At 47.1% G+C, this 57,671-nt stretch carries 45 protein-coding genes; 23 read left to right on the plus strand and 22 right to left on the minus strand.

Features of this window, described 5'->3' with window-relative positions; translation table 11 throughout:
• Positions 1–9: 9 nt before the first annotated feature.
• Positions 10–216, minus strand: coding sequence for a hypothetical protein (locus JJU34_RS05950; protein ID WP_228691416.1), 207 nt, complete (start codon positions 214–216; stop codon positions 10–12).
• Between the two features lie 126 nt (positions 217–342).
• Between JJU34_RS05950 and JJU34_RS05955 the strand changes: the two genes are divergently transcribed.
• The gene (locus tag JJU34_RS05955; protein ID WP_228691417.1) at positions 343–3,942 is read left to right on the plus strand and encodes a T9SS type A sorting domain-containing protein; all 3,600 of its coding nucleotides are present in this window, start codon (positions 343–345) and stop codon (positions 3,940–3,942) included.
• A gap of 186 nt (positions 3,943–4,128) precedes the next feature.
• On the opposite strand, the gene JJU34_RS05960 is transcribed toward JJU34_RS05955, so the two are convergent.
• Both JJU34_RS05960 and JJU34_RS05965 read right to left on the minus strand, forming a co-directional pair.
• Positions 4,129–4,809, minus strand: coding sequence for a hypothetical protein (locus tag JJU34_RS05960; protein ID WP_228691418.1), 681 nt, complete (start codon positions 4,807–4,809; stop codon positions 4,129–4,131).
• Between the two features lie 359 nt (positions 4,810–5,168).
• The gene (locus JJU34_RS05965; protein ID WP_228691419.1) at positions 5,169–5,741 is read right to left on the minus strand and encodes a hypothetical protein; all 573 of its coding nucleotides are present in this window, start codon (positions 5,739–5,741) and stop codon (positions 5,169–5,171) included.
• Between the two features lie 147 nt (positions 5,742–5,888).
• Here JJU34_RS05965 and JJU34_RS05970 point away from each other — a divergent pair, with 147 nt between their 5' ends.
• Positions 5,889–6,464 carry a hypothetical protein gene (locus JJU34_RS05970; protein ID WP_228691420.1) on the plus strand — a complete coding sequence of 192 codons (576 nt, stop codon included), beginning with the start codon at positions 5,889–5,891 and terminating at the stop codon, positions 6,462–6,464.
• 295 nt (positions 6,465–6,759) lie between these two features.
• Complete coding sequence (locus JJU34_RS05975) at positions 6,760–7,017, plus strand: hypothetical protein (protein ID WP_228691421.1); 258 nt, start codon at positions 6,760–6,762, stop codon at positions 7,015–7,017.
• 112 nt (positions 7,018–7,129) lie between these two features.
• Here the strand turns inward: JJU34_RS05975 and JJU34_RS05980 are convergent, their stop codons facing one another.
• The 3 genes from JJU34_RS05980 to JJU34_RS05990 all read right to left on the minus strand — a co-directional run bounded on the left by JJU34_RS05980 (position 7,130) and on the right by JJU34_RS05990 (position 12,710).
• Positions 7,130–8,245 carry a Gfo/Idh/MocA family oxidoreductase gene (locus tag JJU34_RS05980; protein WP_228691422.1) on the minus strand — a complete coding sequence of 372 codons (1,116 nt, stop codon included), beginning with the start codon at positions 8,243–8,245 and terminating at the stop codon, positions 7,130–7,132.
• A 39-nt stretch (positions 8,246–8,284) separates the two neighbouring features.
• Positions 8,285–9,142, minus strand: coding sequence for a sugar phosphate isomerase/epimerase family protein (locus JJU34_RS05985; RefSeq protein ID WP_228691423.1), 858 nt, complete (start codon positions 9,140–9,142; stop codon positions 8,285–8,287).
• 70 nt (positions 9,143–9,212) lie between these two features.
• Complete coding sequence (locus JJU34_RS05990) at positions 9,213–12,710, minus strand: PVC-type heme-binding CxxCH protein (RefSeq protein WP_228691424.1); 3,498 nt, start codon at positions 12,708–12,710, stop codon at positions 9,213–9,215.
• Positions 12,711–13,008: 298 nt separating this feature from the next.
• Here JJU34_RS05990 and JJU34_RS05995 point away from each other — a divergent pair, with 298 nt between their 5' ends.
• Entirely contained in the window at positions 13,009–13,884 is an 876-nt protein-coding gene (locus JJU34_RS05995) for an AraC family transcriptional regulator (protein ID WP_228691425.1), read from the plus strand.
• A gap of 3 nt (positions 13,885–13,887) precedes the next feature.
• Here the strand turns inward: JJU34_RS05995 and JJU34_RS06000 are convergent, their stop codons facing one another.
• Positions 13,888–15,321 (minus strand): alanine/glycine:cation symporter family protein, encoded by a 1,434-nt coding sequence (locus tag JJU34_RS06000; RefSeq protein WP_228691426.1) that lies wholly within the window; start codon positions 15,319–15,321, stop codon positions 13,888–13,890.
• Positions 15,322–15,538: 217 nt separating this feature from the next.
• Between JJU34_RS06000 and JJU34_RS06005 the strand changes: the two genes are divergently transcribed.
• Both JJU34_RS06005 and JJU34_RS06010 read left to right on the plus strand, forming a co-directional pair.
• On the plus strand, positions 15,539–16,375 hold the full coding sequence (locus tag JJU34_RS06005) for a S1-like domain-containing RNA-binding protein (RefSeq protein WP_228691427.1): 837 nt from the start codon (positions 15,539–15,541) through the stop codon (positions 16,373–16,375).
• 67 nt (positions 16,376–16,442) lie between these two features.
• A complete protein-coding gene (locus JJU34_RS06010) occupies positions 16,443–17,369 on the plus strand; it encodes an ROK family protein (protein ID WP_228691428.1) in 927 nt (308 codons plus the stop codon).
• Here the strand turns inward: JJU34_RS06010 and JJU34_RS06015 are convergent.
• The 3 genes from JJU34_RS06015 to JJU34_RS06025 all read right to left on the minus strand — a co-directional run bounded on the left by JJU34_RS06015 (position 17,359) and on the right by JJU34_RS06025 (position 21,163).
• Positions 17,359–17,769 (minus strand): hypothetical protein, encoded by a 411-nt coding sequence (locus tag JJU34_RS06015; protein WP_228691429.1) that lies wholly within the window; start codon positions 17,767–17,769, stop codon positions 17,359–17,361. The genes JJU34_RS06010 and JJU34_RS06015 overlap by 11 nt on opposite strands.
• Before the next feature lie 135 nt (positions 17,770–17,904).
• Positions 17,905–18,924 carry a nucleoside hydrolase gene (locus JJU34_RS06020; RefSeq protein WP_228691430.1) on the minus strand — a complete coding sequence of 340 codons (1,020 nt, stop codon included), beginning with the start codon at positions 18,922–18,924 and terminating at the stop codon, positions 17,905–17,907.
• 16 nt (positions 18,925–18,940) lie between these two features.
• A complete protein-coding gene (locus tag JJU34_RS06025; protein ID WP_228691431.1) occupies positions 18,941–21,163 on the minus strand; it encodes a hypothetical protein in 2,223 nt (740 codons plus the stop codon).
• Positions 21,164–21,501: 338 nt separating this feature from the next.
• On the opposite strand from JJU34_RS06025, the gene JJU34_RS06030 reads away from it, so the two are divergent.
• The 13 genes from JJU34_RS06030 to JJU34_RS06090 all read left to right on the plus strand — a co-directional run bounded on the left by JJU34_RS06030 (position 21,502) and on the right by JJU34_RS06090 (position 38,369).
• Positions 21,502–22,071 (plus strand): RNA polymerase sigma-70 factor, encoded by a 570-nt coding sequence (locus tag JJU34_RS06030; protein WP_228691432.1) that lies wholly within the window; start codon positions 21,502–21,504, stop codon positions 22,069–22,071.
• A gap of 131 nt (positions 22,072–22,202) precedes the next feature.
• Positions 22,203–23,162 carry a FecR domain-containing protein gene (locus tag JJU34_RS06035; RefSeq protein WP_228691433.1) on the plus strand — a complete coding sequence of 320 codons (960 nt, stop codon included), beginning with the start codon at positions 22,203–22,205 and terminating at the stop codon, positions 23,160–23,162.
• Between the two features lie 87 nt (positions 23,163–23,249).
• Positions 23,250–26,570, plus strand: coding sequence for a TonB-dependent receptor (locus JJU34_RS06040; RefSeq protein WP_228691434.1), 3,321 nt, complete (start codon positions 23,250–23,252; stop codon positions 26,568–26,570).
• 114 nt (positions 26,571–26,684) lie between these two features.
• Entirely contained in the window at positions 26,685–28,013 is a 1,329-nt protein-coding gene (locus tag JJU34_RS06045) for a RagB/SusD family nutrient uptake outer membrane protein (RefSeq protein WP_228691435.1), read from the plus strand.
• A gap of 118 nt (positions 28,014–28,131) precedes the next feature.
• Complete coding sequence (locus JJU34_RS06050; RefSeq protein WP_228691436.1) at positions 28,132–28,614, plus strand: hypothetical protein; 483 nt, start codon at positions 28,132–28,134, stop codon at positions 28,612–28,614.
• Between the two features lie 318 nt (positions 28,615–28,932).
• Positions 28,933–29,496: a Crp/Fnr family transcriptional regulator gene (locus tag JJU34_RS06055; protein ID WP_228691437.1), complete on the plus strand. Its 564-nt coding sequence runs from the start codon at positions 28,933–28,935 to the stop codon at positions 29,494–29,496.
• Between the two features lie 71 nt (positions 29,497–29,567).
• Positions 29,568–30,803: an MFS transporter gene (locus tag JJU34_RS06060; protein WP_228691438.1), complete on the plus strand. Its 1,236-nt coding sequence runs from the start codon at positions 29,568–29,570 to the stop codon at positions 30,801–30,803.
• A gap of 328 nt (positions 30,804–31,131) precedes the next feature.
• Entirely contained in the window at positions 31,132–32,034 is a 903-nt protein-coding gene (locus JJU34_RS06065; RefSeq protein ID WP_228691439.1) for an NAD(P)-dependent oxidoreductase, read from the plus strand.
• A gap of 268 nt (positions 32,035–32,302) precedes the next feature.
• The gene (locus tag JJU34_RS06070; protein ID WP_228691440.1) at positions 32,303–33,019 is read left to right on the plus strand and encodes an MgtC/SapB family protein; all 717 of its coding nucleotides are present in this window, start codon (positions 32,303–32,305) and stop codon (positions 33,017–33,019) included.
• A 34-nt stretch (positions 33,020–33,053) separates the two neighbouring features.
• A complete protein-coding gene (mgtE, locus tag JJU34_RS06075) occupies positions 33,054–34,397 on the plus strand; it encodes a magnesium transporter (RefSeq protein WP_228691441.1) in 1,344 nt (447 codons plus the stop codon).
• 24 nt (positions 34,398–34,421) lie between these two features.
• Entirely contained in the window at positions 34,422–35,927 is a 1,506-nt protein-coding gene (locus tag JJU34_RS06080) for a DUF5982 domain-containing protein (RefSeq protein ID WP_228691442.1), read from the plus strand.
• Between the two features lie 81 nt (positions 35,928–36,008).
• Positions 36,009–36,914, plus strand: coding sequence for a hypothetical protein (locus JJU34_RS06085; protein ID WP_228691443.1), 906 nt, complete (start codon positions 36,009–36,011; stop codon positions 36,912–36,914).
• Positions 36,915–37,025: 111 nt separating this feature from the next.
• The gene (locus tag JJU34_RS06090) at positions 37,026–38,369 is read left to right on the plus strand and encodes a M24 family metallopeptidase (protein ID WP_228691550.1); all 1,344 of its coding nucleotides are present in this window, start codon (positions 37,026–37,028) and stop codon (positions 38,367–38,369) included.
• 331 nt (positions 38,370–38,700) lie between these two features.
• Here the strand turns inward: JJU34_RS06090 and JJU34_RS06095 are convergent, their stop codons facing one another.
• The 10 genes from JJU34_RS06095 to JJU34_RS06140 all read right to left on the minus strand — a co-directional run bounded on the left by JJU34_RS06095 (position 38,701) and on the right by JJU34_RS06140 (position 48,974).
• Positions 38,701–40,404 (minus strand): DEAD/DEAH box helicase, encoded by a 1,704-nt coding sequence (locus tag JJU34_RS06095; protein WP_228691444.1) that lies wholly within the window; start codon positions 40,402–40,404, stop codon positions 38,701–38,703.
• A 243-nt stretch (positions 40,405–40,647) separates the two neighbouring features.
• Positions 40,648–41,934, minus strand: coding sequence for a citrate synthase (locus JJU34_RS06100; RefSeq protein WP_228691445.1), 1,287 nt, complete (start codon positions 41,932–41,934; stop codon positions 40,648–40,650).
• Between the two features lie 298 nt (positions 41,935–42,232).
• Positions 42,233–42,652, minus strand: coding sequence for a BrxA/BrxB family bacilliredoxin (locus tag JJU34_RS06105; RefSeq protein ID WP_228691446.1), 420 nt, complete (start codon positions 42,650–42,652; stop codon positions 42,233–42,235).
• Between the two features lie 17 nt (positions 42,653–42,669).
• On the minus strand, positions 42,670–43,002 hold the full coding sequence (locus JJU34_RS06110; RefSeq protein ID WP_228691447.1) for an iron-sulfur cluster assembly protein: 333 nt from the start codon (positions 43,000–43,002) through the stop codon (positions 42,670–42,672).
• Between the two features lie 14 nt (positions 43,003–43,016).
• Positions 43,017–43,451 carry a SufE family protein gene (locus JJU34_RS06115; protein ID WP_228691448.1) on the minus strand — a complete coding sequence of 145 codons (435 nt, stop codon included), beginning with the start codon at positions 43,449–43,451 and terminating at the stop codon, positions 43,017–43,019.
• Positions 43,452–44,672, minus strand: coding sequence for a cysteine desulfurase (locus JJU34_RS06120; protein WP_366512678.1), 1,221 nt, complete (start codon positions 44,670–44,672; stop codon positions 43,452–43,454).
• 4 nt (positions 44,673–44,676) lie between these two features.
• A complete protein-coding gene (gene sufD / locus JJU34_RS06125; protein WP_228691449.1) occupies positions 44,677–45,984 on the minus strand; it encodes a Fe-S cluster assembly protein SufD in 1,308 nt (435 codons plus the stop codon).
• Between the two features lie 32 nt (positions 45,985–46,016).
• Positions 46,017–46,778 (minus strand): Fe-S cluster assembly ATPase SufC, encoded by a 762-nt coding sequence (sufC, locus tag JJU34_RS06130; RefSeq protein ID WP_228691450.1) that lies wholly within the window; start codon positions 46,776–46,778, stop codon positions 46,017–46,019.
• A gap of 18 nt (positions 46,779–46,796) precedes the next feature.
• Entirely contained in the window at positions 46,797–48,242 is a 1,446-nt protein-coding gene (gene sufB, locus JJU34_RS06135; RefSeq protein WP_228691451.1) for a Fe-S cluster assembly protein SufB, read from the minus strand.
• Positions 48,243–48,500: 258 nt separating this feature from the next.
• Positions 48,501–48,974, minus strand: a complete 474-nt coding sequence (locus tag JJU34_RS06140) for an Lrp/AsnC ligand binding domain-containing protein (protein WP_228691452.1) — start codon at positions 48,972–48,974, stop codon at positions 48,501–48,503.
• Positions 48,975–49,370: 396 nt separating this feature from the next.
• On the opposite strand from JJU34_RS06140, the gene JJU34_RS06145 reads away from it, so the two are divergent.
• A complete protein-coding gene (locus JJU34_RS06145; RefSeq protein ID WP_228691453.1) occupies positions 49,371–51,719 on the plus strand; it encodes a PSD1 and planctomycete cytochrome C domain-containing protein in 2,349 nt (782 codons plus the stop codon).
• 6 nt (positions 51,720–51,725) lie between these two features.
• On the opposite strand, the gene JJU34_RS06150 is transcribed toward JJU34_RS06145, so the two are convergent.
• Positions 51,726–52,874 carry an endo-1,4-beta-xylanase gene (locus tag JJU34_RS06150; protein WP_228691454.1) on the minus strand — a complete coding sequence of 383 codons (1,149 nt, stop codon included), beginning with the start codon at positions 52,872–52,874 and terminating at the stop codon, positions 51,726–51,728.
• Positions 52,855–53,901 (minus strand): LacI family DNA-binding transcriptional regulator, encoded by a 1,047-nt coding sequence (locus tag JJU34_RS06155; protein WP_228691455.1) that lies wholly within the window; start codon positions 53,899–53,901, stop codon positions 52,855–52,857. The genes JJU34_RS06150 and JJU34_RS06155 overlap by 20 nt, the downstream gene beginning before the upstream one ends.
• Before the next feature lie 155 nt (positions 53,902–54,056).
• On the opposite strand from JJU34_RS06155, the gene JJU34_RS06160 reads away from it, so the two are divergent.
• The 3 genes from JJU34_RS06160 to JJU34_RS06170 are packed head-to-tail and all read left to right on the plus strand — an operon-like array spanning position 54,057 to position 57,656.
• Positions 54,057–55,310 (plus strand): PmoA family protein, encoded by a 1,254-nt coding sequence (locus JJU34_RS06160; RefSeq protein ID WP_228691456.1) that lies wholly within the window; start codon positions 54,057–54,059, stop codon positions 55,308–55,310.
• A gap of 41 nt (positions 55,311–55,351) precedes the next feature.
• Positions 55,352–56,197 carry a ThuA domain-containing protein gene (locus JJU34_RS06165; RefSeq protein ID WP_228691457.1) on the plus strand — a complete coding sequence of 282 codons (846 nt, stop codon included), beginning with the start codon at positions 55,352–55,354 and terminating at the stop codon, positions 56,195–56,197.
• A gap of 37 nt (positions 56,198–56,234) precedes the next feature.
• Entirely contained in the window at positions 56,235–57,656 is a 1,422-nt protein-coding gene (locus JJU34_RS06170) for a Gfo/Idh/MocA family oxidoreductase (RefSeq protein WP_228691458.1), read from the plus strand.
• Positions 57,657–57,671 lie beyond the last annotated feature (15 nt).

Consider the following 57,671-nt stretch of genomic DNA (forward strand, 5'->3'; position numbering starts at 1 on the left):
AAAGTTTTGCTACAAATCCTCGTACCATTTTTCCTCAAAGGTGTAGGCACTTTGGACGTCGGCCCTCAGCACGCGGTATACCATCCAAAGTACAAGTATAGGGCTGGCGGAGAACATAAATAGGATAATAGCTGTGTTTAAGTTAACGAATACGGCAGTAAGGTAGATCAGCAAAAAACCGGTGACGGCATATACTGGGAATAGGAAGGAATTCATGGTGTTTTTTTAGTCATATAAACCCTAAACAGGTGGAAATGTTTCCTTTATCCATCTCTTTTTGTCTACCTTTGCGTTCCGTCCGGAAGGGTCATATAGGATAAATTTTAGCGTAGAAAGAGGAGTATGGTTAGTAAGAACTGGGTGTTGTTTGGGAATAGTTTTTTGTTGGCCTTGTTTTGTGTATGTTTTCAGGTACATGCATTTCAACAATCGGACCTTTTTCTATTGAGTAGCGAGGTTGTTGCCAGTTCCGTCCACCAAGCGGCTATCCCCGAATTGGCAACGGACGGAAACCTTAATACAAATTGGACTTCTGATAATCCATTGCCGGACAAGTATCTTTCGCAGTCGCACCAGAATATTTTACTGGGGAAAACCTTGGCCTCTACCGCTTCGGTAAACTTGACTGCCGCAACCGATGGAAACCTACAAACAGCGACTGCACCCATACCGTTGGTAGATGGTGTGGCACGGGTTAGTCTAAGCTTCTCTGCACCGGTTTCGGTACATACATTGGGTATTCGTTTGGGTGGTCTACAGCAGCCAGTGACCTTTCGGCTACAGTTAGCAGATGGGGGTGTTCACGATATGATCTATCCCCAGAGTGCGAATTACCAGCACCTTCGCTTTTCTCCCGACATACCTCAGATTATCGGCTTGGAGTTAAGCAGCCCTGCTGGGTTCTTTATTTATGAATTGGGTATGACACAAGCTCCCTTTCGCGAGTTTTTGACATTTGATCTCCAGGAAGCCCACTGGGTGAAGGAAATCCATACCAAGCACTGGGCGGGCTCTGGCAATGCGGAAAAAACTAGCTTATACGCGGGAACCCATCCCGATAGTTTGATCTGGGTGGCCGATTTGAATCCGGAGTCATTGATTCTTACGAAAACCGTATTGGAGGAATCTGTTTGGGCCAGGTACCTTCGTTTGGAGCACACCTTGGTTCCCCAAAATTTCCGAAAGGTGTCGGTATTTGAATTGATAGCCTTTGGGGAAGAAAAGGAAGTACAGGTTCCCATTCAGCCAGTGACCTGGGATCCCGATGCGGGTATTTATGCACCGCTTTCTAAAGGTGCAATTGCACGTGCGAGTTCTTCGGTAACGAATCCAGCTCATCAGCCGGAAGCGGTGTTGGATAATAATTTTGCCACATCGTGGGTATCTGATAATCCCTTACCAGACAGGTATCTTGCAAATCCGGACCAAAATATCCTTTTGGGCAAGGTGGGAGTAGCCTCCAACGGTGTTTCTGTGGTGCAGGCCACCGATGGCGTGCTGGGGAATTTCACCCCGGTAATTCAGGTGAGTGCTGGCGAACCTGCATTCTATCGCTTGGATTTGGATCCAATTGCAATCAGACGCTTAAGCCTACGCGTTGGTTCTGGGGTGTCATCTCCTCTCGCTATCCGTATAGGGAATGCCAACGGGGAAGTGTTGGAATTGGAGCATCCTGCCTGGACAAATGCCAACCGGCGGTATGTGGTGGAAATGGATTCAGTGACAGAGATCTTGGTGACTGGAGAGGTGGCCTTTGCCATTCAGGAAATAGGAGCCTATTCAAAGCCGCTTACAGAGCACGTAACGGTGGATTTGGGAGAAGTTCGGGAGGTTTCCTGGATCCGAACCAGGCACTGGAACGGAAGCGATAACTCCGTTGCTGCAAGGCTTTTGGCAGGACCCTCTCTCGAAGATCTTGCTATGGTAGAGGAACTGGATCCCAGTCGCCTGGATCAACAGCAAATCCAACTGGGTGATCCCGTGTCGGCCCGGTATATCCGGATAGAACACGATTTGGTGGATCAGGATTTTAAGAAAGCCACTGTGCAAGAGATTACCGTATACGATCAGTTTGGAACCTACGGGCCGCCGCCGCCGCCAAAACCCCAGCAAAGAAGTTTTGGGGAGTTGTTCGGGTTAAATACGGTTTGGGCCTGGGGTACCAATAAGATACCGAGTTTACAAGGACCCGACGAGGGAGCGCAGAAGTTTAATCGTGCGGCCTCACAGGCCCGAAACTACCACAATATTCACTGGGACACTACCGACCCGGATGTCACTCCTTCCTACGACCCAGGTAACCTGAATGTCCATATGCAATGGACCCAATGGCATCGGGAATACCAAGACTGGCAAAGCAAGGGATTTGAAGTGGACGTAACCTACACCTTCGATCGGTTTGCTGAGTCGGACTGGACTACACCCTATGAGTCCGCAATGGCGTTGGGGCAGGCCTTCGGAGCGGTCTATGGTCCCCGTAACTTGGATCTGGTAAGGTCGGTAGAGATCGGTAACGAGCCTTGGAATTACAACGATTCTACCTACGTGAGGATATTGGAGGGGATGGCCAAGGGGTTAAAAGAAACCGATCCCGACCTGCTCGTACTTCCTGCGGCGCTGCAGGCGTCAGGGTGGGAGGCAGGCAACACCGGGGTAGGCAAAAATTACATGGGTTATAAATTGAGCGAGGCAGCTGCTCCCTACCTAGATGGGGTGAATTTGCATCTGTATTCGTATGCCCGCAATGAGGCGGGCACGCGAATCGCTGTACATCCAGAACATCCAGAATCTTCTATGCAGGCCGTATTTGCGGGCATGCGGTTTCGGGACCATAACATGCCAGGCAAAGAGGTGCATGTTACCGAATGGGGTTGGGATGCTACCAGTGCCAACGAGCAGGCAGTAAATTCAGAAGCAGTAAGCGAGATGTCCCAAGCAATATATGCGCTTAGGGGCTTGTTTTGGCTTAGCCGCATGGGGGTGGATAGGGCGCACTGGTATTTTTATGCCAATGTCGATGTGGCTCCGGGCAGAACACCCCTCAATTACGACCGTTCCGGATTGACAGAGTCAAGGCTCTTTAACTTTAGGGAAAAGCGGGCATTTACGGCAGTGGAATCTATGCAGAATTTAATGGGGGATCTGTATTTTGATGGGGTAATTCAAGAGGATGAACATGCGTATATCTACGCGCTGCGGAATGCTCAGGGAGCGCGATCCCATCTGATTGCCTGGAGGCCCGTAGCGGGAGAAGATTCCATGGCGGTACATGTACCATTGCCCTATTTCGGTACGGTTTCACAGGCTTGGTACCTTTCCGGATTGGATGCCGGAGGCGAAAGGGTAACCATTCAGGAGGAAAACGGGCAATGGATGCTGCCACTTTCTTCCATACCCCTTTTGGTTAGTTTGGGCGAGGATGAAGTATTTGGCGTTTCTAGTGTCAATGCGCTCAATCTTGGTGTAGAGGTTTTATCCGACGAGGTGGAGTTGACACTTTCCGCAGAGAGCCCACTGGAGGATGGAAGATTGTTGCAACTCTTCGTCGGTCCCGGGAAAAGTTATCGTAAAGTGGATTGGATTCAGACCGATGTTTCGGTGTGGAAGGCCCGTATTCGGGAAATGGCACCCGGCAGGTATGTGTTCAGCGTTTCTGCCGGAGCCGGACTGGAGTCCAATGTGGTAGCCGCGTCGGTACGGCCTTGGTTCAGTTTGCATCCGAATCCGGCTTCTGAAAAGACCGTATTGAAGCTTTCCCATCCGTTTGCAGAGGTCAGCACCGTCACCATCATAGGACCTGATGGGCAGGTATACAGGGAGTTTGCGATGCCTGCCTTTAGTCAGGAGCTGGAACTTCGCTTGCCTCGCCTGAAGGACGGTTTTTACATGGTCAAGCTGGTCAATGGAACCTACAATGGGCAGGCTAAATTGTTGAAGAGATGATTGTCACAAGTTCCTATTCGCGTTAACTGTAAAAAATCGTGAGATACACCCATTGTCTTTTTAACCTTGTGGTTGCTTTCTGCCTTTTTAAACAAGCTGAAAACCTATACAGACTGAACAGTAAATTTGTTTTCAATAAAAGAGTTCGCAATCCTTTACTTATATCCTTGGTTAATGGGTATTCTGTCAATTATCCCATAAAGACAATTTTCCCGCCTTGAAAACATTAAAACTCAACGAAATAAAAAGCACATTAGCTTGGTAGTTTTCAAAAGGCCGGAAAGAAGTACCGGTATCCGGATCGGTAGCGGTAAAATTCCTGTTAAAGAACTCTGTTGGGTAATACTTTACCTTAATGCTTGTGCCTCCCGGGAGTGTCATCCCTGCGAAAACCGAGCTTTGCCATAAATTGACCCGGTCACTAAACCAAACATTGAATCGGTCAATTCTCCTCTCGTCTCTAAAAGTTCGTTCCCGATAGTTAAATGCCCATTCCAATTCATACCCCGCAAAGAAAAATTGCCGATTGAGGTCTCCGATTTTGATACCAATAGGAATCCCGAGGTTATAACTCCTGACTTTTTTTCTTATGGACGAAGATTCATCAAAAATGAATCCCACATTTCTTAGATTGGTACCGGTAAACCAGCCAAAGTTTTTGCTTTGATCAAAATTTAGAAAGTTCTGTAGGTTGATAACCGGGGCCCATCGAACCACGTTGTTATAACCATCTACCGTACCACCTGAGAATATCCATTCCCCCCCGGAACTCCAATACGTTTTGGGAAATACACTGACTTCTTTCTGCGCCTGTACAAGGAAGGAATATTGAATCATGAAAGCGATCAGGAGTAGTTTTCTTTTCATAATGTAACACTATAAATCTTGAAGTAAGACTAAGTTACAAAAACACAACCCTACTCAAAACCCTAAAGTTTGAATTTAATTAAAAACTAATTTTTTATGTAATTCTGTGCGCCACGAGGGAAGCGTTTTTTTAATCTGAAAATTAAGGAACACTAGTATACGTCCTAGCATGCAGCCATCATCTAAAATATTATTAGCCATACAGCTACTGTTGTTTCCTTATGCGAAGGTGATAAAAACGTGGGGGCATAACAACCATTTCTGCCCAAGCGTCAAGTGTATCCCTACCTTAGTTTTTGGTAAGGCTTTGTATGCAGGAAAATCTATCCGAGAGATACTATTCGAAAGGCCTTTTGATACTAATCCTTTTTGATTACCTCAACGGGGGCTAAGCCGGGTATACCGTGTTGATTTTGGTATACATCGTATCCCCCCGATTGATTAGGTTTCAATGTCTGGCTTGGAGAAATGGAGGGAATGCCATGCTGATTGTCAAACACGTCAAATCTGCCTGAAAAACCCGGTTTGATGGTCTTGGTGGGTGAGATGGAAGGGATTCCGTTTTGGGTATCATAGATGTCGAAACCTCCATTTCGGGTAGGTTTGATGATTTGATACGGCGTAATTTCCGGAATACCGTTTTGGGTATTGTAAATTTCCTTTTCACCGCTGGGCCGGATTTTTATCACCTGTGATGGGGCAACATCAGGAATACCTTGGTTGTTTTGATACAGGTTTAGGGTATTAGGGCTGTTTGCTGGCTTGATGGTAGTAGCAGGAAAAATCGAGGGAATGCCATTTTCCGTGGAATACGTTTGGATGGTCTGTGCAGAGAGTGGACCAAAGTAACAAATGATTAGAACGATTGGAAAGAGGACAAAATGAAGTATTCTAGGCCGATAAATGATAGTTGTGGGATGGTAGCTTTTCATGGTTATGGAGAGATTGTTAATAAGTTAGGATACGAGAAAAATGGTTTTTTGGCTTAAAATTCAAGGTCAAATTAAGGGTTTGAAGTGAATTTGTCTAATTTAGCCACCATTGGATTTTTAAACAACCTCTAAAAACGGGCATCAACCATGACCAAACTACAAAAACGCAATTTAATCGTTTGCGGCAATGCGGCAATGTGCGTTTTGGAAACCTGCGCGGATTGGGACTCTCTTCCTTATGACCATATTATCTTTGTCAATCACCGGGATGTGAGGCATAAGGAGGTTAGTTACACGTGGGTGCCCTTTCAAGCGCCCGCGGAGCACTACGGGTATATCGAAGCCATCGGCGTTTATACCAGTCGGAAGCAGATTTACCCCGTTCCTTTGCCATTGGGCTTACAGTCGGCCATATTGAAAGGAGACGGACTCTGGACAGTTTTTGCTTGTTTGGGTGGAGCTGGTGGGTGCACGCTTTACCTGTCTTTGGCGCTATACTTGGCCGGAAAGGACTTGGGTGCGCGGTTTATCGGTAGCGTACCGTTCAGGTTTGAGGGCAAGAAAAAGATAAGCCGGGTACAGGATATTATAGATAAAGTAGCTGATATCCATTCTCAGGAGGTGGTCCAGCTGGATCGGGTTAGAGAGCATGGTAGGTTGTTGTCAGTTGCTAAGTATTTTCAGCACGCTGATCAGGAGTTGCTACAGGTCCTTAGAGGGTAAGTGAATGCAGTGGTCAGTGGATAGCCTGAGCAATAATCATTGGTAGTTGAGTGTTTGAGTTTTTGGTGTCAATGACATATAAAGTGTCACCAGTGTAAAATAATCTAGAATAATATTTTATAAATGAATTCAAAAGAAGAATATTAGGTTTGTTCTTTAATTTATGCCTAGGCTGTTTATTTCTTGGTACTGCAAAAAAATTTAAAAAAAGTAGAGGTTTTCTAGGACAAAATTGGCAGGTTATCCGTATTGGTTGTAGATTTGAATTTGAAACTGATCCAATTACCTTATTACCATGAAAAGGCTTTTCCTGTTTCTTCCAGATATTTTTTTTGTAATGCTGATTGTCTTTAGCTGCGAGCGGGCCGACCTGTCAGAATGGCGGCAGCCCAGGGATTATTTTTTATCCGAAAATCCAATGGCTCTCAATAACTTGGATATGGAAATGTCTTTTTCAGAACGGGAGCGGTGGGTTGATCTCATGGAAGAATATCGAGGTAAGGCCGTGTCTTTTCTGCATCATTGGAAAGGGAGGGTTTCGGATAGCCTGTGATATAAAAGAATAATGCTATTTGTGTTTTTTTGCTTCTTTTTTCCCATAACAAAAAAAGGGATAAAGACCTTCGCCTTTATCCCCCGACTCAATAGGTTTGATAATGAATGCGTTACTTTTTTAACGTGAATTCGGGCAATGGAATAATCTCTCCTCCTTTCATGGCAGATTCATGGGCCAAAATACCCACACAAGTGATATTGGCCGACTGCCGTGCATCGGGGTAGGGAGCACGTCCCTCATGGAGTGCAGTCAAAAACTCGTGCACCAGGTGGGGGTGGGAACCGCCGTGACCTGCACCTTGAATAAAGGAAAGGTGCTGATTGTCGTCGGAATCGTATACACCTGCTGTGGTAAAGGAAGAAATTTCTTCGGGCAGCAGGTGAGCGTAGTCGGGTATTTTCACACGGGAGGGTTCTTCACCTGTGTGGATCACGCTATCCTCGTGCTCGATCAGGGTCCATTCAAACGATTTTTTGGAGCCGTACACATCAAAGCTCTCCCGGTACTGCCGGGCCGTGTTAAAAAGGGAACGGGTAACCTCGGCAGAAAGGTCCGAATCCTTCAGTTTGATATGACAGGTTTCGATGGCAAAGGGTGAGCCATATTTTTCGATCAGGTTTTCGTCGATACGGCCGGAACCGAAGCATGACACGTATTCTGCTTGGGCCTTTGGTAGTGCCAATACCGGACCTACGCAGTGGGTGGCGTAGTGCATAGGAGGTAGCCCTTCCCAGTAACCAGGCCATCCGGCCATTTCCTGTTGGTGGCTAGCACGCAGAAATTGGATCTTACCCAGTTCCCCTTTCTCCAGCATCTCCTTTACGAAGAGAAATTCACGGCTGTAGATGACCGTTTCCATCATCATATAGGTGAGACCGGTTCGTTCGGTTTCTTCCACGATCTGTCTGCATTCCTCTACGGTGGTAGCCATGGGTACGGTACATGCCACATGCTTTCCTGCCCGCAGTGCCTTCAGCGATTGTTCTGCATGGGCTTGTATGGGTGTGTTGATGTGTACCGCGTCGATATTGGGATCTTTAAGCAGTTCATCGTAGTCGGTATACCGCTTTTCTACGCCGAAGGCGTCACCGATTTCGTGTAGTTTCTCTTCGTTTCGCTGGCAGATGGCATACATGTTAGCCAAGGGATGCTTTTGGTATATGGGGATAAATTCGGCCCCAAAACCCAATCCGATAATGGCAATGTTTATTTTCTTATCACTCATGTTAAAAATAGTTTTATGTTGATGGGTTGTTGAATTAACTTAGGAAGCCCAGGATTTTAGAAATTTCAGTCCCTCAGAGGCAAAGGCGTCCTGGGATTCTGCCAATGGCCTCCAGATACAAACAGCGCCGGCGAGTTCCTTGATCTCGGGAGTGAAGCTTTCGATGGATACCACGCCTTGGTAGCCTACGAGTTCCAAACCTTTGCGGTAGTCTTCCCAGCGTGTTTGACCGGTTCCGGGTGTTCCCCGGTAGTTTTCGGACACCTGCACGTGTATCAGCTTATCGCCCACTCGGGAGATGGCATCGACAATATTCCTTTCTTCGATATTCATATGGAACCCGTCCAGCAGCACTTTGGCAGCGGGATGGTTGATGTCATCGATCAATTGCATCAGGTCCTCCGTATTGTTGATCAAGTCAGTTTCAAACCGGTTTAAGGGTTCAAGGGCAATTTCCTGCCCATATTCGGTTGCCATTACACACACTTTGTGCAGGTTGTTTACCGCTAGGTCCCATTCCATTTTTTTCTTGTCTGGAGGAAGCAGCCTGGCTTTGCCTACGGCGGAATACATGGGGCCGGCCACAAAGCGGGCACCTACTTCTGCACTGATCTGAAAGCATCGGCGGATATAATCCAGACTGGTCTTATGGTAGGAGGGATCCTCGTGGGTTAGGTCTCTGCTGGGACCAAACGCGCCGCAGATGACAGGCTTGAGATCCTGTTCTTCCAAGGCATGCTTTACTTTTTGGGCGTCTATCAATGCAGGATCCTCCACCGGGATTTCCACCGCATCAAATCCCATCTCTTTTATCTTTGAAAAGAGCGAGGTGGTTTCGGTAGTGAATGGTGAAGTCCACAGCCAGGTGGTCGTGGCAAAGGTTACATTTAAGCTCATGTTTGGTTGGTTTAGGACGTCCGGGGATAAGATCTCCCCGGACGTTCAAATGTGCAAAAGGTCCGTCGGGTTACTCGACAATCATAATTCCGTTCATGATTCTCCAGTGGCCGGGCACCGTACAGATGTATACGTACTCTCCGGGTTCGGAAGGAGCTCTGAAAACCAAGGACTCGCTGGTTTCCGGATCCACCAACCGGGTGGAAGCGATGACCTCTGGGATCTTGGGCACGTAGTTCATATCTGCACCTTTGGGGTCACGGGCTAGTTCGTCCGCGGCCTTGCCCACCGTTTCCAAGGTGCCAGGTTTCGCAATGACCAGGTTGTGCTGCATGAAGTCGTTGTTTTCAAAATCGATGGTAACCTGCGCATTTGCCTTTACGGTAAAGGAAGGTTTGTCGTATTTCATTTCATGTTGGATCACTCCCAACTTCACCGTGACAGTACCTGAGGCAGGCGAATCCTGCGTGGCAGCACCACTTGCAGCAGTTGATGCGGCATCTGCGTTAGGCTGTATTAGTTTTAGTACCGATGCTCTTGGGTTCATCCTTCCCCGGAACCAAAAGGGTCTTGGGTAGTCTCCTACTTGGTTGTCGCCCATGTTGTCATTTCCGATGCGCACGCGTTCTTGGGACAATGCCGCTGCGAAAAGCCCGTTGGCTTTGCCCGAGGCAACCTCAGAATCGTTTATCAGAAGCTTCATCTGGCCGCCTTCGAGCAAGTTAGCCTGTACGGTAAATTGCTCGGAGGGTAGGGAACCCCGTGTATTCAGTTTGTACGTTCTACCATCCTGCTTCACTAGCCAGTGAATCGCGTTATTTTGGATGTAAAGAGAATATCCGTTTTGGTTGTTGCCCTGAGCAATGATCACCCCTTCCAAGGGATCATCGCTCTTGCTGATGGTGGCTTGGATATGAATTTCCTTTCCCTCCACACTGGGAGGAAAGGGAATACCGGATCGACGGTCTAGATTGTACTGTTCCTCTACCAAGCTTTTGGCCACGCGTTCCGTTAGGGTAAGCAGCGAGTCGGGTTTGTTTATCGCGCCAATTTGGTTTACCTGCTCATCAAAGGACCGGGGGTGGGAGAGCGCCGCGGCAAAGATCGCCTGTGGCAGGTAATTGTCCGCGTTGTTTTCTTCTCGCAAGCTGGCATCCAGAATGGCTTTCCCTACTGCCGTAGAGGTCGGCATGTCTGCCAGCGCCAGGAAGGCGGTTTTGCGAACGTTGAGGTCGCTGTCATTGGCCAGGTTGGCATCTAAAATAGCTTGGGCTGTAGCTTCATTTCTGGGCAGCACCATGAGTGCATTCTTTCGTACACCAGCCGCCGGATGTTTCAGGGCTTTTACCACGATACGGATCGCCGCATCGTTGGATCCGTTCAGTTCACCCAAGCCATGCAACGCCCAAAGCGCGTGAACTGCCGGACTGTTCAGTCCGATCTCGTCTACTTCGGTGTTGTCGATGATTTTCAGCAGGTCGTTTACGATGCCGTTGTTTTGGGTTTCAACGATAAGGCGCTGTGCCGTTCTTCTCCAAAACATGTTGTCACTTTTAATACCTGCGATTAGGTCTTTGTTGCTCGATGGATCGATACTTAGCACTTTTCCTTCGGGTGCTCCTTTGTACACCAACCGATAAATTCGACCGTGTTGAGTATCCCGAAGGGGGTTGATATAGGCGTTACCCGGTCCATTTTCAAAGCCTTTGGGTGTAGGGTTATGCTGAATGATAAAATTATACCAATCGGCGATCCAAAGCGCTCCGTCAGGACCTACTTCAGCATGCACAGGGGAGAACCACTCGTCGGAACTGGCGAGGATGTTAAAGCCGTTTCGCTCCCGGAAACCTGACCCTTCCACTTCCAGGATGGCATTGTGCAATACCCTTCCGGTAGGTTCGGCCACAAAAGCTACCCGGTTCCAATAGGACTTGGGAAACTGCCTGGCGGTATAGAGATGGTGCCCTGCGGCAGCCGTATAGCTACCATGCCAATCCACCTGCCGCAAAAACGGGGTGAGATGAGGCATGTCGTAGTGGGTGTCAATTCCGTGAACGGCATTGACCGATCCTCCGCGAACGGGACGTCTCACAAAGCGACTAGGCATGGCTAGGTAGGCACTGTGCTGACCGTTTGCCGTTGAGATGAATACGTTGAATTCTTCGGAAAAACCAAGCCCCCAAGTATTGTTGCTGGTGTTACCCAGAAATTCGAAATCGGTTCCATTGGGATTGAAGCGGTATACGCCTTGGCTGAAGTTAAACTGTTTGCCGTCTATGGTGCCATTGAAGCCAGAATAGCCCAATACCCCCCAAACTTTGTTGTCAAAACCGTACATCAGATTAGAAGGTCCAGCGTGTGTATCGCTTTTGCCCCATCCTGTAATGACGGTTTCACGCAGATCCGCTTTTCCGTCTCCGTTGGTGTCTTTGAAAAATACAAAGTCCGGTGCCATGGAAACTAGTAGGCCTCCGTTTACAAAGACCATGCTGGTCGGTATATTTAGGTTATCGGCAAATACGGTGATTTTGTCGGCTTTGCCATCTCCATTGGTATCTTCGAAGATCTTGATGCGGTCGTTTCCTCCCTCGCTTCGTACCTCGTTGGGATAATCTTCCGTTTCGATCACGTATAATCTTCCTTTGTCATCCCAAGTCATTGCCATGGGATTCACGATATCCGGTTCAGAAGCAAATAGTTGCAATTCAAATCCCACGGGGACTTGAACGAGTTTCATAGACTCTTCTGGAGATAAGGGGTGCTGATACTGTGGTGGAGGATCCCTTCTTTCGTAGTTGGGTATATCGGCATCGGTAAATACAGGGGTGGGTATCTGATAATCGGCTACCTGCTTGGCCAATTTTTCCCCTACTGCCCACATGACACCATTGGCCACCAGCTGATGAAACTCCGGCTTGGACCAGGTACGTTCATCGTGTCCATAAGCGGTGTAGAATACACGTCCTTTGCCTTGCTCACGTACCCAAGTCCATGGTTCCCGATGATCTCCCTCTACACGCTCCATCAAAACGGTCATGTCCGGGTTCAGCTGGCTATGTACATACGTTTCATCCCAAGTTTCAAATTCAGAAACGCCGTTCATCACCGGGTGGCTAGCATCGATGATGTCAACGGTAAAATCACCTACGCCGTGTGATTTAAATTGTCCTCCAACGGCCTTGACAAACCAATCGGAGTTTCTGAAACAAAAAGAGGCACTGTGCAATGGAATCAGCGCTCTGCCGCCTTCCACAAATTCACGTAAGGCTTTTTCCTGCGCGGGCGTGATCTCGTCGTGGTTGGCATAGATCATGACACCGTCAAAATAGGAAAGGTAGTCGGCATTTAAGTCGTCGGGATCCGACGTGTAGGTTAGGTTGATGCCTTTTCGGAAAAGCGGATTGGCCAGCATGGGCATCAGCTTTTCAGAGTGGTGGTGCTGACTGTCATGTCCCAAAAAGAGTATTTCCACTCTCCTGGGCCCGTCAGATCTCCGGTCTTTGGTGGTGCTTTCCCCACAGGCAAACAATAGCAGGCAGGAAAGAAATAGCAAACCGATCTGTCTCATTTTAAGCAGTTTATTTGGGTGTATATTTTACAAGTAATCTAAGGGTAAAGATGGAAAAAAAATATCGACGATTCTCACTGTATTTTACCCGATTCTGACTTTATTTTAACATTATTATCGATAATTTGGTTTATTTTGTGCATATATTGGTAAGAAGAGGGGGTTAGGTAGTCCGAATACACCGAAGGAGGGAAGCGAATACTTTCCCGCCATATTTCCTTTTCCCCGCCTTTAAAATAGGTGATTTCAGGGACTGAGAAAGCGATTATTCCAAAAGAATCTCTTATAAATTAGACAGATGCAACGACCTTTTCAAAAATCGAGGATACCGGAGAGCAGGGCCTTTGTGGTGAAGGAACTGATCGCTCCCCATTTTGATAAAAACTGGCATTTCCACCCGGAATACCAACTCTTTTTGGTCTTGGAGGGTCGGGGTACTCGTTTTGTGGGGGACCACATGAAAGCCTTTCGGGAATACGATTTGGTGTTTACCGGTCCAAATCTACCCCACCTCTGGCGTAACGATCAAAGCTATTTCGAGAAAGGGAGTGACAAACAAACACACGGAATCGTGGTGTATTTCCCAGAAGATTTTATCGGTAGGTCCCTGTTGGAAAAGGAAGAGTTTGAGGGATTGCGCCACCTGTTGACCAAGGCAGACCGGGGCTTGGAGATTTCCGGGGAGACGAACGTGCAGCTTAGGCAGCTGATGAAAGAACTGGTGCATCTGAAAGGACTAGACAGCATCATCGCTCTCTTTGACATGTTGCGCCTGATGGCTCGATCCAAGGACTGTCATCCCATCGTGCAGGCCGGTTACACCAACCTAAACAAGGCATCGGAGGAGGACCGTATGAGTCAGGTGTACGAATATGTGATGGATCGTTTTTCTCAGGGCATCAAGCTGGAAGAGGTGGCTGGCCTCACCAATATGACGGCCAGTTCCTTCAGTCGTTATTTTAAATCCCGTATGAACAAATCTTTTTCGGATTTTCTATCGGATGTTCGGATTAGTCATGCCTGCAAGCTGCTGCATGAGGATGCGCTAAACGTCAGTGAGATTTGCTACGAATCTGGTTTTAACACCCTTTCCAATTTTAACCGACAGTTCAAAGACCGGATGGGTATGACACCCATGGCCTATCGAAGGGACTTTCAGCAACGCTTTGAATGAGGCTTAGTCGTCTATTTTATCCCACTCATCTGTGTGGTCTATGTCCAGGGTATCCGAATTGAACGAGGGATCCAGACCTTTGGCTTTTTGTTCTCGGTAGTCCTTTAGGGCCGCTAAGGCGGGTTTGCGAAGAAGGATGATGGCGATAATGTTCAGCCAGGCCATGATACCTACTCCGATGTCACCCAGGGTCCAAGCCAATTCGGCAGTTCGGATGGTGCCATAGAAAGTAGCTACGAGGATGAGTCCTCTCAATACCATCACGGGCCATCGTCTTTTTCCGTCTTTTTGTAGGTAGCTTAGGTTGGTTTCAGCGATATAATAATACGCCATGATTGTGGTGAAAGCGAAAAAAACCAAGGAGAGCGCTACGAACCCCGATCCAATTCTGGGGAAATGCTCACTGATGGCGAATTGGGTGAATTCCGGGCCTATTGAAACCCCGGGTAGGTTCTCGACAATATAACCACCTTCGGGATCAATGACATTGTACTGTCCCGTAAACAGGATCATAAAGGCGGTAGCCGTGCAAATGAAGAGCGTATCCACGTATACAGAAAACGCCTGGACCAATCCCTGTTTCACAGGGTGGGATACTTCGGCGGCCGCCGCCGCATGCGGAGCGGTACCTTGGCCTGCTTCGTTGCTGTAAATTCCCCGCTTGATTCCCCATGCCAAGGCCATGCCAAATACTCCCGAGAAGGTTGCTTCCAAATTAAACGCGGAACGTATGATCAGTAGGATTGTCCCCGGGATTTCGGTGATATTAATGACCATGATGATGACAGCCATAATGATATAAGCCGCGGCCATAAAAGGTACCACAAACTGAGCCACCTTTCCGATACGTTTCACCCCGCCAAAGATCACCAAACCCAAAAAGAGGCAGATGACAACACCTGTTATTTCTACAGGGACGTTGAACGCATTTTCTACGCTAAGTGCGATGCTGTTGCTTTGCACCCCTGGCAGGAAAAAGGCGGTGCTGAGGATGGTTGCAAAGGCAAAGAGCATGGCATACCACTTGATGCCCAACCCTTTTTCAATATAAAATGCCGGACCGCCCCGGTATTGTCCACCTTTGATTTCCTTGAATATCTGCCCGAGTGTAGCTTCGATAAATGCCGACGAGGAGCCGAGGAATGCGATCATCCACATCCAAAATACCGCTCCAGGACCGCCCATGGCAATGGCCGTAGCCACTCCGGCTATGTTGCCGGTGCCCACCCTTCCGGATATGGCGATGGCGAATGCCTGAAAAGAACTCACGCCGCGCTCGGAGGATTTTCCACCAAAGAGCAGGCGGACCATTTCCCTAAAATAAGTGAGCTGCAAAAAACGGGTGACGATCGAAAAATAAATCCCTGCGCCCAAACACAAAACAATCAACGCATTGCTCCAGACAATATCGTTTAATCCGTATATAAAATTTTCCATGCAGCGTGGTTAAGTCTTTTTTCAGGAGCGCAATTAAGGATAAAATCGTCAAAAAATACACGTGTTTGTTGAAATAAATGATATTTTTCCAGTTTTCAACCTTAACGAATACAATCGTTTTGGCATAGCTTGGGCAACTTCGGTGAATTTGGGGTTCAAAAGAGGGGAGAGACATTTTTTTTGTACCTTTACCCCTTTATATATTTTAAGCAATTTCATGGAAGAATTAGGAATTCTATCTACGCTTCCCATCGCCCGGTTTACGGATAATGGCGCCTACCTCACACTTAGTGACGGGGCAGAGGTGCTGCTACCAAAGGGATACCTTCAGGGAGATGAGCGGGAGGGAGACGAGCAAGAGGTATTTATATATACCGATAGCGAAGACAGGCCGGTTGCGGTTAAAGAGCGTCCAGTAGCTCTGCTCGATGAGTTTGCGGTGATGGAGGCGAAGGAGGTGACGAAAATAGGAGCATTTATGGACTGGGGTCTGTTGAAGGACCTGTTTGTACCAAACGCGGAAATGCTAAGTCCCATGGAAAAAGGGAAGAAGTATTTGGTGCGGGTATGTGTAGATTACCGTACCAATCGGTTGATAGGTGTCTCCAAATACCGGGATTTTTTGATCGAAGACACCCGTGGCTACGAGCAGGGACAGGAAGTGAAGGCCCTGATTTTTGAAGAGACTGATCTGGGATTTAAGGCCTTGATCGAGGACCGTTTTGAGGGTCTTTTTTACCGAAACGAGGTGTTTACTTCGCTTGAAATCGGTGATCAAGTGAGGGCGTTTATAAAAAAAGTGAGGGAAGATGGCAAATTGGACTTGCAGTTGACACCTACTGGGAGGCAAAAGTATGACGAGGGATGCGAGCGGATACTTCAGGAGCTTGGTAAAAGTGGGTTTCTTCCCCTTCACGACAAGTCAGACCCGGAAGACGTACGTGCCGTGCTGGGAATGAGCAAAAAGCACTTTAAGCAATCTATCGGTCAACTGTACAAACAGAACCGAATCATGATCCAGGAGAACGGAATTGCGTTGGTTCGGGAAGATTAATTGGCGAATTGTGAAAAATGAATTCATCTCTTTAGTATTTTAGCAAATTAAACAGAGCAATCGAGACATGACAGATACACAGTCTAATTACTTTTTGGGAATCGACGTTGGCGGTACCTACGTAAAAATCGGGTTGGTCAAAACCAACGGTGAGATTGTTGAATTTTATAAAGAGGATACCAGCCTACTTAGGGCAGACCCTAAAGGTTTTAACGAGGCCTTCGTGGAAGTCGTGGGAAAATACCTGACGAAATACCCCAACGTGGACCATGTGGGCATAGGTCTGCCTGGTTTGGTAAGCAAGGACCGCAACACTACCTTGGAAATTCCAGCGATTGGTGAACTGAACGGTTTTGGATTGGGCTATGCGCTGAAGGAGAAATATCCCTCCATCGTTTTTCACCTAGAAAATGATGCCAGCGCGGCTGCCGTGGGCGAATATCACTTTGGAAGTGAAAAGACCTCAGGTAATTACCTTTTTATAACGCTGGGAACAGGGATAGGTAGTGCACTCATCATGGATGGGGAAGTTTTCAAAGGCGTACGTGGCAATGCGATGGAAATGGGACATATGCTTTCCCGGGATAATAATCGGCTAGAGGTGCTGATCGGCCGGAAGGGCATTCTGAAAATCATCAAGCGCAAAATGAAGGAAATGCCGGACCAGGTGGGTGACCTGGGTAAGGAAGAGTTGGGCATGCACTTGCTCGTGCGCACAGCCAACGATGGCAATGCGGTTTCTATGGCGGTTTTTCAGGAAGTAGGAGAGATCTTGGGAGAGGCCATAGTGTCTACCGTAAGGGTGCTAGACGTCACGGAAGTATACTTCGGTGGTGGTATATCGGCAGGGCTTACCCACATCCTGCCATCGCTTCAAGAAACCGTACACAAATACCTATCGCCTTATTATCTGGATAACTTTATCATGAAGCGGGCCACTCTGGAAAACAATGCCGGGATATTGGGCGCAGCGGCACTTTGTTTCATGGATTGAGGGTAGTGACCGTTACTTCACTGACCTTATTAATGGCATTCATTCGAAAAAGAACCTTTAGGGGTTCTTTTTTTGTGTCCTCCCCGCATTCTTCGGCGGGTTCTAGAAAGTAAATAAAGAAACTTTGACTTCTGTCGGCAAGCTCCACGCGGTCGGGCCTTCCGAAGGTCTTAAGTAGCTCCTGATTTGTTGCGGCCAGAAAGGTGTTTTTGATTTCTCTCAGTTCGTCCACGTGTTGTAGACGGAGTCCTTTACAGGCAAAGCGGTCGCTCTTCCAAGCGTCTAAGTCGATGGAGCCTGCGTCCAGTACTTGCCCGCATGCAACGGTTAGTATTAGGAACAGGATGAATATTGAATTTCGTTTCAAACGCAGGGTGATCCCCATTGGATACTTCTTCATGGTGATTAGAACCCAAAATTAGAACGAAAGGTTGAATAACCCGTGCACAAATGACGCAAGTTTTCAACCTTTTTTATCGAATGACAGGTGTCAGCGATTGACGAATGGGTTTGGCGGTGTCCGGAGAGGTATAAACTAGTTCTTCACATGGTTTTGTATCCGTTTATAGAGATCTCCGAAAATCCGATCTCTATTCAGGTGAGTAGCCACCCGGTAAAAATGCCTGCGGTGATCAAAGCTATAGGTCATCTGATCCGTTAATATGGGGCTGTGCCGAATTTCCGTCTGAAACCATCCTGGGTTAATGACATAGGCGATCGCTGAGATGTCCCAGATGACCTTCGACCAGGCAAAGGGATCTCCTTGGTGGTAATCCTTGAATATTTCCACTAGGTAGTCCCCAATGGGACCCTGACCCTTGAGGTAGGCTTCTACTTCTGGAATGCTGGTCAGCAAGTGAGAGGTAACCGGCTCCGTAGGTAGCTGAATCAACGGTACCCCGGAGTCAAACAGTACTTTGGATGCCTTCAAATCCTGCATCAGGTTAAACTCGGTAGCTACTGGCCAATTGAGTCCCTTGCCTCCCAGCCAAACGACCACGATGTGGTGAATAATCGAGGGGTCCATGAGTATGGCAGAGGCCACGTTTGTGGGAGCACCTAAGGTTAATACATAAAGGGGCTCCTCGGAGGATTTGGCTCGTTTGATGAGGTCCAAAGCAGCGGCACTTTTCAGGGGTTCTTCGTAACTGGTCAGAAAGGCCTCCGATCCTTTCAATATTGCTTCCGGCCCATCCATCCCTAGTTTGTCCAGTAGGCGCAGGATTTCTTCGTAGCTTTTTTCCATGCCATCCAACGGGCTGGTGGAGCGGCTGTTTAGGTAAGGGGCGGCATATATGGCTTCTAACTGGATTTTTTCAGGGGCCAATAAGGCATATACCACGGCGAACTGATCATCGATTTCATTGTAGGTATCGGTGTCTACCACCGCGCGGATTTTGCCAGGGGCCGGTTTGAGCTTTTCCAAAAGCTGTTCTGCTGGAATTTTTTCATACTGCTGGGCAAAAGCCGTGATGCTACAAAAGATGATCAGGATCAAAGTACCTAACGAAGTGTTCATCATAGAGGTGTTTTGGGATAGGATTGGGTTAATCATTGTTTTACAAAGGTAATCATTCCAACCATACGGGTTTATAGGCTGAAAGGGAATAATGCCTCCCCTGCACGATTGCGCCTACAGGACGGTCACTTTCGATCGCCGTGATTCTGCCCGATCGATGCTGAACCACGAATTGGCAATCGAGGTCAAAGATCACATCGAAGATCCCGTTTCCGTTTAGGTCCAAAGTTCTGCCCTCGCCGCCTGCTGCGTGGGAACCAATGTAGGTGTTTCCAGCTACTGTACCCAGTAGGGATTCGAAGCCCTCTGAGGTCCAGCGGAAGCTTTGGGCTACGGCACTGGCATCGGGTTCGTTTGGCTTTTGGGGATAAATCAAAAGATCCACACTCCCTGATGTGCTTTCCAGTCTAAGGGGTTTCAACCACCCGTAACTGCTTTTCAGAGAAAGCGAAGAGCCGTCAAAATGGCTATCTCGATTCAGTGCGATAAAATGCTGGCTATCTCTGCTTCCTGAAAACTGGGTTTTAGCCAGCTGATCTGAGACTTGCACGTCGAGGCTTCGTCCATCATTTTCTAACAGCGGTACCGTCAGTCCAAAAGGAACCGCTTGCAAGGCATTCAACCGGGTAACTACCGCATCAGGAGTCACTACAAATTCTTGCGTGAAATAGGGGCCGCCACGGCCGGTGACATAGGTGTAGTGCAATGAAAACCGGACCAAAAGGGGATGGACAAAATGCACCTCTGGGATGGCTTGGTAGTTGGCAGGCAAATCGGAAATTCGTACCCAATGGTCCCGCTCCATCCACTCCGGGCCCAAAGTTACGCCACTCTGATACCGATAGCTGTCCAGGATTTCTCCGGTTGCTGTTTTCAAGAGAAAGGGTGTCCCAGCTTCTAGGTCCTGAACCCCGTCGGAAGGTCCCAACCTACCATCCCAGCCGGACTTGGTGATGCGTGTTACACCCAGCGGGGTCCAACTTTGATTGTATTTAGGGATGCTGGCACCACGGAGGTTGGCCACTACCTGTAGACCGCCGGCATTGGCTACGAGTGTGCCAAATTTCGGGTCGGTTTCCAGGACGTATCCACCGATCTCTGTCGGTGCGGGCTGTTCAGCAACGGTTTGATTCCGGATATGCCACGCCTCGGCCAAGTGATACACGATCGCTCCCGTGTAGTTACCCCATTGACTGGCTGGTTGGTAGCCGATTCGATCCGCTGGGTCAAAGAAATTTTTGGTGATGTAAAAGGAACCTTTCCAGGGTGCATCCGTTCGTTGCCAGCGCAGCAGGCTTATAAAAGCCAGACTAGCTGCTCGCTTGTATTGACCGGCAAGGGCAGTTTGACCATTCGCTTGGCTGGCCGAGGCCATTGCCTCAAAACCGAGAAAATACAATACGTCGTTGAAGACATGATTATCTGTCCGTCCATTGGTTGGAGCCTGACCGTCCGCTGCCTGCAAAAACAGGGTAGTGTGGGTTCCTGCGAATATGGCCGAAGCCATTTCCTCTGCAGAGGGACCATCGTATCCCTCCAATACCAATCCTAATAAATTACCTCTTCCTACTGCTTCTACTGCTAAAGACTGGGGGTCTGAGCTCCAATCTTGGTACAGGAAATGGCGATCCTGCAGGATGCGGGCCCGTTGGGTTTGTACCAGCCAGGCTTTTTCGATAAAGGTTACCGCTTCCTCTCGGTCGGCCAGTCCAAGTTTCACTCTATCCCACTCACCTTTCATAGCGTAGGTTCGCCAATTATTGATCCGCCCCTCCTGGTTCTGCATGATTTTCGAGAGGGGAGTTTTTACTTGTTCGATCCATTTGGCATAGCGCTCTTTATCAACATGCGGTTGGTAAAGGGCAAGTGCTTTTGCAAGTGGGCTGATGAAAAACTCCCCATGTTCATCGGGGATGCTTTTACTGCCCTGGGCGAGGCATTTCAGGCTGTGTTCCATGGCAAGCAGGCCTGCCTCTTTCAGCGATTCTCCAGCACCTGCCTTAAGTAAGGTGCCTACAGCATAAGCGAAATACGGTGTGGCATATTGATGTTCGCGTCCAAGGAATGGGTCTACGATAGCTCCCAGATCGTTTTGAAACGTGGCGGCCACCGCGCAGGTAGCTTCGATGACTTCTAATAGTTGTGCTTGGGATATCTCCTGCGGCTCCCAGGGATTGGCAGTAAGGTGAAAAGTCGGGGATGATTGGGTAAACCCTGCTATAGGCAAAAGCGTAGCCAACAGGCACAGCAAGTAGGTTAGAAAACTGTTAGGCATGGGCTCTCAGCAGGTTTGTCGATACAATTTAATGGATTTTGGGCAATTTGAAGGTACATCGGTTGATTTACGGTGTTGGCCGGCGTATGGAGAGGTACTCACACACAGGGCAGGTATGATTAAAAATATTATTTTCTTAATTTTAAAAGGTTGAATTTTAGTTACCTGATTTTTTTACTGTAGTTTTTTACCCCTTTAAATTGGTATACTTTTTAAAATGCGTAACTTAATACCTCGAAACCGGAACGGTAGGTCAGAGTTAATGATTTCATAAACGGACTAATATAGCTAGCTTTTCGATTTGCCACTATCTTGTCAACGAATAATCATCACCATACATGCTTGAGTCGGATAGGGAGCTACTTTCTTTGATCGCGTCAGACGATGTTCAGGCTTTTCAGAAGCTGTATCATCGCTACTGGGACCAATTGATCAAACATGCCTATGTACGGTTAGGAGATGTGTCCACTTGTGAGGACCTGGTGCAGGATATTTTTGTGGATATTTGGAACAAGCGAAAAGCAATTGTGGTGCACAGCAATGTGAAGGCCTATTTGCTCACAGCGGTGAAGTACCAAGTCTACCGCGTGATAGATCGCCGGCAGCAGTCCTGTGACCTCGAGAGCTCAGGACTTGCAGAACACATGCAAGATGAAAGCGACCTATTGTCCTTTGAGGAGCTTTACCACCGCATAGAGGTAGTGGTTGAAAAACTACCTCCCCGTCAAAGGGAGATTTTTAAGCTCAGCCGTTTTGGCAATTTGAGTACTCAGGAGATTGCAGAAAAACTCCAGCTTGCCCCCCAGACGGTTCACAACAAGATTCACCAAAGCTTGACTTTCATCAAAGCCGAACTGAAACACTTTATTTTTTGGTGGGGAAGTACGTTGATTTTTTACGTTTTGTAGGCAGTGAAATAACCAATTAGCCTCGTATTACCAAAAGGTTAACTTTCCCACGGAAGGCATAATTTTTTTTTAACGTGGGCGAAGGGTAGTATGGCCTTCTTTTTTGCACTTACTAGTATAAACAGCATCTAATGAAGGTACCCGATCGAATAGCAAAATTGATTGGAAAGGAGCTACGTGGTAATCTTTCCTCAGCCGAGCGCGAGGAACTGGACCATTGGTATTCGAAACAGGAGGAGAAATTCCCTCAACTTGGTTCCGAAGAATTCCCTGCGGCAAGGTTCTCCGTATTGAAACGGAGGTTGGGTCTGCGGGGAGAGAGGCGGAAACTCATTCAAGCGGTCGGGTGGGCTGCTGTCGCTGCGATGCTCCTGGTTGGCTGGTTTGGGGGGATTTTGCGCCCGTCTACGGTGGATCAGCAGGAGCAAGTGTCCATGGAACAGCCGTTTGAGCGGTTGGAGAACCCATACGGTGTCCGCAGGGCCATCACCCTAGCGGATGGATCCACGGTATTCCTGAATGGCGGTAGCACATTGGCCATTCACCGTCAGTTTTCGGAAAACCGCATCATCCATTTGGAGGGAGAGGCCTATTTCGAGGTAAAGCCAGACAGCGTACATCCTTTTGTTGTACACACGGCTGGTTTAGAAACCAAGGTATTGGGCACCTCATTTTCTATCCGTGCTTTCGAGGGTGAACCCCAGTACATCGCAGTGAGGTCTGGTAGGGTTTCGGTGATAGATGCGCAGGAGTCGAAAATGCAGCAGGAGCTTCGAGTCAACGAGGCACTGGAGGTTGCTGCCACGCAGGAATTTGGCAAGGTACGTCTGATAAACCCGGCAGAAGCCTTTGCTTGGGTGGAAGGAACCATCATCTTCAAGCAACAACCGATAAAGGAGGTGTTTTACGCGCTACAGCGATGGTATGGACTGGAGTACTTGGACATCCAAGAGTTAAATGGGCGTTGCCAAATCACTGGAACGTATTCGCAGATGTCCCTGAAGGAAATATTGGAATCAATAACCTATGCAACTGGAATAAACTATGAACTAACCGGAAAAAGATTAACAGCAAAAGACGGAAACTGCTAAGGGAGTGACGCTACTGGCATAGCGCCACCCCAGCGGTTAGCAGTATTCCAAAACGGAAATCAACAACACACTAACCATGACAAAACTATGAAAAAAAAGTTACTCGTCCTTTTTATGAGGATAACGCTACACATGTGTTTGATCGGAATCCTATTTTATGTGGGTTCGGGCGTAGTTTGGGCCATTCATTCGGATGCCCAGATAATGAAGGACACCAAGATTACTTTGGTGAAGGATTCGGATACCCTTATCGGGATTTTCCGGACTATTGAACGGCAGAGCAAGTTCAAGTTTGTGTTTGAAGGCAAATTAGACACGGGGCAGCGTATCGAAATGGCTTCTTTGGAAAGTAACTTAGAGGAGGTCTTACAAGAGATCGGGCAACAGGCGCAACTTAGCTTTAAACAGATTGGCGAAACCATCACTGTTAAAAAGTTAGTAACGTTAGCTTTGTCCGAACCGGCAGTAACCACAGCAATTAGAGAAGTGGTGGTGACCGGTAGGGTGACCGACGCTGCCTCCAACGAATCACTGCCCGGTGCTACGGTAATCGTAAAAAATACGGCCCGGGGAACCTCCACCGATATCGACGGCCGTTACAGCATCACAGTCAACGCGGGTGAGGTACTTCAGTTTTCCTTTATCGGATACAATGTCCAGGAGGTTGTGGTAGGCAATCAGTCGGTGATTAACGTTGCTTTGACATTGGACAGCCGCAGTTTGGATGAAGTAGTGGTGGTAGGATATGGTACCCAAAGTAAAAAGGACATCACCAGTGCAATTGGTTCCCTCTCTGTCGGAGATAAGAAGTTGGCTGACCTGCCGATTACTGGTCCCGAGCAGCTACTACAGGGTAGGGTGAGCGGTGTCAACGTAACACAGAATTCGGGCACGCCAGGCGGTAGGTCTACTGTTCGGATCCGAGGGGCAAGCTCCATTACCGGTGGAAATGACCCGTTGTACGTGGTGGATGGTATTCCTATCAATACGGGCAATTACAGCGGTGCGGCGGCAGGATCCGTACAGCAAAACCCGCTTGCCAACATCAGCCCCAACGACATTGCGTCCATTGAAGTGTTGAAAGATGCCTCCGCTGCTGCGATTTATGGGTCCAGAGCATCAAACGGTGTGATCATTATCACCACCAAACGTGGTGCAGCAGAATCTACACGCATCAGCTACAATACCTATTACGGATTTCAGGAGGTAGCCAAGCGCATCCCGCTATTGGATGGTCCTGAATGGGGTGAGCTGATCAACGAGGCCAACCGGAATGTGGGTAGGACCGAGCCCATTGCGGATCCATCTGCGCTCCCGACTACCGACTGGCAGGATGAAATCTTTCGTTCATCGCCCATTCAAAACCATGAGTTATCCCTGTCTGGGGGTACCCAGCGTTCGCAATATTTCTTGTCAGGAAGCTATCTAGACCAACAGGGAGTGGTGATAGGAAGTGGATTCAAAAGGGGGAATTTTCGTTTCAACTTTGACCAACATATCAATGACCGTTTGAAAGCCGGAGTGAGCCTTAGCCTCAACCGCTCCAAGACCGATCGGGTAAGTACCAGTGATCGGCAAGGTATCGTAGCTGTAGCTATTGTAAAGTCCCCAGCTGTGCCTGCACGCCTACCAGATGGAAGCCTTAATCCAAATGATCCCTATATCAGCAATATTGACAATCCCTTGCTGATTGCCGATCAGGTTACCAACGAGGCCTTTAACAATCGGGTATTGGGCAATACGTACATTGATTTTGAGATATTGGAAGGACTAACGGTGCGCAGTACCTTTGGAGTCGATTACTTGAGCCTGGAGGAGATTTATTTTGTACCACCCAATAACCTGACCGTGCTGGGAAGAACTACCAACGGTACGGGAACGAACAGCCATACCCAGGACATCGGTTGGATCAATGAAAACACGTTGAACTTTACCCGCGAGATTGGTGCAGACCACCGGATCAGCGCCCTGTTGGGATATTCGAATCAGGAGTCGGTGTTTAGTCGGACGATTGCTTCCGGTTCAAACTTCGCGCTGGAGAGTATTCCCACCCTGGGGTCTGCTTCCATCAAAAATTCTTCATCAACAGGTAGTAGTTGGGGATTGGTATCTTACTTCAGCCGGTTCAATTACGGCTACAAAGACAAGTTTAACTTCGCGGCGAGTTACCGAGTAGACGGGTCCTCCCGATTTAGCGAAAACAACAAATACGGTACCTTTCCTTCGGTTTCTGCTTCCTATCGATTAGGTCAAGAGGCCTTCCTTCAAGATAAAACCTGGGTAGAGGACCTGAAGGTAAGGGCTAGCTGGGGTCGTACAGGGAATCAGGAAATTGGGAACTTTACGTCGCGAGGTCTTTCCGGCGGTGGGTTTAATTACATCGGTCAGAGTGGTCTGGCACCTACCCAGTTGGCCAATCCCGATTTGACATGGGAAACTACCGAGCAAACGAATATTGGTGTGGATTTCAATCTACTAAAAAATCGGGTAAACCTGACAGTGGATGCCTACCTGAAGAAAACTTCGGGGCTTCTTCTCGAGGTTTTGCTGCCCCGAACTTCCGGATTTGTTAGCTCCCTTCAAAATGTGGGTAATGTCGAAAACCGTGGCATTGAAATGCTTTTGAACACAGTGAATGTGGAAAGGGAGCATTTTCGCTGGACCACCGATTTTAACATCGCGTTTAACCGGAACAGGGTAACGCGCCTGCCCGGTGGACCCAGGCCTTTGGGTTTCAACGGATACGCCAGTATTGTAAAAGAAGGGTACCCACTGGGTACTTTCTATGGATGGAAGATCTTAGGGGTAAATCCGGAAACGGGAGATTATATTTTTGAGGACCTAAACGGAGACGACAACATCCCTTTTGCCTCTACTACCGAGGATGTGCAGGTAATTGGCAGTGCACAACCCAAGTTTATCGGCGGTTTGACGAACTCCTTTGTGTTCAAGAACTTTGACGCCTCCGTATTTCTACACTTTGTGTATGGCAACGAGATTTTCAACCAAGCGGAGTATTCTTACGGCAGGCTGCATACCTGGTTTAACTCTTCTACCCTCGCAAGAGAGAGATGGCGCCAACCGGGAGACATAGCCACGCTACACCGAGCTGCTTGGGGCGACCCCTACCGAAATGGATCTGTATCTGATAGGGTGTTGCAGGATGGATCTTTCTTGCGTATCAAGAACATATCCCTCGGGTATAATTTCCAAGGAGAGGCATTGAGCAAGTTGGGAGTAAGCAACCTCCGCATTTATTTTGCAGGCCAAAACCTCTTTACCTTCACTCAGTACCGAGGATATGATCCGGAGGTGAATGCGTATGAGGACGATTCCAGGTTGGGCTTCGACCTCAGTTCCTATCCACAGGCCAGATCCTATACCATGGGTCTTAACCTGACATTCTAAAAAAAATACGGTAGTGAAGTTGCCCGCAGCAGGTATGACGTAATTGTAACGCGATGGAATGAATATCCTACATGCGATACTTCACAGATCCTTTGAAACTTAAAATCGAATCAAATGAAGAAACTAATCTATCAACTAATTCTTTTCCTGGTCGTCGGTGTAAGCTGTAATGTGATCGACCAGGAGCCGTTGGACGCTGTTTCCAATGAGCAGTTGTTTGTACGGCCGTCTGATGCGGAGGCAGCCATCATTGGAGTTTACCGACAGCTCGCCGAATTGGGATTTAACTATGTGGTTTTTCCCGAATTGCCAACCAAAAACACCCTGGGGACTGCGCTAAACAGGCAGTTTGAGCAAATGAACAACTTGTTGTTTTTGGACGACAATCCTTGGTACGAAACCTACTGGAATCAGCATTTTGTGCTGATTAACCGGGCCAATGTGGTCATTGCCCGCGTACCGGAAATACCAGGTATGGATGAGCAAAAGAAGAATGAAGTGCTGGGAGAAGCCCGTTTTCTGAGGGCCTTTGTCTACTTTAATTTAGTTAGAAACTACGGAGATGTGCCGCTGATCACCACGCCGACCACCAGCCCGGACATTCCCTCTCTTCAAATAGCGAGAAATCCTACAGCCCAAGTATATAGCCAGATTTTTGAGGACCTGAATTTTGCAAAAGCCAACCTTCCCGAGTCATTTTCGACGGCGTTGGCCACCAAAGCCAGGGCCACAAAGAATGCGGCGTATGCCTTGGGAACACGGATCTATCTGTTTAGAAAAGAATATGCCCAAGCCATTCAGGATGCAAATCGGGTAATTGGTTCCAAAGGAAGTAGTTTGACCGTGGCCTACGAGGCACTGTTCAGTAACAAGAACTCGGAGGAGTCGATTTTGGAAATTAATTACGACCCTCAGGTACAAAACAATCTAGCGACCAATTTCCTACCCGGATCGCTGGGCGGAAACCGAGTGATCGAAGTGAATCCGGACATCTACAATGCATACGAAGTTGGGGATTCACGCAAGGATGCTACCTTTGGTTTTGCCAATAACGGAAACTACATGCGTAAGTATTTCCGAACAAGCAGCAGAGATGACAATGTGATCGTGTTTAGATTGGCGGAGGTCCTTCTCAGCAAAGCCGAGGCCTTGGCAGAAACGGCTTTCCCCAATTCGGAGGCGGTCGACCTGCTAAACGAAGTGAGGCGTAGGGCAGGGCTAGGCCCTATTGCTCCACCCACAATCGCGGCTTTCAGAGAAGCATTGTATAAAGAACGTCGTTTGGAGCTCTGCTATGAAGGTCACGAGTGGTTTGACTTGGTGCGTACCGACCGACTGGCATCCGTGATGGGAATTACAGATCGAAACAAAGCGATCCTCCCTGTTCCAGCGGGTGAAATTTTAAGAAACCCAAATTTACTACCACAAAACCCCGGATATTAGCCCGATATGAGCTAATACCGAAGCAAGGTGTACCGAGTTAGTTGTTTTCTAAGGCGGTACGCCTTGCTTTTTTCTTTTTAGCGGATGGTATCACGTGGGATTACGTGTACTGAGTCGCATGTCCAGTCACCTGCAGGTGTTGGTTGAAGGAGAGTATTTTAACAGACCTGTGGGACAGCGGGTATCCCAAACCAATGGGATGACCATCGAAACCCGAGACGGTAGGTACTCCAATGATTTTGGTAATTATGCGCTTGGATTACGGTATAGCCGGAAAAGTGGGAAAACCGGGTTTTATTTTCAGCCTTCTGTAGGTTTTGCCTTAAACAGAGAAGCTCCTGGTTTTTTTGGTCCCAGTAACCCGCCGCAAGCTTCTTTGATGAGAACCAGCCTAAGTGGTCGGTTGGAGCTGGGTGTACGCAGGGATATAGGAAAGAATTACCTGATTTTTGGTGTGCGTCATCACCAAGGATTTCAGGAGCTTGACGGAAGGCGGGAGGTTTTTTCGGCGCAGGATCTGACGGTTGATTTCCAAAGCAGTGCATCTTACAGTGCGGTTTTTCTTGGTTTCGGTATACCTACACGTTGGTTTGCGAAGTGAGTGAATTGAACCCTTTCAGCGGGCAGGAATTCTTTAAGATCAATACTTCTTGAAATAGTAAATTGATACCTAGCACACAATATCCCATTCCTAGTATTCTTTTCTGTCACTTTATACCTTGCTGTTTACTTTTTGTTAACTTGGCCTACCAATTAAAACCCAAGGACTCGTTTTTATAGGGCAGCTACCGTACCGGTTTGAGTTTACCTCGTAATGTCAATGATTTTACCTCGTTTTAACAACTAGATAAAATCGAGCATTGGGTCATATGGGAAAGATGCAAATCGGAATAGCTTTAGAATATGGTTTCACGGAGATATGATGACGATTTTTGATTATTTTGACAGTGTCAACCGACTGGACACCACTTCGAAGGATGCTTTGGCGGAAGTGATCGAAGAGAAACTATATGCTAGAAACGAGGTGATTCAGGAGATAGGCAGCAGGTGTAGGACTGTTTATGTGGTAAAGGATGGGTGTGCCCGTATTTTCTACTATAAGGATGGAAATGATATTACAGAGCATTTTGCCTTTCAAAATGAACTTATCGTCCGGGCCGAAAGCCTTTTTACCGGAAGACCTACCTCAAAGGGTATCCAAGCCATTGACAAGACTACCATTATCAGTATTGATTCCGATTCACTTTTTAAACTCTACGATCGGCACCACGATATAGAACGTTTGTTTAGGCTGCTCTTTGAAAGGGAATACGTCAACACCGTAAAGCGTATTGAAAGTTTTCAGTTTAAATCCGCAAAAGAACGGTATTTGGAGCTTTTGGAAACCACCGACTATGTCCAGAAAATCCCCTTGAAATATATCTCCACGTATCTAGGGATCACCCAGGTTTCGCTCAGTAGAATAAGGTCCGAAGTTCGCTGATTAGTTATCATTTGTAAAGTGTGGTGTCGCAGATCTTTGAGAACTTTGTATTTCAAAAGAAACTGAATCAGATGAACACGGAAAATATACGACTCGGCCTGAGGGAGAACTGGAAGCAGTTCACCCTCTTGGTGATCATAAATGCCTTTGTAGGAGGTATGGTAGGTATGGAGCGGACCATTATTCCGCAATTTGCCGATGTAGCGTTTGGTATCGAATCAAAAACGGCTATACTTTCATTTATCACCGCATTTGGTATTACCAAAGCAATCGCAAATTATTTTACCGGAAGGCTGGCCAATAGATTTGGAAGGAAGAATATGCTGCTGTTTGGTTGGCTTGTGGCGATCCCCATTCCTTTTATATTGATGCACGCACCCAGCTGGACGTTTGTGATCTTTGCCAACGTGTTGTTGGGAATAAGTCAGGGCTTTGCCTGGAGCAGCACGGTAGTGATGAAAATAGACTTAGTGGGTGAAAAAGATCGCGGATTGGCGATGGGCTTAAATGAGTTTGCAGGCTACCTAGCTGTGGGTCTTGTAGCCTTTTTTACCGGTTTTATTGCAAACACCTACGGCATTACACCCTATCCGTTCTACATCGGTATTTTTTTATCGCTCGTTGGATTTGTCATGACGGCACTTTGGGTTAAAGATACGAGCCCTTTTGTCCGAAAGGAGAGTATAGGTGATACCACCGCCCAACTTGATAACGTGTTTTTGCAAACGACTTTTTTAAATAAGACCCTGAGCGCCGTAACACAAGCTGGACTCGTAAACAATCTCAACGACGGAATGATCTGGGGGCTGCTTCCGATTGTTTTATTTGGCCTCAACTTTGACAATGCCCACATCGGTATTATCACAGCGATTTACCCAACAGTATGGGGCATTGGACAACTATTTACCGGCAAAATGTCAGATCATTTTTCAAAAAAACGCATGCTCTTTTGGGGAATGCTCGTTCAGGGCTTGGCGATATTGCTGATTCCGTTAAGCAGCGGCTTTTATGCCCTTACCTTCCTATCGGCATTTTTGGGACTGGGAACAGCCTTGGTATATCCGACTTTCTTATCCACCATTGCGCAGGCCACAAGCCCAAGGCAACGGGCAGAAAGCATTGGTACTTTCAGACTTTGGAGAGATCTGGGGTATGCCTTCGGTGCTGTTATCTCTGGCGTGACGGCAGACTTATTTGGAGTGGAGTACGCTATTTACCTGATTGGAGGTTTGACCATTCTTTCATCCATGATCATAAAATTTCGCATGCCTAACAATATAACAACTCAGGTTTCTAGGGCTGTATGAGCTAGCATACATGCTGCAAACCCATAAAAAAATCCCAATTATGGATATGCGATGCAAAGCAGCATTCGATTGAGCCCATATCCCAAATGCGCCAAAGCACAGCCATAGTTGCCCGTTGTGTCCCTGGATATTTATCCGCTTAAAAAAGATGTCTCTTTTGAACATACTTTTTGAAGAAAGGACTGGGATGTATCAGTCACTTTTGGCTAAATTTTCGGACCTTCACGGAAAAGAATGATGAAATCGAGCATGACGTAGCCGTCACTCACTGGGATGACTGTCAACCATGCGAGATTCCATGTGACCTTTGAAAAACAAATATAGACACATGAACAATAAGCGCGTATTTTTCACCGGTGGATCGGGTAAGGCAGGCAAACATGTGATTCCTTACCTTTTGGGCAAGGGATACCGTGTCCTGAATGTAGACTTAAAACCCCTCGATTATCCTGGGGTGGACAACCTGATCGCCGATATCACCGATTCCGGTCAAATGTTTAATGCCATGAGTTCCTACGCTGGGTTGGATGAGTTGGAATACGGCAATGGGGTACCCCAATTTGACGCGGTGGTGCATTTTGCTGCTGTACCCCGAATCTTGATCAACCCGGACAATGAAACCTTTCGCGTAAACACGGTAGGAACCTACAACGTGATTGAAGCGGCAGTGAAGCTAGGCATCAAAAAAGTGATTATCGCATCTTCGGAGACCACTTATGGGATCTGTTTTTCAGATGGAAAAACCGATCCCAAGTCCTTGCCTTTGGAGGAGGATTACGACGTGGATCCGATGGACAGCTATGGCCTGTCAAAGGTGGTAAATGAACAGACCGCCCGTGCCTTTCAGCGTCGTTCTGGCGTGGATATGTATGCCCTTCGAATTGGGAATGTGATTGAGCCTCATGAATATGAAGCTTTGTTTCCTCATTACTTCAAAAACCCCGAGGTGAGGAGGCGGAATGCCTTCTGCTACATCGATGCGCGTGACTTGGGGCAGATAGTAGATTTATGTATTAAGAAAGACGGCCTAGGATATCAGGTGTTCAATGCTGGCAATGATCATAACGGAGCAATTCTTCCGAACAAGATGTTATTGGAGCGTTTTTTCCCTGGTGTGCCGGTTACTCGGGACTTGGAGGAGAACGAAGCCTTGTTTTCCAACCGTAAGATCCGAGAGGTATTGGGTTTCAAGGAACAGCACAATTGGCGAAATTACGTGAAAGGCGAATAGAACGTATCGGGTATACTGCGATAGCAAGTTGGATTCGTACCGTATTTGTCCAATCTATGTATTTTTTTTAATCCTCCGGATTCTAATGAAATTCTAATTTTTTTCTAACAGGTTCTTAAAGCGATCTACCACCTGAACCGACTACTTTTGTGATGTAATGTAAACGACATCATGGACTACAGTTCCCAAAAATCGTCGATCAGGCAGTGAGGTAGTCGGTACCACTTGGTATTGGCTACACGCTAGGCCATACAGGAGGAGGTGCACTATGACAATCTTTGAATTTGTAATCAGGCTAGGACTTGCCTTTCTACTGGGTGCTGCTATCGGTTTTGAAAGGCAGTACCGGCAGAAAAGCGCTGGGTTAAGAACCAACACTTTGGTATCCTTGGGAGCGGCAGCATTTATTTTGCTGTCGGTTTCGCTTACCGGTGACAGCGGTGACCCTTCTCGGGTAGCAGGTCAGATTGTAACCGGCATTGGGTTTTTAGGAGCTGGTGTCATTATGAAGGATGGTCTTAACGTACAGGGCCTAAATACCGCGGCTACCATCTGGTGTTCTGCATCGGTAGGTTCACTTTCTGGGGTAGGTCTATATACCGAAGCGGCGATCACAGCCGGAGCGGTGATGCTTGCCCACCTGCTACTTCGACCCATAGGAAGGAAGGTAAACGCGCTTCCGGATACTCCTGAGGACACCCATACAGGTACTTTTTTCTACGTTTTCCGGATTAAATGCCTAGACAAGGTCGAGAATCACCTGAGGGTCCTCCTGCTGGATACGATAAAGGCAGGCGGACATCTTCGTCTCCAGTCACTGAAGAGCTTTGATAACGGAAACCCGAATTTCGCCTATGTGGAGGCACGGATTGTTTCAAACGGCAACAGCGACCGAATCATGGAAACATTGGCAGGAAAACTGCTTTTGGAGTATGGAGTGATGGAGGTGACCTGGGAGATTGAAGGGGAACAGCACGAACATTAAGGGAGGAATAAGGATGAAGGAAAAATGGATAGTTATGTCTCAGAAGCAAAAAGTTAGAGAACTGATTCCAACGTTTCATAAAATGCCTTCGGTAGAAGTAGCGGAAGTGCTGGGATCTTTGGAGGAGGGCAGTATACTGGAGGCTTTTGAGTCTTTCGACGTGCAGGTGCAGGCAAAGGTTTTCTCGCATTTTGAAATCACCCGGCAGCTTAGTTTCTTCCAAAAGACCAGCAAAAAGCGCTTTGCGCCCATTTTTGAGAATATGGCCTCTGACGACCGATGTGACTTGTACCAGCACATGTCTCAGGAGGAGCAGGCTTCGATTCTTCCGTATTTGAGTAAGGCCGCTCGGGAGGATGTTATCAAGCTAAGTTCCTATCCGCCGGATACGGCCGGAGGAATCATGAGTACCGATTTTGCCACCATACAGGCCAGTATGACGGTAGATTCCGCCATGGCAAAAGTAAGGCGGGACTCTCCTTCGAAAAAGATGATTTATTATATCTACGTGGTGGATCATCGGATGAAAATGGTCGGCTTTGTTTCGCTTAAGGACCTTATCATGGCCTCCCCCAACCAATTGATTTCGGAGGTTCTCCACGAAAAGTTTGTCTTTACCACGGTAGATGAGGACAGGGAACTGGTGGCCAAGAAGATTGAGGATTATGACTTATTGGCTATTCCGGTATTGAACCATGTGGGACAACTAGCGGGTATTGTAACTCAAGACGATGCCATTGAGGTCATTCGGGCAGAGCATACCGAAGACATGGAGAAGTTCATGGGTATCATGACCGAAAGCTCCGAAAATGACTACATCCATACGTCGAGTATGCAGCATTTCCGAAAGCGGGTGGTTTGGATTGTTTCACTCGCAGCGGTAGGAATTATCTCGGGGATGATCATACATTGCTTCGAATCCACCTTGGAGGCCTTGATCATTTTGGCGCTCTACATGCCAATGGTGGCAGATACCGGAGGGAATTCTGGTTCTCAGGCTGCGACAGTCATCGTGAGAGCCTTAGCATTGGGCCAGATTAGTCCGAAGCAATGGTTAAAAATCGTTTTTAAAGAGTTTAAGATTTCCACCATGCTCGCTGTTTGTTTGGGAGTGTTGGCCTTTCTAAAGGTTCTTTTTCTGAGCTGGGAGACGAGTATTCCCGCAGAGTATACACTTATTCAATTGGCCTTTGTGATCAGTACAGCGCTCTCACTTCAGGTAGTATCTGCCACTTGTATTGGTGCGGGGCTACCATTGCTGGTCAAACGCTTTGGAGGTGATCCAGCTGTTGCTGCCTCACCCGCTATTACAACCGTAGTAGATATTACCGGATTGCTTATCTACTTCACGGTAACAGTAACATTACTAGGACTTTAATAAACCAACTAAAATATTTTACCGATGAAAAAGCTTCAAACACTCATTTTATTCATTTTGTCCATTGCCGGGTTTGCTCAGCAAGCACCGCTGACCAATACAGAGATTTTGCAGCACAAGAATGCCGATCGTCTGATCATTAAAGATACGATCAGCCAGCCATTCTTTGTGGCCGATGAAAAAAAGCTTTCTAAAGAGGATATTCTGAACAAGAAGGAAGGGTTTTTTGTCACCGGACTACCGAGATTTGAGTTTGACCCCATTCGGGGATTTGGTGTGGGTGGAAATGTGTTTTTCTTCCAGAATAAAACCAAGGAAGACCCTTTCTTCTACTACACACCTTATCGGTACAGCATCAATACCGAACTCTTTGTCTTCGAAAATGGGCGTATCAAAGCTGCTGTAAACTTGGACGTGCCCTATATATTTAATTCCAAGTGGCGACTGCGGGCAGATGCCGTCGTCTGGGAGGATCCGAATGCGCAATACTGGGGTATTGGAAGGCAATCATTGAACAACCTGAGTTTTCAGGATAAGTCTACCGGAGCCGAGGGCGGTGTGCGACAGTTTAATCGTGTTTCCGATTATGAAGAAAACCTGAAGATCGCCGTACCTGGAAATGGGGGACGCTTGCAGACAGATACCCACTACAATCAGTTTATACAGCGGGAGTTGTTGTTCAATGCCCTAGGAGAGCGAGTTGAAATGGGAGGGAAGTTGCGGTTGATGTTTGGTTACGAGGCTTTGTTTACCTCCTTTGAAGATTATACAGGAAGAATTGCAGAAGAGGCTTTTCTGGCAAATGGTGCCTCCGTGGACGCGGAGCAGCGTCAGACCCTGGTCAATAGACAGATCAATGACGGGACTTGGGACCGGTTTAACCTTTCCGGCTTTTCCGATAGGTATAAGTTTACCTCTATGCTGGCAGGAGCACTTATTTACGATACCAGGGACTTGGAGCCCGATCCGTCTAAGGGTGTATTTCTCCAGTATTCCCATGAGTACTCGGCACCATGGCTGGGGTCAGATTTTAACTTCAATAAGTTTATGGTACAGGGCCAGTTTATCCACACGTTTCACCGATGGAACAACGACCGGAACAGATTGACCTTTGCAGGACTTGCTGCCTTTGGGCATATTTTCGGATCCAACATCAATTTTATTGAGATGTGGGACCTTTCGTCCCAAGCGGAAGCCGGGGGTATTTTGGTACTTGGCGGTGGGCGGTCCCTTCGGGGCTTTCGGGAAGCTCGATTTTTAGCCCCGACGGTAGGTCTAGTCAATCTGGAAATGCGGGCAAAGCTGCACGACTTCAATGCGTTCAACCAACATTTTGCGTTGGGGGTGACTCCGTTCTACGATTTTGGGACCGTTTGGGAAGGGCTAAGTGATGTACAGCTTAATAGCTTTCGTGGTGCTCCCGGAATAGGAGGCAGGATCGCCTGGAATCAGTCGACCATCCTGCGGCTAGACTATGCGCAGAGTAGGGAAGGAGGACAATTCTTCTTTGGCTTTGGACATATATTTTAACGAGTAAGCGTCAGGAGATTTTGAAACCGTTCTTGAATCAACTAATTTTCGTTCTGCTAGGTAAAATTAGCAGGTCTTTTTATGATACATCGGATAGGCAAGCATTTTGTTTTGGTTCTTTTGCTATGTGGGTCGTGCATAGGGCAAAAGGTGATTCCTTCACCCACACCCTTCCAGGCAGAATGTTTACAGGGTCTTGATTTTCAACCCAGTGAAGATGGTTTCTTGGCCGACTCGTTGTCCATTTCAGAAGATGTTCGGCGAGCTTATGATACCAAGACAATCGACATGATCTTGGCGTTGAATCTGATGAGTGATCTACAGTACTTCCAACAGGAGGATTTGGAACCATTGGATCGTCTCACTCTTCAGACTGAAATATCCCGAAAGATCTTAAAAATGAATCTTGAACTCCAATCGCTGATGTCAGCGATCGACTGCGAGGAAGAAAAGGCGGAGCAGATCGCCTCGTTTTTGGATAAGGAGTTGCGTCGAAAAGAGCGGAACCTAACCGTAACGGCGATCATCACCGGGGCGGTCGTGGGTGTAGGAACGGGCTTTATGTTAGCGTCGAACAATTCCCAAAACGATTTACCGGAGTACTTAGGTATTGCGGGCGGATTGACGGAAGTTTTGCTGGGTCTCAGTATTCTGAGGCTGGAAAAGAAAGTTTCGATCCATCATCCGAAAAATATCCTTCGGGACGTATACGAAGCCAAAGAAAGACCACCCTATTTCCCCCCTGCGACCTGGTATTACTTCAACAGCAAAAACCAAAATGACCGAGGGATATCCTTGCGACAGCAGCTAATTGAGCGTTGGGAGGCCTACCATATGGATGAAGACGGTATTTCTGTGCTGCTTTCAGAAGGGGGTGACTATTCCTCGGACCTGTTAAAGATCAGGTCTGAGATGCTCGATCAGTTGGAGTCGCAGATTTCATTGATCAACAAAGACCTGCTAAACTTCTTAAATCAAATCCGGTAAATTGCAATCCTCACGATTCTCAACACCGGGCCGACCTCCCATTAGTATATTCAGATTTCAAAATCTACGATGTATATTTACGCTATGATGCTAACAGATACCGTCAAAAGAATGATTTTTGTGTGGTGCTTTTTGGTGATAGCTGCACCGTTTACCTTTGCGCAGACCCACCATATCCTCTCCCAGAGGGAACAAGCTGAGGTGATGGATCTATGGTTGGAGGAGCGTATACAGACTCTACTGCCCCAATTGATGGACCGGGCTGGAATAGACCTCTGGGTAGTGATATCCAGGGAGTACAACGAGGATCCTGTGATCCGTACGTTCTTACCGGCCACTTGGCACGCAGCGAGGAGGCGAACCATGCTGCTGATGTTCAAGCCAGCGGGTGGCCAGGAAGTGGAGGCGCTAGCTGTGGCCCGATACGATGTAGGCAAGTCTTTTCAGAAGGCCTGGGACCCAGAGTCCCAGCCAGATCAGTGGAAACAATTGACCGATCTGATTGTAGCTCGAAAACCCCAAAAGATAGGAGTGAATATTTCCGATGATTTTGGCCATGCGGATGGGCTTACTTCCACCGAACACGAACTGTTATTGCAATATCTGCCGAAGAGCTTTCATTCAAAGATTACTTCTGCCCAGGACCTTGCAGTCGGCTGGCTGGAAACCCGCACACCTTCTGAGATGGCTACTTACCGGCAAATCCAATCCATTGCACATCAGATCATTCAAGAGGGGCTTTCTGAGCAGGTCATCACTCCCGGGGTAACGACCACAGAGGACGTGGTATGGTGGTACCGTGAGCGTATTAAGGAGTTGAAGCTGGATACTTGGTTTCATCCATCGGTGGATATTCAGCGTGCAGACCCTAACAATGAAGAACAAAACCGTTCATTTGCCGTCAGGGCCGAGTCACAGGTAATACAGCCTGGAGACCTGCTACACATGGATTTTGGGATCTCTTACCTTCGGCTCATGACCGATACTCAGCAGTTGGCTTATGTCCTGAAACCTGGGGAAACGGCGGTGCCTGATTTTTTGAACGAAGCCTTGAAAGTGGGCAACAGGTTGCAGGATATCCTCACCAGCCAGTTTGTGACCGGCCGTACAGGCAACCAAATTCTCCTAGAAACCCGAAAACAGATGGAAGTGGAGGGTATCCGAGGCAGTATCTATTCCCATCCCATGGGATACCACGGGCATGCTTCGGGCCCTACAATCGGCATGTGGGACAATCAGGGCGATACTCCCGGCGCTGGGGATTATCCCCTGTACCCGCACACTGTGTACACCATTGAATTGAATGCCTTGGTACACGTACCTGAATGGGGTAAGGATATCCGCATACTGCTGGAAGAAGGCGCATATTTTGACGGAGAAAGGGTCACTTATCTGAACGGAAGGCAAAAAGAATGGCTGACCATTCCCCGGGCAAGGCAGTATTTGGGAAATTGATCGATATGGATGGGCGACACTTTCGCTGGCGTTTCGCATAAGTCTATCGCTATCCGTATACAGCCTAGTTCGTCGTCTATATTTTCATAAACCCAAATTTTATCGTCCAGAAAAGAATGTTGGCGTGGATTTTTTTGATAGTTTTCGAAGTAGGTTTCTTTGAGCATATACTCATTTTGGTTACGGGTCGCCTTGCTGTTCCATTGAATCAGAAAGAGGGACCATAGAATTCTATGATAGTTTTTTAAACAAAAAAAAGGCTGCCCTTTTCGGACAGCCTTAAGCTTTGTGCAGGCAGTGAATAGCACCCTACTTGTCGTTTTCAAAAGGATTATCCTTTGGAAATCTCAAAGTTAACCGGCTTCCCCTTGATGGTGTTGCTATTCATTACGCTGATTATTTGGTTTACGTCCTTTTTTGGTACGTCAACAAACGAGAAGTTCTCGAAGATATCAATTCCACCAATGCTTCTTCCGGGTACACCGGTTTCACCGGCAATTGCACCTACGATATCGTTAGGACGGATTCGGTCTTTTTTCCCGAGGTTAAGGAACAGTCTGGCCATATTTGGCTCCCGCTCTTTCTTGCCTTTAGGTCCACGGTCGCTTCGCTCAGATCTACCTTTTCTATCAGGTCGTTCGAATCTAGACTCACGTCCGTCTCTTCGTCCTCTTGCATCCCCTTTGTCTTTTCTGCCAAGGTCCAAGCTGAAGTTAACTTCATTGAGCTCTTTAACAGCAGTTCTCATCTGTAATTTAATAAGCCCCAAGACAACTTCATCTAAGGTCAACCCTTCGTCCAACATCTTTTGTATGGTGTCCGAGTAGATCGTGTTATCCTCTTCTTTGGCAACCTTCCTTTTGACATCTACGATCAATTGGTCTTTTTTCATATCCAACATCTCTGCTGCGGATGGAGGACTCATTTTCTGAATGGATGTTTTGATAAAACGCTCCAAGTCACTAATTCTACCGAGATCTCTTCTTCCGGATACGAAGTTAATAGCAGTTCCAGACTTACCTGCCCTGCCAGTACGACCGATTCGGTGTACGTAGTTTTCTTCGTCTAGAGGAAGGTCATAATTAAATACCGCTTCCACGTTTTCGACATCTATTCCTCTGGCAGCTACATCGGTCGCTACTAAGACACTGCAATGTCCTTTGCGGAACTTATTCATGACTTTCGTGCGCTGCGCTTGAGAAAGGTCTCCATGTAGTGCTTCAGCCTGAATGCCTCGTGCGATCAATTCCTCCGTCACCTCGTCAGTAGCTCGCTTCGTGTTACAGAAGATCAAACTGAGTGTAAACTGATTTACGTGGATCAAGCGGGTTATCAAATCGATTTTTAGCGGACTTTTCACCTCGTAATAGTGCTGAGCGATGTTTTCTACCGTCAGTTCCTTACGCAACACTTTAACAATCTTAGGATCGTTTTGGTATTTTTTGGTAAGGTCCAAGATGGGCTTTGCCATAGTAGCCGAAAAGAAGACGGTCTGTCTTTCGTCGGGCATGGTTTTGAGGATGGTTTCGATATCCTCCCTAAATCCCATGTCCAACATTTCGTCGGCTTCATCCAATACAACGATTGCCACTTGCCTCAAGTCTAAAGTGCCTCGGTCCAGGTGGTCCATTACCCTGCCAGGAGTACCCACTACGATCTGAACGCCCTTCTTAAGCGCACGAATCTGACGATCTATTGGATCGCCGCCGTAGATACAGGTAGAAGACAGTCTCTTTTTGTATTTGGACAGCTTGGTGATTTCTCCCTCTACCTGAACAGCAAGTTCACGGGTTGGGCAAAGAATCAATGCCTGTGGCTTGTTGTTGTCCACATCCACCATATCAATGATAGGAATGCCAAACGACGCAGTTTTACCGGTTCCTGTTTGCGCTTGTCCGATCACATCGTGACCCTCTAGCAAATACGGAATGGTTTGCGCTTGGATGGGTGAGGGATGGGTAAAGCCCATATCCTCTACTGCACTCAAGATCTCTTCCGAGATCCCAAGATCTGAAAATAATACTGTTTGTTCCATGAAATGTTTCCTTACTTCTCTAGCCACGGTTTTCCGAATCCCACTAACTAGCAACAGTAAGGAAATCCACGGCAATGGAGAAAAATTGCGATTAATTAAGGTGCAAAGGTAGGGGGATTAATTCGGAAATGCAATATTTTGACCAGTAAATAAAAATATTATAGAAGGATATGTCCGTTCGTTTAAAAAATATTTGGGAAAACAAGAGGGGCCCTGATCCAGGGCCCCTCTTTGATGGATATATTACCGGTTGTTCATAGGAACAAAGGGTCTTTCCGTAGGACCTACATACACCTGACGTGGTCTTCCGATGGGTTCGTTGTTTTCCCGCATTTCCTTCCATTGCGCGATCCATCCGGGAAGTCTGCCCAAAGCAAACATGACAGTAAACATATCGGTAGGGATACCCAGTGCACGATAGATTATGCCTGAGTAAAAGTCCACGTTTGGATAGAGTTTTCTGTCCACAAAATACTGATCCTTCAATGCAGCTTCTTCCAGTTCTTTGGCTATGTTCAGCACAGGATCGTTGATACCTAGTTTGGTGAGTACTTCGTCTGCTGCTTTTTTAATGATTTTAGCCCGGGGGTCAAAGTTTTTGTATACCCTGTGACCAAATCCCATCAACCGGAAAGGATCATTTTTATCTTTGGCCTTGTCCAAGTATCGCTTGGTATCGCCTCCGTCCGCTTTGATCGCTTCGAGCATTTCGATCACCGACTGATTGGCTCCACCATGCAGCGGGCCCCAAAGCGCATTGATTCCCGCAGAAATGGACGCGTAGATGCTTGCCTGCGAAGATCCCACGATTCGTACGGTAGAAGTAGAGCAGTTTTGCTCATGATCTGCATGTAGGATTAACAATTTGTCCAATGCCTTGGAAATTACCGGGTCCGGTTCATACTTTTCTGCAGGCAGGGCAAACATCATCTTTAGAAAGTTGCTGCAATAGTCCAATCCATTATCTGGGTAATTAACCGGGTGGCCGACTTTGTTTTTGAAGGCCCAAGCAGCAAATGTTGGCAACTTTGCCATCAGCCTTACAATGCTTAGCTCGATTTCTTCTTGTGTATTATTCGGATCCAGTGAGTTTGGATAAAATGCTGTAAGCGAGCAAATCAAAGAAGAAAGAACGCCCATAGGATGTGCCACAGATGGAAATCCGTCTAGGATTTTCTTGATATCCTCATGGACCAAGGTATGGTTGGTAATCTTTTGCGCGAAACTGTCGTATTGTGTTTTGCTTGGAAGCTCTCCGTTGATCAGAAGGTAGGATACCTCCAAAAAGTTTGATTTTTCGGCCAATTCTTCGATGTTATATCCTCGGTATCTCAATATCCCTTGTTCTCCGTCCAAGAAAGTGATTGCACTTTGGGTAGAACCGGTATTTTTGTATCCGGGATCCAGGGTAATCAGTCCGGATTGGCCTCTCAGCTTGCCGATATCGATGGCTTCTTCGTTTTCTGACCCCTTTACTACAGGAAGTTCGAATTCTTTACCGTTAAAGGATAACTTAGCAATTTCAGACATATGTTTCTCGTTAATCTATTTAGGATATAAGCTCTATTTTGTTCAACATTTTAAATTCGCCCCAAGTTAATAAAAACACCGCAATTTTCTTTCAAAAATTACATCTAGGGCGCAGGTGGTTTAGTTTTTCTGGCAGGTAGTGTCCACCTACCCATTGCATGGAAAACGTGAAAAGGCGCACTTGGTTTAGTGAAATGCTATTTTTACCAAAAAAAGTACGACCGAAGTCAATGCCTTCGGTCGGTACCTTTTCGTCCACTAGCCCAAAAATGGAAAGCTGCCTTTCGAAGTTGGGTGCTTATTCGCAGAAATGGTCGAATACTTCCACCAGGTGGTCCCCGATCATTTTGGCATTACGACCTTCGATGTGGTGACGCTCTATAAAGTGGACCAGTTCGCCGTCTTTAAACAATGCCATAGCCGGAGAAGAAGGAGGGTAGGGAAGTACGTACTCCCGAACCTTTGCGACCGCGTCGCGGTCGTTGCCTGCAAAGACAGTCGCCAAGGTGGTAGGCTTCTTTGCAGATTGGTCCAGTGCATATCGAACCCCAGGTCGCGCTGCTCCTGCAGCACATCCGCACACAGAGTTTACCACGATCAGCGTGGTGCCCTTGTGTGATTTCAAGTGGGTGTCTACGTCTTCTGCGGTACGAAATTCCTGAAAACCCGCATCGGTTAATTCGGCACGCATGGGTGCTATCAATTCCTCTGGATACATAATTCTTAGTTGATTTTTTATAGAAAGCCTAATTCAAGTTTTGCTACCTCAGACATCATATCCTGAGAATACGGGGGTTCAAAGGTGAGCTCTACTTCTACATTGTTTACTCCTTCAATTTCCTGCACCCGCTCCTTCACTTCGGAAGGAATTGACTCGGCGGACGGACAGTTTGGAGAAGTGAGTGTCATCAATACATACACATTGTTTACGGGGTAAACGGTTATTTCATAGATCAGCCCGAGTTCATATACATCAACGGGTATTTCTGGGTCATATACCAGTTTGATCGCGTTGATAACCTTTTGCTTCATTTCGGCGGTGTCGCCAGTGCTCTCAGCCGTTTCCATTATAATGACCAGTGTTAAGATGCATTCATTTTAGATTGATAGGCTAACGCATAGCGCTTCATCTGCGTAATCATTGCCGCTAGGCCATTCGAACGTTGGGAACCAATAATGTTCCCCATGCCTATTTTTTCGATGAAATATAAATCTGCCTGCAAGATCTCCTCGGCCCTTCTACCCGATAAAACTCGGATTAAAAGACTGATAAGCCCTTTAGTAATATCCGTATTGGAGTCTGCTAGGAACAATACCCTGTCGCCTTCAGTGCGGGTGGTCAGCCAAACCTTGGATTGACACCCTTTGATGATGTTTTCGTCTACTTTTTCAGCATCTGGAAAATCAGGCAGTTTGTCGCCGAGTTCCATGATGTAGAATATGGTCGATTCTCTGTCATCTCCCAAAATACTGAATTCGTCTATTATCTCCTTTTGTACGGTATTAATATCGCTCATTTAATTCTTTCTTTTGGCAATGCGCTCCAGGGTCTCGGCCAGTCGGTCGATTTCCGATTTCGTGTTATAAACAGAAAACGACGCTCTGACGGTTCCTTCCAGGCCCAATCTTTTCATAAGAGGCTGAGTACAATGATGGCCCGTTCGTACGGCTATCCCCGAAGCATCTAACATCATCCCTACGTCAAAAGGATGCATCCGGTTAATTAGGAAGCTAAGTACACTCACCCGTTCCTTGGCAGTGCCGACCGGGATAAATCCCTTGATATGGGAAAGCTGTGAGATAGCGTATGCCAATAACTCGTCCTCGTGACTTCTGATCGCTTGCTTGCCCACTTCGGAGATGAAACTGATAGCCTCGTTAAATGCGATCACATCCCCGATATTGGGTGTGCCAGCTTCAAATTTAAACGGTATCTCGTTGTAGGTGGTCTTTTCAAAAGTTACCTCTTTAATCATTTCACCACCTCCTTGATAGGGCGGCATTGCTTCCAGCAGTTCCCGCTTCCCGTAAAGTACACCCACGCCCGTCGGCCCATAGAGCTTGTGTGCAGAACAGACCAGAAAATCGCAGTCAAGCTGTTGCACATCCACGTCGAGGTGAGAAGTTGATTGCGCTCCATCTATCAAGACCTTTGCACCCACAGCATGGGCTTTGGCAATAATGTCATCCACCGGATTGATGGTTCCCAAAGCATTGGAAACATGAATGACCGCAACCAATTTGGTTTTTTCCGACAATAGGTTATCGAATTCCTCCAACATAAGCTCCCCTGAATCCCTAATGGGAATCACGCGCAGCTTTGCGCCTTTTTCCTCACAGAGCATTTGCCAAGGGACAATATTGGAATGATGCTCCAACGTGGAGATGATGATTTCGTCCCCTTGCTGAATAAATTTTCTACCGTAGGTAGCAGCTACCAAGTTGATGCCTTCCGTGGTTCCCTTTGTGAATATGATCTCTTCTGCCTCCTTGGCATGGAGAAAGCGCTGCACTGTCTTTCGGGTTGTTTCGTAGAATTCGGTTGACCTCGCCGCCAATGTATGAGCACCCCGGTGTATATTGGCGTTGTCGGTTTCGTAATACTTCGTTAGAGCCTGAATAACCGCATCTGGCTTTTGGGTGGTAGCCGCATTATCCAAGTACACCAACGGTTTTCCGTTGACCTCCTGGTTAAGAACGGGAAACCGACGTCTAATTTGAGCTACATCCATGATCACCTGATCAGGAGGAGTAGTTACTTCCCAATCGGTCCTGGACGAGGTTGACACAATATTCCCTGAAATCATCATGATGGATATGGTCTAAGACTTCTCCTGCAAAGGCATACAACAAAAGGGCTTTGCCCGCCTCTTTTGAAATACCCCGGGCGCGGAGATAAAATAGGGCTTCTTCATCGAGCTGGCCGGTGGTGCATCCGTGGGAGCACTTTACATCATCCGCCCAGATTTCCAATTGTGGCTTGGTATTGATTACCGCATCTTCGGACAGCAGAATGTTGTTGTTTTGCTGGAAGGCGTTAGTCTTCTGTGCGTCCTGCCTGACAAAGATTTTCCCATTAAACACACCCCTAGACTTATCCGTGAGAATTCCCTTGTAGAGTTCGTTGGACTCGGCATGAGGCTTGATATGATCTACGTTGGTATGATTGTCCACGTGGGTACTGCCATTGAGCAGGTATAGCCCATACATGTTGCCTACTGTATTGGAGTCGAGCAAGTTTAGACTTAAATTATTCCGGATCATCTGTCCCTGTAGCGATAGGACTACGGACGTAAAGCTCGCATCCTGCGAAATGTTTGCTTCGGTATTGTTTACCTCTATGGCTTCTTTGCCTTCATCCTGAAGCTTGTAGTAGCGCACATGAGAATTGTTACCTAGCGAAAATTCACAGACACCGTTTAGCAGAAAAGGGCTATCCTGTAGCGGAACTATTTGCTCGATAAATGTAGCTTCGGTATGTTTACCCGTACGGATAAATACACGTGGATGCACGGTTTCACCAGATTCTGTAACAGAAACCAACTGCAAAAGAAAGATAGGTTTGGCGACTACTTGATTAGCCGGGATATCAATATACACCCCATCCTGAAAGGCCAGTTGATTTAATGCTGCAAATGGATCCTTCTCTGCTTTTGCGATCGTTCCCAACCCTTCGGGTACCTCCCCATCGGTAAATGTACCTACAGAAAATCCATCCTCCGTAAAAGAGGAAAGTGATCGGTCCAAAAAGCCATTGTTTAGCACCAGGAGATGGCAATCCACGCCTGGAATCAGGTGTTGGGCTACGGAGTCTTTGGTGAGATTTGTAGCAGGACTTGCATGGCTTAGGTTTTTTAACTTGGACTCGATACGTTTGGTAATGGAAGTAAACTTATACTCTTCGTTTTTGGGCGCAGGGAGTCCTTCCTGTTGTACGATTTCCGCAGCTTTCACTGCCAAATCTGCCCAAGAGGATATTGGTTTTTGACTATAAAAAGCCTCCAAAAATGAGGAGGCCAGTGTATCGGTTTTCTTTACAATAGCTGTCATTGGGATTGGTTTACAGGTTGAAAAAAAGGCAATCAGACGGCGGTACCAGCCACTTCTTCCTTGATCCAATCGTACCCCTTTTCTTCCAGTTCCAAGGCCAGATCTTTGGTGCCTGACTTTACAATCTGCCCTTTGTACAACACATGTACATAATCTGGCACAATGTAATCCAAAAGGCGCTGATAGTGGGTCACCACTATGGTAGCATTGTCTTTAGATTTCAGTTGGTTTACACCGTTGGATACGACCTTCAAGGCATCGATGTCCAATCCGGAGTCTGTCTCGTCCAATATGGATAGGGTGGGCTCTAAGATCGCCATTTGGAAGATTTCGTTCCGTTTTTTCTCACCGCCAGAGAATCCTTCGTTCAGCGAACGGCTCAATAATTTCTGGTCAATTTCCACCAGCTTCATTTTCTCCTTCATTAAAGAAAGAAACTTTACGGCATCTAAGGGCTCCTGCCCGCGGTACTCTCTGACCTGATTCACTGCCGTACGAAGAAAGTTTGTAGAGCTGACTCCGGGTATTTCTACCGGATATTGAAAAGCTAGGAATACTCCCTCCCTCGCTCTGTCTTCAGGGCTGAGATCCAGCAGGTCTTTACCTTTGAAAAGTACTTCTCCTTCTGTGACTTCGTATTCTTCCCTGCCTGCGAGAACGGAAGCCAAGGTTGATTTTCCGGAGCCATTCGGACCCATGATGGCATGTACTTCGCCTGGTTTTACTTCTAAATTTATACCCCTAAGAATGGGAGTGCCTTCGATAGAGGCATGTAAATTTTTAATGCTTAGCATGGTTAGTTTTCTGTTAGATTATCCTACACTTCCTTCCAGGGTAAGTGCTAATAATTTCTGGGCTTCCACGGCAAACTCCATGGGAAGTTGATTCAATACCTCTTTGGCATAACCGTTCACGATAAGAGCTACCGCATCCTCGGTGGCAATGCCCCGCTGATTGCAGTAGAATATTTGATCCTCACCAATCTTCGAGGTAGTGGCCTCGTGTTCTACTTTTGCACTACTATTGGAAATGTCAATGTAGGGGAAGGTGTGGGCGCCACAGTTCGAACCCATCAATAAAGAGTCACACTGCGAAAAATTTCGAGCATTGGTTGCCCGCTTCATTACCTGTACCTGTCCGCGGTATGAATTTTGAGAATGTCCTGCGGAAATCCCTTTCGAAACGATCCTAGACCGGGTGTTTTTCCCGATGTGGATCATCTTCGTTCCGGTGTCTGCTTGCTGATAGTTGTTCGTCACGGCCACGGAATAAAATTCCCCAACGCTATGATCGCCTTTCAGGATACAAGAAGGGTATTTCCAAGTAACCGCAGATCCCGTTTCTACCTGGGTCCATGAAATTTTGGAATGATCACCAGCGCAAATACCCCTTTTTGTTACGAAATTGTAGATACCACCTTTGCCGTCTTTGTCCCCTGGGAACCAGTTTTGTACGGTAGAATATTTAACTTCTGCATGCTTTTCTGCATAGATTTCCACCACCGCGGCATGAAGTTGATTTTCGTCTCGCTGAGGAGCAGTGCAGCCTTCTAGGTAGGATACATAGGATCCTTCTTCGGCCACGATAAGGGTTCTTTCGAACTGCCCCGTATTTGCAGCGTTGATTCGGAAGTAGGTAGAAAGTTCCATTGGACACCTCACACCTTTAGGTATATAGCAGAATGATCCATCTGAGAATACCGCTGAGTTGAGTGCCGCATAATAGTTATCGGAAATCGGTACGACAGAACCCAAATACTTTTTAACGAGTTCTGGATGTTCCTGTACGGCCTCTCCGAATGAGCAAAAGATAATACCGAGCTTTGAGAGAGTGTCTTTAAAAGTAGTTCCAACCGAAACAGAATCCAATACAGCGTCTACCGCTATGCCCTGAAGTCTTTTTTGTTCATTCAGGGAAATGCCAAGGCGCTCGTAGATTTTCAGTAACTCAGGGTCAATCTCATCCAGTGATTTGGTTTTTTTGGCCTGCTTTGGTGCAGAGTAGTACCTTAGTTTTTGCAGGTCAATCTTCGGGTAGGTCACATTGGCCCAAGTTGGCTCTTTCATATCCTCCCAGAGCTTAAAAGCCTTCAGCCTCCAATCTAGTAGCCATTGTGGCTCCTCTTTTTTAGCGGAAATCCAACGGATAATATCTTCATTTAACCCAACGGGCGCCTCATCCGCTTCGTAGTTCACAGACCAGCCGTGTTCGTACTCTTTTGAGGTGAATTCTTCTAATATTTCGTTGTCTTTTGACATTTTCTGAGTTATTTAGACTAATTACATTCTACTGGACAAATATACAACGAATATCTAATTTATATTGTTCAGTAGTCTGCTTATTTCCTCAGAATATTTGCATTTAATGGACTTATGTAGTTGAATATAAAGTTTTTATAAAATCAATTTTGAAATGCCACGCCCTTAGATAAACCTTTATAAGCTCAATTGTTTGTGCTAATAATACTATTTATTATTTATTTAGATTTAATCTAAATAACTAAATTAGCAACCTGTTTATTTGTTTGGATCAAACAACTGAATAGGCCTGTTGATGCTTTCCTCTAGTACAATGAGCGTCTCTGTTCGATCTATACCTTCTACTTGCTGTATCTTGTTGAGTACATCTCGCAGGTGGTTGGTATCCTTGCAAATGATCTTGGCGAAAATGCTATAGTTCCCGGTGGTGTAATAGGCGTTTATCACTTCTGCGATTTCCTTGAGCCGTTCGATCACGTTATCGTAGAGGGAACTTTTTTCAAGGTAGATGCCTAAAAACGCGGAAATGTCGTATCCAAGTTTTGAAAAATCAATATTTAACGTTGCACTTTTTACAATGCCCATATCCTCCAGTTTCCGCATACGTACGTGTACAGTACCCGATGATACGAAGACTTTTTTGGCGATTTCGGTATACGGAGTTTTGGCATCTTCATTGAGTAATGAGATGATTTTTAGGTCTATATTGTCAATGTCTAAAATTTTATCCATTTTTTTGAGTGTACGTTATCGGTTTCAAAATAAAGATGGGGTTAAATTACTGATTTGTCAAAAAAAACGCAATCTTTTTTTTTGATTCTCAACTTAATCGGCAGAATTTTTAAAATCGGGAAGAGGAAGGGTATCCAATTTCGCGACTGGGTTGACTAGTTTTTGAAATTAAATTTTGAGATTACTACTCATTACCTATTTTGTTGCCCAATAGCCACCCTATCGAGGTGGTGGTCGATCGTTGGTCGCAAATTTTGATAGCAGCGATATTCTCATCCCGCATTCTAGCCATTCACCCAAATTTGTTATTTCGGTAGCGCGGAACAAGCCGATTTTTTTTGCCAATTCGGCACAACGTGCTATCTTAGACCACAGTTTCCAATAAATCCAGCTATCATGCGATTGCTCCTTCCCCAAATGTTTCGATCTACACGACTTATTGTATCAACCTTTGGTTGGATCGCCCTACTCAGTACACTGAATGCCTGTGAGCAAAAAGGAGGGGAACGGGAGTTATCAGGAGACGGTGTGCTCAGTTATAATTTTCATGTTCGTCCGATCTTATCCGACAAGTGTTTTGCTTGTCACGGTCCAGATGCCAACAAGCGGGAGGCTGGCCTACGCCTGGATACTCCTGAAGGGGCTTACGCAGCATTGAAGGACCGTCCGGCGGCCCATGCGATCGTTCCGGGTAAGCCCTCGGATTCCGAATTGATTTTGCGGGTTTTTTCGTCCGATCCTTCTGAACAGATGCCTCCTCCTGAATCTAACCTTGTCCTGACAGAGTCAGAGAAAAACCTGCTGGTACGATGGGTCAAACAGGGCGCAAACTATGAACCTCACTGGGCCTTTTTAGCTCCAGAAAAGTCAGATGTTCCTGTAGACCCAAAAGATAGCTGGTCTAGAAACGAGATTGACCGGTTTTTGTGGGACCGGATGAAAAAGGCAGGCCTAAAGCCAAATGAAGAATCGGAAAAGAATTACCTGATGAAGCGTGTAGCGTTGGACTTGACTGGCCTGCCGCTTCCAGTGAATACTTTGCAGGCCTTTGCGGAACTGAGTACCGAGGAGGCGATCGATAGACTGATCGATTCCTTGTTGCAGACCCCTGCGCATGCAGAACGGCTAGCTGGTTTTTGGCTGGACGTTTCGCGCTATTCGGATTCTTTCGGGTATCAAAACGACAATTTTCGTACCCAATGGCCCTACAGGGATTGGGTTATTCATGCGTTTCGCAAAAATATGCCCTACAACGAGTTTATCACGTGGCAATTGGCTGGGGACCTATTACCCAATCCTACCAAGGAGCAGATTCTGGCCACCGGATTTAACCGAAACCATAAATATACCGAAGAGGAAGGAGTGATCGATGAGGAATATAGGGTAGAGTATGTGTTGGATAAGACCAATACGTTTTCAAAGGCTATCTTGGGGTTAACGGTTGAGTGCGCACAATGCCACGATCACAAGTATGATCCGATTTCTCAGGAAGACTATTTTAGTTTATATGCTTTTTTCAACAATACCCCAGAAAAGGGTTTTGAGGGAGGTGCGGGTTCTGCTGTTCGATCCAAAACGCCCTTGATGACCATCGAGCCGCAGGATCTGGAGGGTATCTTGAACTTTGTAAATCACAAAGACACCTCTGCCGTGGTAGTTTCGGTCATGGAGGAGTTCAGGGATACGCTTCGGACCACGTATGTGCTCTCTCGTGGTATCTACGATGCCCCGACAGATCAAGTGGTGTTTCCACGAACGCCCAAGTCGGTATTGGCCTTTGACAGCCGGTACGAACCAAACCGTTTGGGCCTTGCAGAGTGGACGTTTTCTGCCGAGAATCCACTGGCCTCCCGTGTTTTTGTCAATTTGATCTGGCAGGAGCTCTTCGGAAAGGGCATTGTGGCCTCTTCGGGAGATTTTGGATTGCAGGGTGATTTGCCTACACATCCAGAGTTGTTGGATTGGTTGGCAGTAGATTTCCGTGAAAGCGGCTGGGATATCCGGTACATACTAAAAAAAATCATGCAATCGGCCGCATATCGACAGTCTGGAAAGGTTACCAAAGAGAAGCTGGAAAGGGACCCGGACAACTTGTTTCTTGCGCGGTTTCCCCGCCTTCGGCTACCGGCGGAGCATATTCGGGATCTGGTTTTGGAAAGCAGTGGTTTGCTGGTTCACGAGTTGGGAGGTCCGAGCGTAAAGCCCTATCAGCCTCCGGGGCTTTGGGAAGCATCCTCTTCGGGAAGGGGTGAACTCTCTGTCTATCGAATGGATAGTGGCGACAAATTATACCGCAGAGGGATGTATACGTTTATAAAGCTCACCCTTCCCCCTCCTTCGTTGTTGATTTTTGACGGAAGCAATCGAGATATCTGTCAGATAAAACGAAACCGAACGAACACCCCCTTGCAGGCATTGGCGCTGCTCAATGACCCGATGGTTTTGGAGGCTTCGCGGGTATTGGCATCTCACTTGGTGAAACAGCATGCTTCTATAGAGAATGCTGTGGAGGAGGCCTACTTAAGGATTTTGGGAAGGCTCCCCAAGCCGGAGGAAAAGGTACTTATGGTGGACTTTTACCTACAAGAATATGAACGTTTTCAGAGTGAACCGGATAAGGCTATGAAAATCATGGAAGTAGGCAAGTACCCGCTTGATCCATCCAAGGATTCGCTGGCCGATGCGGCCATGATGCAAGTGATTGTGACATTATACAATTTAGAGGAGGCCACCACAAAAACCTGATTCAACCTAAGGTTGCTGCTTGAGTGCGTAGATGCGTTCGAGTATTTCCGTTTTGGGATTCCCCTGACGGTCAAAGAGTAGCGGGTAATTGGTCCTTCTTCTGATGGGCCAATTATTCAGCCAACTGTTTGCGTCTGTGACGCCCCAAAAGGTAATACGGTGAATCTTATCGCGTTCTTCGTAGAATACCCTAAAGATCTCTTCGTAACGGTCAGCAAGTCGTAGATAGACCTCCTCCGGCAATCCGTCCGGGTAGGGGTTGTATTTCATGTCTTCGTCAAATCGAACATCAATGTCCGCACCCGGCTTCTCCTGAGGGCGTGGAAGGACCTCGATATCCAATTCGGTTACCATTACCTTAAAGCCTGCTTCGTGTATGGCTAAAATGGAGGCACGAATCTGCTCAGGATCGGGGCTAACCATGCTGTAATGTCCCTGCATTCCAATTCCATCTACCCGAATTCCACTTTTCTGCAATTCTTGACATAGTTTAATAGCGGCATCTCTTTTTTCGGGTTTCCAAAGGTTGTAGTCATTATAATACAGTTCTGCATTTGGATCCACTCGCGCTGCAGTTTTAAATGCCATGGAGATGTAGTCGGTTCCCGTCACGGTATACCAGTTAGAAGTCCGAAAGGTGCCATCGTCATTCAATGCCTCGTTTAGTACATCCCATGCGTGTACCCGCCCCTTGTAGCGACCGACAACCTCTTCGATGTGCCGCTGCATCCTAGCTAGCAGCCTATCTTTGGAAATGAATCTGCCCTCGGCGTCTTCAAAAACGGTTTTAGGTATTTGTTGGTGCCATACCAGCGTGTGACCTACCATAAACGCATCCAATTCCTCACCCAGTTCGACGAAAGCATCTGCCGGGCCCCAATTGAAAACATCTTCTTCTGGATGGATATTGACCCATTTCATCAGATTTTCTGCCGTTAGGGTATTGAAATGCCGGGCTATGATGGGTTCCGCGATGCTGTCCCGTTTTTCTACTTGACGTAAATTGATGGCAGCGCCTATTAGGAAGTCTTCTGCAAAGGTACTTTTTAAGGTCGGTTCAGGAGTCTCGGTGGGCGAACCACATGCAAGCAACAGCACGGTACTAGCTGTGGCAACTAATGGGGTAACTCTTAGATTAAGGTTCAATAGGTTCATTTGCTTTTCTTTTGGATGATCCTCTTACGATCAGACCGGAGTCAAGTACCTTGATTTCTCTCGGAATTTCATCGGATCCGTTATTATTTTTTAATTGCATAATCAGGTTTTTCATAGCGGTTTCTCCCATTAAATAACCCGGATAGCTAACGGTAGTGAGGTTCGGTTCTACCATGCGGGAGATTGTATCGTTGTTAAATCCGACCAAGGCGATGTCCTCGGGAACCCGGATTCCCCTTTTCTTCAGTGCTACCAAGCAGGAGGCTGCGCAATAGTCGTTAGAAACCATCAGCCCGTCTGGCAGGGGTTTCCTCTTGATCAGCATTGAGACCACTGCTTCTCCTGCTTCTTCACTGAGGTCCGATACGATGACATCCGTGCCATCTGTGGGAATAGCCTCATCCGAAAGGGCCCGGCGATAGCCTGCAAGCCGGTCGGAATAAACGTTAATGTCTAAATTACCGACCACGTGTACTATTCGTCTACATCCCTGCTCCAGCAAGTGCGAGGTAGCTGTATAGGCTGCCTTTTCATTGTCTATGACCACCCCGGAGACGTTTGGCTGCTTGGGCACCCGGTCAAAAAATACGATGGGGATTTCCTTCTCTCGAAAAGACTGAAAATGTTCGGTTTGCTCCGTATGTCCAGCCAAGGAAACAATAAGGCCATCCACGCGGCTATTGAACATCGTTTTTACGTTTGCGATTTCTTTTTCCATGGATTCCAGTGACTGACTGATCACTAGGTTATATCCGGCCTCACTTGCTACTTTCTCCATGCCGGATAGTGCCGATGACTGAAAAGGGCTGTTGAGTCGGGGAACGATCACGCCGATAGTAAAGGTGTGTTTTCTGCGTAGGTTGGTAGCGAAAATATTGGATTGGTAGCCAAGTTTTTGGGCGGTTTCGAAGATTCTTTTTTTGGTTTTTTCTTTTACCCGGGGGTGGTTGCTTAGGGCGCGGCTAACCGTAGTAGGAGAGACCCCAATGTTTTCGGCAATGTCATAAATAGTTATATCTTTTTTCATTGGCTTTGGCTACTATCCGATCAATAAAACAGAAATATAGGCAATGAATCTTTGGAATGAAACCGATTGCATAATTTTTTTAAATTATATTGTATTCAAGCAAATATATCTCTATGTTTACAAGCAAGAAAATTTAAAGTCTTAAAAATCCCAAAATGATTCGTAATTTCCTTCTCGTTGTTTTTTGCGGACTGCTTTTGACGATAAGTCAACAAGTAAAAGCCCAACGGATTGCTACCCTTAAAATAGACCTAGAAGAGAACCCGGAATTTGCTTTTCCGGTCTCAGTGGATCTGGATGAGATCACCCATTTGGCCGACACGCTTTTACAATTGGTGGAGCTCAGTCAGGGGAACCCGCAGCCTATTGCTTACCAAATCCACCGGGATGAAGGCCGTAGGTTGTATTGGATGGTCGCGCCCAGCCAGTCCGGTGCAACGCAACGAACCTATGAACTTCAGCGCAAAAAGGATAGGGTACCTGCGTCGTCTCTATCAATCGCCATGGACGAAAAGGCTATTTACATCCGAAAGAAAGGGAATGACTTGTGGCAGTACAATCATGCCGTGAATCAGCCACCGGTTGGGGTTAATCCTGCTTACGCCCGAAGCGGATTCGTACACCCCATGTGGTCTCCAACAGGAAAGTCATTGACCAGAATACAACCTCCAGACCACTACCATCACTATGGGCTTTGGAACCCGTGGACCAGGGCGGAGTTTAGGGGACAGACCATTGATTTTTGGAATTTGGCAGATGAGCAGGGCACGGTCCGATACGCCAACACGATTTCCAGAATTCAGGGGCCGGTATTTGCAGGTTATGAAGTGCTGCATGAACACGTCGTTCTGAAGGACCAGCCCGAACCGTTGGTTGCCATGGTGGAACAGCAGGGTACACGTATTTACACCGTGGATGCCGACGACGATGTTTACTTGGCTGATATCCGCATTGCGCTACATACTGCCACCGATGAGCCGGTTATCTTAAAGGAATACCGGTATGGAAGTCTAGGATGGAGAACTACGGAAAAGTGGGATAGGTATAACAGCGAAGTAATTACCTCAGGGGGCAATACCAGGAAAGATGCCGACGGTACCTTAGCCACATGGTGCATTGTTCAGGGAGAAATAGACGACGATTATGCCGCTGTGATAATGATGTCGTCTCCGACTAACTACAACCACCCGGAGCCGTTGCGGATTTGGCCGGAAAACATGTATGATCGCGGAGATATGTATGCAAACTTCGCCCCTACCAAAAACATGGACTGGACCATTGATCCAGGAAAGCAAAATGTGTTGAATTACAGGTTTTTGGTTTCTGCCAAAAAACTCACTGCTGAGCAGGCAGAGCGAGCTTGGCGCAATTTTGCCAATCCGCCAAAACCTACTGTTACGGTTCACTAACGCACTGCAAACTTGCTTTCATTCTAAATCTTGACTAATTTATGAGTATGAACCATTATCGAATATTTCTGCTGACGTTGGTTACCCTCTTTTCATCGGTGATTTGCCTGCATGCGGAAAATGCCCTAAAGGGAAAAAAAGTGCTAGTATATACTAAAAACGGCGAAGGGTTTGTCCACGATAACATACCCTATGCTGTTGCATGTGTCAAGAGACTTGGAGAGGCCCATGGTTTCGAGGTAGAGGTATCCGATGATCCGGCGGTTTTTAACGAATCGTACCTAAAAGGTATCGATATGATGGTCTTTACCAGCACCAACAACGAGGTGTTTGATACCGATGAGCAACGGTTGGCTTTTCGGAGGTATATGCAGGCCGGCGGAGGACTGGTAGGTATACATTCGGTGGTCGGCACCGAAAGGAAATGGGATTGGTTTAAGATGATGATTGGAGGACGTTTTGTATGGCATCCGAGGTTTCAGAAGTTTCGAATTAATAAGCTAGACCATTCCCATGCTTCAATGGAGGGAGTGCCCAATGTGTGGGAAAAGGAAGACGAGTGCTACCTAATGCATGAGCTTTATCCGGGGATTCGGGTGATCATGGCCCACGACTTGGAATCACTAAATAAAGATCAGGAAGAGCGTGTCCGGGAGTTGGCCGGTAATTTTGGACGCTTTTATCCAGCCGTTTGGCATCAGGATTTCGATGGGGGTGTGGTTTGGGTTACTGCCTTGGGACACCACATCAAAGACTACGAGGATCCTGAGTTTGTAAACCACATTTACCAGGGGATGAACTATGTGGCAGGCAAAGTGGAACAGCGTGATTACAGTCATGCCTATGCTACGGACAGAGATACTCCCGTTCGTTTCTTATCCGAATGAGTAAGTTGAGACAATAACTAAATAACCAAACATTTCGATGAAAGAGGAAAATAAAAGCAAGCTTTCTAGAAGGGGCTTTATGAAATCAAGTACCAAAGGAGCCTTGGCTGCTACCTTTGCTGTAACCGGCTTTCCTACCATAGTGCCGGCTTCGGTGCTGGGTAAAAATGCACCGAGTAACAAGATAAATATTGGCCAGATTGGATTTGGTCGTATCGGCATGACCCATGACCTACCGGAGACCATGAAAAACGAAATTGCTAGGGTAATTGCCGTTGCCGATGTAGACAGCAGGCGGGCCCAGCTTGGCAAGGAATGGATAGAGAAGCAGTATGCCGACAAGTACAATAAGCCAAATTACGTAGATGTAAAGGTGTACGAGGATTACAAGGAGATGCTGCTTCGCAAGGACATCGATGCGGTGATCATCAGTACTCCCGATCACTGGCATGCGCAGCCCGCGATGGAAGCGGCTTTGTTAGGTAAAGACATCTACATGCAGAAACCAACCTCGCTGACCATATCGGAAGGACGTCTGATGAGTGACACCATCCATCGTACAGGAGCCATCTTCCAGATCGGTAGCCAACAACGCTCTGTGAAGCCTTGGCCTCAATTCAAGCGAGCCTGTGAATTGGTAAGGAATGGAAGAGTCGGTGAATTAAAACGCATTCTAGTAGGGCTGCCAGGAGATCCTCCGGGTGGAAACCCACAGGAAATGCCGATCCCTTCAAACCTAAACTACGACATGTGGCTGGGATCTACACCCATGGTGCCTTACACCTTGGACAGGGTGCACTCCCAAACCAACCTAAATGACCGTCCGGGATGGCTACGCTGCGAGCAATTTGGCGCAGGTATGATTACCGGCTGGGGTGCTCACCACTTGGACATTGCGCATTGGGGCATGGGTACCGAATATACTGGACCCATTGAAATCGAAGCGAATGCATCCTTCCCAACATCTGGTCTTTGGGATGTGCATGGTGACTTTGAAGTATCGGCCAAGTATGCGAACGGCGTAGAAATGTTGGTCAGCGGGGCCTACCCGAATGGGGTGCGTTTCGAAGGAACCGAAGGGTGGATCTTTGTAGCCCGGGGCAACGTGGGCGTTACGGAATCAGATCCCGTACCAGGTGGTAAGCCAAGCGATGCCTTTAAGGCCAGCGATCAAAAGATATTGACATCGGTTATCGGTCCGGATGAAATCCACCTATATGAAAGCGAGGAGCACCATAAAAATTGGTTGGATTGCATTGTGAGCCGTCAGCAGACCATCACACCTGCCGAAGTGGCCCAGCGTTCCAACAGCGCCTGTCTACTTTCTCATATAGCAATGAAGCTCCCCAGAAAGCTTTACTGGGATCCGGTGAGAGAGCGATTCAAAAACGACGACGAAGCCAACGCCATGCTTGCAAGGCCGCAGCGATATCCATACGGTGTAGATTACGTGCTTTAATCATTGATTTTAACG

This window comes from Lunatimonas sp. (genome assembly GCF_020832325.1).
GTDB lineage: Bacteria > Bacteroidota > Bacteroidia > Cytophagales > Cyclobacteriaceae > Lunatimonas.

Coding starts and splice junctions, on each gene's coding strand:
- JJU34_RS05950 (WP_228691416.1), bottom strand. CDS start 216: ATGAATTCCTTCCTATTCCCAGTATATGCCGTCACCGGTTTTTTGCTG.
- JJU34_RS05955 (WP_228691417.1), top strand. CDS start 343: ATGGTTAGTAAGAACTGGGTGTTGTTTGGGAATAGTTTTTTGTTGGCC.
- JJU34_RS05960 (WP_228691418.1), bottom strand. CDS start 4,809: ATGAAAAGAAAACTACTCCTGATCGCTTTCATGATTCAATATTCCTTC.
- JJU34_RS05965 (WP_228691419.1), bottom strand. CDS start 5,741: ATGAAAAGCTACCATCCCACAACTATCATTTATCGGCCTAGAATACTT.
- JJU34_RS05970 (WP_228691420.1), top strand. CDS start 5,889: ATGACCAAACTACAAAAACGCAATTTAATCGTTTGCGGCAATGCGGCA.
- JJU34_RS05975 (WP_228691421.1), top strand. CDS start 6,760: ATGAAAAGGCTTTTCCTGTTTCTTCCAGATATTTTTTTTGTAATGCTG.
- JJU34_RS05980 (WP_228691422.1), bottom strand. CDS start 8,245: ATGAGTGATAAGAAAATAAACATTGCCATTATCGGATTGGGTTTTGGG.
- JJU34_RS05985 (WP_228691423.1), bottom strand. CDS start 9,142: ATGAGCTTAAATGTAACCTTTGCCACGACCACCTGGCTGTGGACTTCA.
- JJU34_RS05990 (WP_228691424.1), bottom strand. CDS start 12,710: ATGAGACAGATCGGTTTGCTATTTCTTTCCTGCCTGCTATTGTTTGCC.
- JJU34_RS05995 (WP_228691425.1), top strand. CDS start 13,009: ATGCAACGACCTTTTCAAAAATCGAGGATACCGGAGAGCAGGGCCTTT.
- JJU34_RS06000 (WP_228691426.1), bottom strand. CDS start 15,321: ATGGAAAATTTTATATACGGATTAAACGATATTGTCTGGAGCAATGCG.
- JJU34_RS06005 (WP_228691427.1), top strand. CDS start 15,539: ATGGAAGAATTAGGAATTCTATCTACGCTTCCCATCGCCCGGTTTACG.
- JJU34_RS06010 (WP_228691428.1), top strand. CDS start 16,443: ATGACAGATACACAGTCTAATTACTTTTTGGGAATCGACGTTGGCGGT.
- JJU34_RS06015 (WP_228691429.1), bottom strand. CDS start 17,769: ATGAAGAAGTATCCAATGGGGATCACCCTGCGTTTGAAACGAAATTCA.
- JJU34_RS06020 (WP_228691430.1), bottom strand. CDS start 18,924: ATGATTAACCCAATCCTATCCCAAAACACCTCTATGATGAACACTTCG.
- JJU34_RS06025 (WP_228691431.1), bottom strand. CDS start 21,163: ATGCCTAACAGTTTTCTAACCTACTTGCTGTGCCTGTTGGCTACGCTT.
- JJU34_RS06030 (WP_228691432.1), top strand. CDS start 21,502: ATGCTTGAGTCGGATAGGGAGCTACTTTCTTTGATCGCGTCAGACGAT.
- JJU34_RS06035 (WP_228691433.1), top strand. CDS start 22,203: ATGAAGGTACCCGATCGAATAGCAAAATTGATTGGAAAGGAGCTACGT.
- JJU34_RS06040 (WP_228691434.1), top strand. CDS start 23,250: ATGAAAAAAAAGTTACTCGTCCTTTTTATGAGGATAACGCTACACATG.
- JJU34_RS06045 (WP_228691435.1), top strand. CDS start 26,685: ATGAAGAAACTAATCTATCAACTAATTCTTTTCCTGGTCGTCGGTGTA.
- JJU34_RS06050 (WP_228691436.1), top strand. CDS start 28,132: ATGTCCAGTCACCTGCAGGTGTTGGTTGAAGGAGAGTATTTTAACAGA.
- JJU34_RS06055 (WP_228691437.1), top strand. CDS start 28,933: ATGATGACGATTTTTGATTATTTTGACAGTGTCAACCGACTGGACACC.
- JJU34_RS06060 (WP_228691438.1), top strand. CDS start 29,568: ATGAACACGGAAAATATACGACTCGGCCTGAGGGAGAACTGGAAGCAG.
- JJU34_RS06065 (WP_228691439.1), top strand. CDS start 31,132: ATGAACAATAAGCGCGTATTTTTCACCGGTGGATCGGGTAAGGCAGGC.
- JJU34_RS06070 (WP_228691440.1), top strand. CDS start 32,303: ATGACAATCTTTGAATTTGTAATCAGGCTAGGACTTGCCTTTCTACTG.
- mgtE (WP_228691441.1), top strand. CDS start 33,054: ATGTCTCAGAAGCAAAAAGTTAGAGAACTGATTCCAACGTTTCATAAA.
- JJU34_RS06080 (WP_228691442.1), top strand. CDS start 34,422: ATGAAAAAGCTTCAAACACTCATTTTATTCATTTTGTCCATTGCCGGG.
- JJU34_RS06085 (WP_228691443.1), top strand. CDS start 36,009: ATGATACATCGGATAGGCAAGCATTTTGTTTTGGTTCTTTTGCTATGT.
- JJU34_RS06090 (WP_228691550.1), top strand. CDS start 37,026: ATGATTTTTGTGTGGTGCTTTTTGGTGATAGCTGCACCGTTTACCTTT.
- JJU34_RS06095 (WP_228691444.1), bottom strand. CDS start 40,404: ATGGAACAAACAGTATTATTTTCAGATCTTGGGATCTCGGAAGAGATC.
- JJU34_RS06100 (WP_228691445.1), bottom strand. CDS start 41,934: ATGTCTGAAATTGCTAAGTTATCCTTTAACGGTAAAGAATTCGAACTT.
- JJU34_RS06105 (WP_228691446.1), bottom strand. CDS start 42,652: ATGTATCCAGAGGAATTGATAGCACCCATGCGTGCCGAATTAACCGAT.
- JJU34_RS06110 (WP_228691447.1), bottom strand. CDS start 43,002: ATGGAAACGGCTGAGAGCACTGGCGACACCGCCGAAATGAAGCAAAAG.
- JJU34_RS06115 (WP_228691448.1), bottom strand. CDS start 43,451: ATGAGCGATATTAATACCGTACAAAAGGAGATAATAGACGAATTCAGT.
- sufD (WP_228691449.1), bottom strand. CDS start 45,984: ATGACAGCTATTGTAAAGAAAACCGATACACTGGCCTCCTCATTTTTG.
- sufC (WP_228691450.1), bottom strand. CDS start 46,778: ATGCTAAGCATTAAAAATTTACATGCCTCTATCGAAGGCACTCCCATT.
- sufB (WP_228691451.1), bottom strand. CDS start 48,242: ATGTCAAAAGACAACGAAATATTAGAAGAATTCACCTCAAAAGAGTAC.
- JJU34_RS06140 (WP_228691452.1), bottom strand. CDS start 48,974: ATGGATAAAATTTTAGACATTGACAATATAGACCTAAAAATCATCTCA.
- JJU34_RS06145 (WP_228691453.1), top strand. CDS start 49,371: ATGCGATTGCTCCTTCCCCAAATGTTTCGATCTACACGACTTATTGTA.
- JJU34_RS06150 (WP_228691454.1), bottom strand. CDS start 52,874: ATGAACCTATTGAACCTTAATCTAAGAGTTACCCCATTAGTTGCCACA.
- JJU34_RS06155 (WP_228691455.1), bottom strand. CDS start 53,901: ATGAAAAAAGATATAACTATTTATGACATTGCCGAAAACATTGGGGTC.
- JJU34_RS06160 (WP_228691456.1), top strand. CDS start 54,057: ATGATTCGTAATTTCCTTCTCGTTGTTTTTTGCGGACTGCTTTTGACG.
- JJU34_RS06165 (WP_228691457.1), top strand. CDS start 55,352: ATGAGTATGAACCATTATCGAATATTTCTGCTGACGTTGGTTACCCTC.
- JJU34_RS06170 (WP_228691458.1), top strand. CDS start 56,235: ATGAAAGAGGAAAATAAAAGCAAGCTTTCTAGAAGGGGCTTTATGAAA.